Origin of the sequence: Rhodococcus sp. NPDC057014 (assembly GCF_042673295.1) — a bacterium.
Taxonomy (GTDB): domain Bacteria; phylum Actinomycetota; class Actinomycetes; order Mycobacteriales; family Mycobacteriaceae; genus Rhodococcus_F.
The window spans coordinates 1-55,143 of sequence record NZ_JBHUSF010000018.1 but is presented as its reverse complement, the minus strand read 5'-3'; the positions used below and the strand labels follow the sequence as shown (position 1 = coordinate 55,143).

Genomic DNA, 55,143 nt, shown 5'->3' with positions numbered 1-55,143 from the left:
TGTCGAGCGGGTGGTAGAACTGCGTCAAGTTCTGAACCTTGTCGCGGTAAGTGCCGGACTTCCGGAACCACAGCTCGCCGATCATCGAGAAATTGAACTTGTTGGCGAGGCCGTTCGGGAACACGTCCGGGAACGTCAGCAACTGCGGCGCGTCGAACGCCAACGGGTTCTTCTGCAGCTTCGCCGGCAACTGGTCGAGTTTCGCCAGCGAGCCCCGGGAGATCGCGGCCCGGCCCAGCTTCGGCGGCGCGGCGATGGCGTCGAACCACGCGCTCGAGTACTCGTAGTTGGCCTCGCTGCCGTCGCTGTGCAGCGCGATCGTCTCGTCGAGCGTCTGGGTGACGTCGCCGTCGGCGATGAAATACGCCGTTTCGGTCGGCGTCATCTTGATGGTCGCCTTGAGGATGATGCCCGTCAATCCCATGCCGCCGATCGTCGCCCAGAACAGCGCGCCCTTGGGGTCGTTGCGGCCGCCCTTCGGCGTCAGCGTCCGCACCTTGCCGTCGGCGGTGAGCAGGTCCAGCGACACCACATGGTTGCCGAAGCTGCCGGCGCTGTGATGGTTCTTGCCGTGGATGTCGGAGCCGATGGCCCCGCCGACGGTGACCTGGCGGGTGCCCGGCAGCACCGGAACCCACAGGCCGAACGGCAGCGCCGCCTTCATCAGCTGATCCAGGTTCACACCGGCGTCGACCTCCACCAGGTGGGTGTCGCGGTCGATGCGATGGATCCGGTTCAGCGCATTCATGTCGATGACCAGGCCACCGGCGTTCTGCGCCGGGTCGCCGTACGAGCGGCCGAGGCCACGGGCGATCACCCCACGCTGCAGGTGAGCCGGCTTCGACTCGTTCTGCTCCGCGACCTGGGCGACCGCTTGCGCGATCACCTCCACGTCGGGAGTGGACAGCACCTGCGCGGTGGTGGGCGCGGTGCGTCCCCAGCCGGTGAGGGTGCGGGTCTGTGTGGGGAGCGCCTGGGTGGGCGTCTCTTCTGCTGTCGTGGACATCGGCATAGAGGCTACCGCCTGTGAGTACTTCTTAACCGCGGGCGGTTAAGAAGTACTCACGGGGCGCTAGCCTCGTCGTCGTGTCAGAAACCCAGCCGAGTCACGAGCACGAACCTCATGTTCCGCTCCCCGTCGAGATCCCCGTCACCGAGAACATCGCCGACGACGCACTGGACCTGAAGACGCAGATCGTCCGTTTCGTCCTGACCGGTGGACTGTCGGCGGTCGTCGACTTCGGCCTGTACTTCCTGCTGTTCGAGGTGGTCGGGCTGCCCGTCAACGTGGCGAAGTCGATCAGCTTCATCGCGGGCACCACCACCGCGTACCTGATCAACCGCCGATGGACGTTCAAGGCCGAACCGAGCCGCGCCCGCTTCGTCGCCGTCGTGATCCTGTACGCCGTCACGTTCGCGGTGCAGGTGGGCCTCAACTGGGTGATGTACCACGCATTCCCCGACGAATGGTGGCGTCTGCCGCTCGCGTTCGTCATCGCGCAGGGCACGGCGACGGTCATCAACTTCGTCGTGCAGCGCGCGGTGATCTTCAAGATCCACTGAGACGGCCCGCCCGGCAACCGGGCGGCAACGCCCCGGCGGGTGCTGCGATACCGACTGGTCGGGTGTTTCGGTAACGACTCAGCAACTTCCCTGGCGCTGACGACGCGTTCGGTGAGAATCGATCAATGCTGATTGTTCTCGACACTTCGGCCGTCACGCGAGACGCGCGCTTCGAGACGTTCGTCCGCGACGCCCTCGACCGGGGCGGCCGAGTGCTCGTCCCCCGCCTCGTCCTCGTCGAGGTCGCCCACCGGTACCAGCGGGAGTCGGTCGCGATGATCGAGGCCCTCACCGTCCAGGCGCGGATGTACGACCGGCTCGGGCTCCGCGACGACCTGTCGGTGTTCGTGGACGCGGCGCGGGCCAAGGCCGACGGCTACGTCGACTCGCTGGCCCGGCAACTGGAGGCGATGGGCTGCGACGTGATCGAACCCGCATACACCTCGCACCTCGAGATCGCCGCCCGTGAACTGCAGCGTCGCCGCCCGTACGTGGACCGGAAGCGGCGCGGCTACACGGCCACCGTGAACTGGCTGACGGTCCTGGACATCGCGGACCGCCGGCCGTCCGAGGACGTGGTGTGGGTCAGCGCGAACTCCCGGGGGTTCGGAAGCGGCGAGCCCGGGGTGTGGCACGACGAGATCCGGGCCGAGCTGCAGGACCGCGGTCTCGACCACCGGCTGTGGTGGGTGACCGGGCTCGACGACGTGGACCTGCGGGACACCGGCCTGCCCCGCCGCGACCGAGCCTCCGTGCCGATCGCCCCGCCTGCCGCCGTCCCCGCACCGCCTGTCGTGGCCGCGGCACCGCACACTGTGGCCGCGGCACCACGGCCCGTGGTCGCGGCCCCGCCGCCCCGGGCGCCCCTCGTCGTGTCCGACCCCGTGGAACCGCGGGTGGCGCCGCCGCCCGCACAGGCGGCCCGCCCCCGGGTGGCGCCGCAGCGGATCCTGCCCTCCGGCAACGCGGACACCGGCGGACGTCGTGGCCTCGGCCGGATGCGGGGTGGCCGCAAACGCAAGGTCACCGTGGTGGAGGAGCTGGACGACCTCGATTTCGGCTGATCCGACCCGCCGGTAACGATTCGGGCACCGGGCATAACGACTTGGGGCCGAAGCCGCCATCAGCGACACACGAGCGTGGCGGGTACTCCAAGGTTGAACTTACGTATCCGTCAACGGCGACGGGTATCGGCGACCAGGGGAGCAGGCATGAAATCTGTGCCGAACGACCGCCAGCCGTCTGCGCAGCAGCGGAATGGGACACCGACCGTCCAATACCGTTCGGGGGCGAGGCTGGCGGGGCCGAGTATCGAATCCCAGGTTCTCTACCAGGCATGCAGATGGTTCCTCCGGCCCGTGGTGCGGATGGCGCCTATCAACGAGTCGGCGATCCGCAGGGCCGCGCTGCTGGACCTCGCGGCGGGGATCCGTCCCGCTTCCGGTATCCGCCGGCAGAAGGTGCGGCTGCCCGGGTTCGACGCGGAGATCGTGCGCGCCCCGGGAGTCTCACCGGAGCTGAGCGACGGTGTCGTCCTCTATCTCCACGGCGGCGGGTTCCTGTGCTGCGGGCTGAACACGCACCGTCCGGTGGTCGCGACGATCGCGAAGCTGACCGGACTGCCGGTGATGCATGTCGGCTACCGGCAACTGCCCGACACGAACATCAGCGGTTCCGTCGACGACTGTCTGACGGCGTACAAGTGGTTGCTCGAGAACGGAGCCCGCGCGGGCGGGACGGTGTTCGCCGGTGATTCGGCGGGTGGGTTCCTCGTGTTCGCGACGGCGTTGAAGGCCCGCGAGGAGGGCGTCGATCTCCCCGCCGGACTGGTCGGGCTGTCGCCGCTGCTGGACCTGGACTGCGCCGACAAACTGTTGCACGCCAACGCCGCCCGCGACGTGTTCGCCCCCGTCGAGGCGCTCGTCACCATCGGCAAACTGGGCGGCGAGGTGGACGGTGTACTCGACCCCGCGCTGTCGCCCGTGAACGGCGCGCTCGAGGGTCTGCCGCCGTCGTTGCTGTTCGCCGCGGAAGGTGAGGTGCTGCGGTCGGATTCGGAGCTGATGGCGCATCGGCTGAGCGTTGCGGGTGTGCCGACGACGCTGCAGATCTGGGACGGTCAGGTGCATGCGTTTCCGGCGTTGTGGCCCGGTCTGCCGGAAAGCCGTGTGGTGCTTCGGCGTATCGCGCGGTTCGTCGCGACGCGGGTGCGGCCGGACGACGGTGTCGCCCGGGACAAGACCGCCTGACTACCGCGGCGGGCCCTTCTCCAGCACGATCGTCGTCGACCGCGCACGCCCGGCCTCGTCGAGCCAGCGCACCTCGACCGCGTCGCCGGGGTGCCGCGCGATCATGAGTCCGCTGAGGTCGTCCGAGGAGCGGATGGGAATTCCGTCGAATTCGGTGACGACATCCCCGATCTCGATGCCCGCGTCGTCGGCGGGGGTGCCGATGCTGACCCAGAGGACCTCGGCGCCGCGGGCGTTGTCGGTGACGCTGATCCCGAGGAGGGGAGTGTCGCCGATGTGCACGGTGGCGGACGCCGTCCCGGCTCGTACCTGATCGACGATCGTCATCGCGGTGTCGATCGGCACCGCATACGACCTCGGCTGGGCCGGAGCGGGTTTGGTGGGATCGGAGTCGGCGTTGCCCGCGGTGTTCACGCCGATGACGGCGGCGGTGGCGTCGACGAGCGGACCGCCGGAGTCGCCGGGCCGCACCGCCGCGTCGATCTGGATCAACCCGTTCAGCCGGTTCCGGGAACCGTCGGTGGAACTGCGGGCGGTGATCGCCTGCCCGAGGTCGGTCACGAAACCCCGTGCCGCCACCGGGACTCCGCCCCCTTCGGCGTTGCCGACCGCGGTCACCGGGTCACCGATGCCGACGGCGGTGTTCTTCGCGAGGGTCGCGGCGGGCAGGTCGCCCGCACCCTGGAGCCGGAGGACCGCGATGTCACGCGAACTGTCGTAACCGAGCACGTCCGCGACGTACGCCGCACCGTTACCGAGGCTCACCGCGCTGATGTCGAGTGCACCGTCGATCACGTGATGATTGGTGAGCACGATGCCGTCGGGCGTGAGCACGATCCCCGTACCCGCGGTTTCGACGAGCCCCGAATCGGCGACGAGGGTGACGATCGCCGGGATCACCCTGGCCTCGACCTCCTCCGGGGTCAGGACGACGGGCGGTGGCGGCGCAGGCGGCGCGGGCTGGGCGATCGTCGCCGCAGGCAGCCCGGATTCGCGGACCGTCGGTGCGCTCAGCAGCAGGCTGCCGATCACCGCCGTGGCCACGGCGAGGACCGTTGCGGCGCGGGGCGTCGTCATGCCCGGGTGTCGTCGGCGCGGATTCCGTCAGGACTGTTTCAGCGACCCCCAGCCGTGCCAGGTGTCGATCTCGATCCAGGCGCTGACCCGTTTCCGGTCGCGGACGGGGTACGGGTTGCCGCTGTAATGCGTCGCGAGGCGGTCGATGTCGGCGAGGTCTTCGTCGTCGACGAACTCCGTCACCCGGCCCTGGACGCTGACATGGGTGATCCAGTCGCCGGGATCCATCGCGGTGAGGCTGACCCGGGGATCGCTGCGCAGGTAGTCGAGGCGCTTGCGCTCGGCGTCCATGTTGACCAGCACCCGGCCGCCCTCGTACAGATACCAGGTGGCCACGGACACGGGCTGCCCGTCGGGTCGGACGCAGGCGATGGTGGCGTAATTCGGCCGGGCGAACATCTCGGCGGCCTTCGCTGTCAGAGGTGGCTTCGACATGTCCGAAAGATACTCCCTGGCGTCGGTCCCGGAACTGCGGTTCGCGCTTGTCCTAGTCACCGCCCATGTGAGTGTTTTCGTGTACCCGGGCACACGAAAACACTCACATGGGGGGAAGAAGCCCGGCGTCCAGCGCCTGCTGCAGCGACGGCGCCGCCGAATCCTTCTCGGACAGCTGGAACGTCAGCGGGCTGCCGTCCCGTCCCACCGTGGGCCAGTCGACGCCCAGGTCGGGGTCGAGCGGGTGCAGGTCGTGGTCGAGGGCCGGGGTGTACTCGATCGAGCACAGGTACATCACGGTCGACGCGTCCTCGAGGGACAGGATCGCGTGGCCGACACCGGCCGGAAGGTAGACGGCGCGGCGGTCGACGTCGTCGATGAGCACCGAATCCCACTGCCCGAACATCGGCGACCCCACCCGGAGGTCGACGATGACGTCGAGGAACGCGCCCGTGACGCAGGTGACGTATTTGGCCTGCCCGGGCGGATTGTCGGTGTAGTGGATGCCGCGCAGGACACCGGCGGCGGACACCGAGCAGTTCGCCTGAGCGAGTTCGAGAGGATGCCCGACGGCGGCCTCGAACTCCGAGCCCTTGAACCATTCGAGGAACACGCCGCGGTCGTCGCCGAACTGCCGTGGGGTGATCTCCCAGGCGCCGGGGACCTTCAGTTCCCGATACTCCACGTCACCAGTCCTTGCCGCGTTCGAGAAGTTCGAGGAGGTAGTCGCCGTACCCCGATTTGCCGAGAGCCTCCGCACGCGAACACAGTTCGGCGTCGGTGATGAACCCGCGGCGCCACGCGACCTCTTCCGGGACGCCGATCTTCAGCCCCTGCCGGTGTTCGAGCGTGCGCACGAAGTTCGCCGCCTCGAGCAGCGAGTCGACGGTGCCGGTGTCGAGCCACGCGGTTCCGCGGGGCAGCACCTCGACCTGCAGCCGTCCGGCCTGCAGGTAGGCCTGGTTGACGTCGGTGATCTCGTATTCGCCGCGATCCGACGGCTTCAGATTGCGCGCGATGGAGACGACGTCGTTGTCGTAGAAATACAGCCCGGGGATCGAGAAGTTCGACTTCGGGGTGGCGGGCTTCTCCTCGATCGACATGGCCCGGCCGGTGTCGTCGAATTCGACCACACCGTACGCGCTGGGATCGGACACCCAGTAGGCGAACACGGCGCCGCCGTCGATGTTCTCGAAGCGGTTCAGCCGGGAACCGAGGCCGGGGCCGTAGAAGATGTTGTCACCGAGCACGAGGGACACGGACTCGTTGCCGACGTGGTCGGCGCCCAGGACGAACGCCTGGGCCAGGCCGTTCGGCTCCTCCTGCACCTTGTACGTGAGGTTCACCCCGAACTGGGAGCCGTCGCCGAGGAGCCGGCGGAACTGCTCGGCGTCGTGCGGGGTGGTGATGACGAGGATGTCGCGGATGTTCGCCAGCATCAGGGTGGAGAGCGGGTAGTAGATCATCGGCTTGTCGTAGACCGGGACCAGTTGCTTGCTCACTCCGAGAGTGATCGGGTGCAACCGGGACCCGGTGCCGCCTGCCAGGATGATTCCGCGCATGTGCGCAGTGTTCCAGTGTTCGCGCCGGATAGAAACTCGGGCTCGCCACTAGGGTGGGTGCACATGAGGCTTCTCGTGACAGGCGGCGCCGGGTTCATCGGTGCGAATTTCGTGCACCAGACGGTCGCGGAGCGGCCGGACGTGCAGGTGACGGTGCTCGACGCTTTGACGTACGCCGGCAACCGGCGCTCGCTCGACGCGGTGGCCGACCGCATCGAGTTCGTGCACGGCGATGTGGCGGATTTCGCGCTGGTGGATCGCCTGGTCGCGGAGTCGGACGCGGTGGTCCACTTCGCCGCGGAATCGCACAACGACAATTCGCTGGCCGATCCGACGCCGTTCGTGCAGACGAACGTGATCGGCACGTTCTCGCTGTTGCAGGCCGTCCGCGCCCACGACGTCCGGTATCACCACATCTCCACCGACGAGGTGTACGGCGACCTCGAGCTGGACGACCCCGAGCGCTTCACGGAGTCGACGCCGTACAACCCGTCGAGCCCGTATTCGGCCACCAAGGCGTCGAGTGACCTGCTGGTGCGGGCGTGGGCGCGGTCGTTCGGGGTGCGGGCCACCCTGTCGAATTGTTCCAACAACTACGGCCCGTTCCAGCACGTCGAGAAGTTCATTCCGCGCCAGATCACCAACCTGATCGACGGGGTGCGCCCCCGTTTGTACGGCAGCGGGAAGAACGTGCGCGACTGGATCCACGTCGACGACCACAACGCGGCCGTCTGGACCATCCTGGAGAAGGGCAGTCTCGGCCAGACGTACCTGATCGGCGCGGACGGCGAGGTCGACAACCGGACCGTCGTCGGGACGCTGCTCGAGCTGTTCGGCCGCGACACGAACGACCTCGACTTCGTCACCGACCGCCCGGGCCACGACCTGCGTTACGCGATCGACTCGACGCGCTTGCGCACCGAACTGGGCTGGACGCCGCAGTACGAGGATTTCCGCAGCGGGCTGGAGGCCACCGTGCGGTGGTACCGCGACAACGAGTCGTGGTGGCGGGCGCAGAAGGAATCCGCGGAGAAGGCGTACGCGGCTACGGAATCCGTCATCGGCTGACGGTTCCGCGGAACGCCCACACCCGCGCCGTCAGTGCGATGCGCCCGGCGTCGTCGCGCGGCAGGCGGGCGTCGAGCAGGTCGCGCAGCGCGGTTCGACGCCCGGCGGGCAGCGAGATGCAGTATCCGGGCGCGGGGCCCTGACCGCCCAGGAACGGCCGCCAGAAATCGTCGAAGCCGGCGAACACGGTGGGAACGTCGAGCGGGTGCACGGCCACCTCCGTGAACCCGGCGGCGGACAGCGCGTCGTGGAGCGGCTGCGGCCGGCAGAGAGGGAAGCGGACCCCCTCGTCGAGGGTCGCGGCCGCGGCGTCGAGTTCGCGCGCGGCATCCCAGAAGACGCGAATCATCTGCATGCCCTCGGCGTAGTCCCACACGTACCCGGCGACCGTCCCACCGGCCCGGGTGACGCGGCGCATCTCGGCGAGCCCCTCGACCGGCTGGGGAACGAAGTTGAGGACCAGCCCGGACACCACGCGGTCGAACTCGCCGTCCGCGGCGGGAATCGCTTCGGCGGTGCCCGGCCGCACCTCGAAGCGGGGATCGTCCGCGCCGGCCCGGGCCGCCGCCGCGAACGGCGCCGAAGGCTCGACCCCGACCACCCGGGCCGGATCGGCCGTGCGGAGAACCGTGTGGGAGAGGGCGCCGGTCCCGCACCCCACGTCGCACCAGACGCCGCCCGGGTCCGCGGCCAGCCACTGCAGGAACTGAGGCGCGACCAGCCTGCTCCAGCGGCCGATGTAGTTCTCGTACGCGGGATCGACCTCCCAGGCGTCCGTCATCGCGGTCTCCTCACGACGGCTGCGGCACCCGGGAATCCTCGTGGACGAGGGCGTTGCGCAGTGAACGCGAACCGGCGACCGCGGCGACGAAGCCGGCGAGCACCTCGCACAGCGTGAACACCAGGCGGGACGCGAGGGCCAGCCCCAGCGCCACCCCGCTGTCCATGAACGGGGACAGCGCCGCGACGACGACGGCCTCGCGGACCCCGATGCCGGACGGCGCGACGACCACCAGCACACCGGCGCACATGCCGAGGGCGATCGCGCCGATGCACTGCACCAGGGTGCCCACCGCGAATCCCGACGTGCTCGACGCGAGGAACCACAGATGCACGCCGTACAGCACCCAGCTGACGGCGCACCAGCCGAGGGCCCGCCCGATCTTGTGCATCGTCAACTGCCGGTGCAGCGGGGCGCGCCGCAGGATCCGCAGGGCCAGGTTCACCAGCCGGGTGAGGATCGGGGGATAGCAGCAGACGAGGGCGATGGGGACGAGGACGATGACCGCGACTGCGGCGACGGTGCTGATGTGGAACAGGGCTGGCAGCGCGAGCAGCCCGACGACCAGCGCGGACGTGATGCTCAGCCCCACGGTGACGAGGACGGCGACGAATCCGTTGGCACGCGACACCCCGGCCCGGCGGACGAGTTCGGTCTGCAGGACGAACGCCCACACGCTGCCCGGTAGGTACTTGCCGAGCTGGCCGACCAGGTAGCAGCGGGCGGCGTCGAACGCGGGAATCGGGTGTTCGAGCGCGCCGAGCGCGTGCTGCCACGCGCGCACCGCGGCACCCATGCCGAGGAACACGAACACCGCGGAGACGGCGAGCGCCCACCAGTCCAGCTGGGTGATCGTGTCCCGGACCTCGGCCCACTGTGATTTCACGGCGAACACGACGGCGACGACGATCGCGAGGGTGACGAGGATCCGCAGCGTGTTCATCAGGACGGCGCGGCCGCCGCGGTCGGGGACGATCTCGGGATCGGTGTCCACGAGAACCACCCCCTCACCGGCAGTGCGCTGCAGCAGTGCAGCGTTCGATTCCGACGATAGCAATCGGAGGGCGCGGGATCAGGAAACGAGCGGTTTCACCGCCAACTCCCGCCACCAGGCGAACGCGTCGGCGAGCGACCGCGGCAGTTCCGCGTCTGCCTGGAGCCGCCCCGAGGCGAACAACGTCTCCACCGCCTCGATGTCCCGGTCGGCGATCCCGGACCGGCTCATGCCCACCCGGTTGGCGCCCCGCAGGGCGGCGGGATTGCCGAACACCGTGGCGAACGGCGGAATGTCCTTGGCGACGACCGATCCCATGCCGACCATCGCGCGGGCCCCGATCACCCGCCGCTGATGCACCACCGCGCTCATGCCGAGATTGACGCCGTCGCCGAGCGTCACGTGACCGCCGAGGGTGCTCGACGGTGAGAGGACGCAGTCTTCGCCGATCCGGACGTCGTGCTCGACGGACGTGTGGTTCATGACGAATCCGCCGCGCCCGATGGTCGTCGGGCGCTCGGCGCCCTGTTGGACGGCGCTCATCTCCCGGATCACGGTGCCCGCGCCGATCACCACACCCCGGTGCGGGCTGACCTCCGTCCACGTGCGGGGATGCGTCTTCCCGATCCACTCCGGCGGCGCCCCGAGCGTCGCGTGGGCGCCGATCCAGCAGTCGTCGCCGATGTCGAGGGGGCCGGTGAGGACGGCATACGGTCCGATGCTGACCCGGTCTCCGACGGTGACGCCGTCGCCTATCACGACGGTCGGGTGGATCTCGCAGTTTTCACCGATGGTCATGAAAGTTTCGGATTCCTTCCAGGAGCCGTGCAGACCGTGGGAACCTTCAAGTGGGTGCAATCTGTGAAGACGGTGTGAACTGCACGTCAATCTATCGGAGGAACCGTGATCGCGATCTCGAGTATTTCCTTCGGAGAGGATGTCGAGCGCGAGGTTCTCGACACCCTGCGATCCGGGATGGTCGCGCAGGGACCGAAGGTCGCGAGGTTCGAGGAGGGGTTCGCCGAACTCGTCGGCACCCGGCACGCGGTGGCCGTCAACAGCGGCACCACCGCGCTGATCGCGGCCCTGCGGGTGCTGGACCTGCAGCCCGGGGACGAGGTGCTCACCACCCCGTTCACGTTCGTGGCCACGCTCAACGCGATCCTCGACGCCGGCGCGACGGCACGGTTCGCCGACATCGGGGAGGCCGACTTCGCGATCGACCCCGACGTAGCGGAGCACTGCGTGAACGACCGCACCCGGGTGCTGATGCCGGTGCACCTGTACGGGCAGACCGCGGACATGGGTGCGCTGATGCCGCTGGCCGGGTCGCGGGGACTGGCGGTGGTCGAGGATGCGGCGCAGGCGCACGGCGCGACATTCGACGGCAGGGGCGCGGGCAGTTTCGGGCTCGGCTGCTTCTCGTTCTACGCCACCAAGAATCTCACCACCGCCGAGGGCGGCATGGTCACGACGGACGACGACGCGGTGGCCGACCGGTTGCGGGTGCTGCGGAATCAGGGCATGCGCAGGCGCTACGAGTACGAGATGGCGGGCCAGAACTTCCGGATGACGGACCTGCAGGCCAGTGTCGGTTTGCCGCAACTGGGTTCGTATCTGCAGCAGGTGGAATCACGCCGCCGCAACGCGGAGGCGCTGCGGACCGGGCTGAAGGACGTCGAAGGTCTCGTGCTGCCCTCGGAACTCGCGGGCCGCGGGCACGTGTGGCACCAGTTCACCGTCGTCCTCGCGCCGGATGCGGCGATCGACCGCGACACCCTCGCGCGGCGTCTGGGCGATCGGGGAGTGGGCAGCGGTGTCTACTACCCGAGGACCGTCTACGACTACGACTGTTACCGCGACCATCCCCGGGTGATCGCCTCGCCGACACCGATCGCGACGTCGGTGGCCCGCAGGTGCCTCAGCATCCCCGTTCACGCCGCGCTCTCCACCGACGACGTCGACCGGATCGTCGCGGCGGTGCGCGAGGCGATGGAGGCGTGATGACGTCCACGCGACCGCGGATCGCGCTCGTCGGAGCCGGGAAGATGGGGTCGCTGCACGCCCGCGTCCTCGCGCAGTCGCCGCTGTGCGACCTGGCGCTGCTCGTCGAACCGCGTGAGGAACACGGACGGGACGTCGCCGCCCGGTTCGGTGCGGAGTGGGCCGCGGATTTCGACGACCTGGACGGCATCGACGCCGTCGTCGTCGCGGCGGCGACCCCCGCGCACTACGAGGTGGCCGGCCGTGTGCTGGACCTGGGAAAGCCGCTGCTCGTCGAAAAGCCGCTCGCCGCAACGTACGAGGAGAGCACCGATCTGGTGAAACGCGCCGCCGCGACGGGTGTCCCGCTGATGTGCGGTCTGCTCGAGCGATTCAACCCGGCGGTCCGGACGGCCCGCGAATTCGCCGGTGACGTGTGGCAGGTCAACGGAATCCGGCACTCGCCGTTCGTCTCCCGCATCCCCACCGGCGTCGCGACGGACCTGCTGATCCACGACGTCGACCTGGCGATCGGATTCGTCGGATCGCCGCCGGTCGGGGTGAAGGCCGAATTCGGTTACTTCCACGACAGTTCGCGGCGCAACGAGGCCGAGGACTGCGCGGAGGCCGTGCTGCGGTTCGAATCCGGTGCGGTGGCCACCATCTCGGCCAGCCGGGTGAGCCAGCGGAAGGTCCGGCAACTGTCGCTGCTGGAGCCGGACCGGCTGATCGAGATCGACCTGCTGCGCCGCGACATCACCATCTACCGGCACATCGACGACGACCTGCCCGCCGACGGGTACAAGCAGCAGACCGTGATCGAGATCCCCACCATCCGCTACAGCGACGAACCCCTCGCCGCCCAGCTCGCGCAGTACGTCGGGCTGGTCGGCGGCGAGGGGGACGCCGACGCGGAGCGCGAGTCGATCCTGCCCGCGCACCGCGTGGTCCACGAGGCGACCGTGTCCGCTACCGGCTGAGCGCCCCTTCGACCGCCAGCCGGGTGTCTTCGGCGATGAGGTCGGCATTGAGGGTGGCGGCGGCGGTCAGTCCGGCTCCGGCGGCGACGATCACCTGTGCCTTCGGGTCCGCGACATTGCCGGCCACCCACACGCCCGGAACCGTGGTGGCGCCGGTCGCGTCGGCGGCGACCGCGGTGCCGATCACGTGCCCGGCCATCTCCATCTCGGTGGTGCCGAGGCCGAGGGTCGTGAGGAAGTCGGCGCGGGCCCGGAACAGCGGCGGGACCACCACGGCGGTGAGCGGGAAGACCCGGCCCGTACCCAGCCGGACACCGGTCAGCCGGTCGCCGCGCACCTCGAGTCCGGCCACCGCGCCGTCGATCACGGCGACCCCGCGGGCGGCGAGCTGCTCGTACTCCTCGCCGGTGGGTTCGGTCGCGTCGTTCAGGAACAACGTCACCCGATCGGTCCACTGGCTCCACATCAGCGCCTGGTGCACGGCCAGCGGACTGCCGGCCAGAACGCCCACCGGCTGGTCCCGGACCTCCCACCCGTGGCAGTACGGGCAGTGCAGCACGTCGCGTCCCCACCGTTCGGCCACCCCGGGGATGTCGGGGAGGACGTCGACGAGGCCGGTGGTCACGAGCAGCCGCCGCGACCCGACGGTCCGGCCGTCGGCGAGCGTCACCCGGAACTCCCCGTCCCCGACCTTCTCGGCGGACGTGACGGTGCCGGTCACGATCTCCCCGCCGTAGCCGGCGACCTCCTCGCGTCCGATAGCCAGAAGTTCGGCGGGAGGGGTGCCCTCTCGGCCCAGATAGTTGTGAATGTGCCCGGCCGGTGCGTTGCGGGGTTCGCCCGCGTCGATCACGAGCACGGATCGGCGGGCCCGCGACAGCGTTAGTGCCCCGCCGAGTCCGGCCGCGCCGCCGCCGATGACCACCACGTCGTAACTGTCTTCCATCGCGTTCTCCTTCGTTCGTCGACCTCGTGACGTCCACTGTCCGGGCAGATCGCGATCCTGGCAAGAATGTTTGCCGGTGTGGCAAAGTGGGTGGTGTGAATGACGACCTACCCGATCTGGACGGCGTCCTCGACGCCGTGGGACCGCGGCTCAAGGCACTGCGGCAGCAGCGCGGCGCGACCCTCGCCCAGCTCTCCGAGTCCACCGGGATCTCGGTGAGCACGCTGTCGCGGCTGGAGGCCGGTCAGCGCAAACCCACCCTCGAACTGATGCTCCTGCTGGCCCGCGCCCACCAGCTACCCCTGGACGAACTGGTCGACGCCCCCGCCACCGGCGACCCTCGCGTCCACCTGCGGCCCCTCGACCGCAACGGCACGACGATCATCCCGCTCACCCGCAGGCCCGGCGGGATCCAGGCGTTCAAGCACGTGATCCCGCCGGGCGACCCCACCGCGGTACCGAACCTGCAGGTCCACGAGGGCTACGAATGGCTGTACGTCCTGTCCGGCCGGCTGCGACTGCTGCTCGGCGAACACGACGTGATCCTGACGCCGGGGGAGGTCGCGGAATTCGACACCCACGTGCCGCACTGGTTCGGCAATCCCGGACCCCAGCCGGTGGAGATCCTCAGTCTGTTCGGTCCCCAGGGCGAGCGGGCGCACGTCCGGACCGTCCCGCGGGGAACGGCGTCCGGCACCGAGCGTCGGTAGAATTCGTGCGGACCGGTGACGAGCGCTCCCTCCGAGGCGCAGGACGTGATGGGGAGGCCCCGTGCGACGCTGGATTCCCGGTGTTCCCGTAGCGGTTCTGATTCCGCTCCTCGCCGGCTGCGCCACGTCGACGGCACCGCCGGTCGCGCAGCCGCAGCCCGAGTCGCCGCCCACGGTCGCGACGCTCGTGGGTCTGGGCGATTCGATCCCGGCCGGTGACGGATGCCCCGGATGCACGCCGTTCGTGGAACTGTTCGGCGATCAGCTGTCCGGCGACGCGGCCCTGCCCGTCCAGGTCGCCAACCTCGGTGTCGGGGGCTGGACCAGCACCGACCTGCTCGATTCCCTCGAACCCGGCGCATACGACGCCGACGCCGTGAGTGCCGCCGATCTCGTCACCGTCACGATCGGCGCCAACGACTTCTACACCGAACTCGACGACTACCTGGACGGCGACTGCGGCGGCGACGACGGGCTCGGCTGCTTCGCGCCGGTGCTGCCGGAGTTGCAGACCACGCTGACGTCCGTGCTCGACCGCATTACCGAACTGCGGGCCGGGCAGCCGACCGCGGTGCTGGTCACCGGCTACTGGGACGTCTTCCCCGACGGCGACGTGGCCCGCGAGTTGTACGGCCCGCAGTTCCTGCGGGACAGCGCCGTGCTGACGTTGCGCGCCAACGACGTCATCTCGGAGGTCGCGGGCTCGGAGGGCGCCACGTACGTCGACCTGTTCAGCACGTTCAAGGGGACGTGGGGCGACGGCGACCCCACCGGACTGCTGGCCGACGACGGCGACCACCCAAACCAGATCGGCCACCAGTTGATCGCCGACGCGTTGTCGTCCGCGGCGGCCGCGGGATCCGGCTCCACCGACGCGTCGGCGTTCACGTCGTCCGGCTGGTCGCCCCGCTGACCTTCCGGCGGCGCACTACCGGGTCGACGACGGACAGGATCAGCACCACGACCGTCGCCGCGCCGAACGCCGCGACGGACAGGTTCTGCCGCGGCGGCCGGAACGTCACCACCAGTTCGTGGTCACCCGGCGGCACCGACACTTCGAGCAGACCGTGCCAGCCCGCGGTCGCGTCCACCGGCACGCCGTCCACGGTGGCCGAGTAGCCGGGCCACGCGAGGCGGGCGAACGAGACGGTGCCGCCGCTGCCCGTCACCCGCACGGTCTCCGTCGCCGCTTCGGTGTCGGACGAGACCACCCGGATCCCGTCGGACGCGAACGACACCCGCCCGGGCAGGGGCAGCGGCCGGTCGCGTTGCAGCACCGTCCGGGCGTCGCTGCGTTCGGTGACGTGCCAGCCGGGTGGGGGCGGTGCCGTCTCCACCTCGGGCACCAGGTGGTGCTCCACCACCAGCGTCGACACCCGCAGGTAGTCGATCAGCGGTAACGGAATGTCCGCGTTCACCGGCTGCCACAGCGCCCCGTACACACCGGGGCAGACGGCGCCCCGGTAGTCCATGCACAGGGCCTCCTGGAATTCGGTGAACCCGATGCCGGTGTACGCGTTGATGCTGCCCTCCGCGGACGACGCCATGATCTCGTTGCCGAACAGGATCCGGCCCGCGGTGACGTCGTCGGGGGAGGTGTCGCCGAGGTCGGCGAGTTGCAGGACGGTGCCCTGGTAGCGGTCGGTCTGCGCGGACAGCAGCGACGTGCTGGACGGGTCGACGCGGCTGTCGCGGTCGACGTCGTGGGTGAGGGACCAGACCTGCGCGGCGGTCACCGCCACCGTCCCCAGGACGAGGGCGGCGACGAGACCGGTCGGGCCCAGGGTGCGCCAGGCGAAGTACGCGACCGCGCACAGCGCCGCGACGAGCAGCGTGAACAGCGCGTGCCTGCCGGTCAGGGCCGGGGAGGACGCGAACGCCAGGTAGAAGCCCAGCGCGATCAGCACCGCCGACGCCGTCGCCCGCCGGCGCACCCGGTCGCGGGACGGTCCCAGCGACAACGCGAGCGACAGGCCGATCACCACGCACAGGTACAGGTATTCGACCAGGCGGATCGGCCAGCGGAACATCCCGACGTTCGACGGTCCGAACGTGAAGAGGAAGTAGACGACCGTGATGATCGCCAGGCTGACGAGCGGTCGCCCGTGCGCCCGGCGGAACCCCGCGGACGCGAACAGTGCGCGGATCCGGCCCCACGGCAGCCACGGCAGCAGCGGCAGCACGAACCACGCGAGGTACAGCGACGGGATCACCTCGACGGGACCGCCGAACGTCATGATCACGGGGAGATACGACGGGCTGCTCATTCCCGCGGGGCCGCCGATCTGCGGCTGCAGGAACGTGTCGTTGAAGATGCCGGTGCTGCCTGCGCGGGTGGTGACGTCGACGCTGAGGAACAGCGGCAGGTACGTCACCAGCGCGGCGGTGCCCGCGCACGCGCCGGTGATCACGAGCACGAGCAACCGGAAGAACTCCCGCTGGATCAGGAGGCCGATCCCGAGGCCGAGGAGGATCACCACGGCGCCGAGTGCGGCGTACGGGTTGCCCATGCTCACCGTCAGCGCGCCGATCAGGAACGTGATCAGCGGGTTCGTGCGACCGCGGGAGAGGCGGAGCGCCGACCACCAGAACAGCGTCACCCACGCGACGGCCATCATCCCGGACGGCCAGCCCGCCGCCTCGTAGAACAGGGTGAAACCGCTGAACGGAATCGTCAGCCCGGCGAGGACCGCGGGACCGCGCCGGGCGCCGTATTCGCGGCACAGCAGGTACGTCCCGAGCGCGAACAGCGCGAGGAACTCGGCCATGATCACGAACGACGCGACCGACAGGTCCTCGAACTTCGCGGCCAGCATGTAATTGGCGAGGTTGACGGGGTTGTAGAGACCGTAGGCGGCCTCGCCCGCATAGTTGCCGCCGATCCAGGCGTCGGGATTGACGGCGAGCCACCGCCCCGCGAGCAGTTCCCCGCCGATCCGGTGCCAGGACGGCACGAACGATTCCAGCATGTCGCCGCCGTAGTAGAAGCGGTCGTACACGATCCGGGGAATCGTCGCGATGGCCGCGGCGGCCACTGCGACCGCGAGTGCCACCGCCCATTCGGGGACGCCGCGTATCGATCGGGTGAACGTCGAGGACACGGACGCGGAGGGTGCCACGGACTCCGAGCCTACGAGTTAGGCTGCGCCCGTGCGCCTTTTCGGTTGTTCCCACGACCAGAAGGGCGCACGTGCGCCGAAGGCGCTCTCGGTGGTCGTGCCCGCCTACAATTCCGCCGCCGTCATCGAGCAGACCGTCCGCCGGGTGGCCGAGCGGCTGGCAGGCCACGACGTCGAGATCGTCGTCGTCGAGAACGGCTCCACCGACGACACCGAGGACATCTGCACCCGCCTCGCCGCGGACTGGGCGCCCGGGCCCGTGACGCTCGTCGTGCTGCGGAGCGACAAGGGCATGGGCAACGCGTTGCGGACGGGCGCGGCGGCGAGCCGCGGCGCGCACGTGCTGCTGACCGCCGACGACCTGCCGTTCGGGTTCGACGACCTCGACGGCGCCGAGCTGTTCGCCGAGCGCCACGGCCGCCTGCCAGACGTCGTGATCGGGTCCAAGGCCCACCCCGACTCGCAGGTGCGGCGCGGCGCCCTCCGGGGAACCCTGACGTGGGGTTTCGCGGCGCTGCGGCGGGTGGTCCTCGGGATGCGCACCGGCGATCCCCAGGGCACCGTCCTGATCGATGGCGACCTCCTCCGCGGCCTCGTTCCCGACCTCGTCGAGCCCGGGTTCCTGTTCACCACCGAACTCGTCTACCTCGCGGAGCGCGCAGGCCTCGTCCCGGTCGAGGTGCCGGTGCGTCTGAGCGCCGACCACGACAGCCACGAAACCCGCATATCCAGGGCCGATGTGCTCGCGATGGGGGTGGGACTGTTCCGGCTGCGGGCCCGTCACCGGGACGGAGGTCGCCTCGCATGGTCGGGGAGTGCGTCGCGAGGTTGATACCCTGCGAACCGAGAAGAGGATCGTGCCGTCGCGTTGGTGCGGTCCAGCCCACCTCTCGCGGGGAACAGTAGGAGCACTATGAACGAGTCTGCGTCGGTAGCACCTGTGGACGGGAGCACGGCCGCGGTCCGGAGTGCTCTCACCGAGCATCGCGCACCCGACCGCCTGGTGGTGGCGCGAGGTCTGTTCACGGGACCGACCACCCGGGTGAAGGACGACCTGTACGCCAGGATCGTCAAGGGACGCGCCCACCGCGAGCGGCACGTCGTGCACCTCGAGAAGGGTGCGACGGTCGACACCGACACCTACTTCGGCCGCTTCGCGGCCAGTTACTACCAGCGCTGGACCACGGTCACCGACGTCACCGTCGGTTTCCGCCACGAGGCCGACGGGCGCGCCGTGGTGGCGCTGCGCGGCTCCGATTCGGGTGGCAACTCCCGCATCCTGTCGACGACGGAGATCGACGGCACGGGCACGGCGACGCTGTCCGCGAAGCTCGACGCCTACCTCGACGGCGGCTCCCTGTGGGTGGAGTTCACGGCCGTCGACGGCGCCCTCGCCGTCAGTGAGCTGGAGTGGACCGTCGCCGCGCCGTCGGTGATCCGTCCCGCCGCGATCGCGATTTGCACGTTCAACCGCGCCGACGACTGCGCCGAGACCGTCGCCGCCATCGCGAACGACCCGACGATGGCGGCCGGCATCGATGCCGTCTACGTCGTCGACCAGGGCACTGATCACGTGTCGGACCGGGAGAAGTTCACCGAGGTCGCCGACATCCTGGGCGACAAACTCGTCTACCTGCGACAGCCGAACCTGGGCGGGGCCGGCGGCTTTACCCGCGGCATGTACGAGGTGTCGGGCATCAACGAGCACGCCAACCTGATCCTGATGGACGACGACATCCTGTGTGAGCCGGAGTCGATCCTGCGGATGAACGCGTTCGCCAACGTCACCTCGGAGCCGACGCTCGTCGGCGCGCAGATGCTGTACCTGATGAACCCGGAGCACCTGCACGTCAGCGCGGAGGAAGCGGACCTGTCGAAGCTGAAGGCGGGCCGCTGGGCGGCCGGATCGCGGCACGACATCAACCTGCTGAAGAAGAAGCAGCACAAGCGCGTCGACGCCGGCTACAACGCGTGGTGGTCGTGCCTGATCCCCGCCGAGGTGGTCGCGCAGATCGGGCTCCCGCTGCCGATGTTCTTCCAGTGGGACGACATCGAGTACGGCATCCGCGCCCGCGCGGCCGGTTTCGTCACGGTCACGCTGCCCAACGCCGGTGTGTGGCACGCGGACTTCCACTGGAAGGACCGCGACGACTGGGCCAAGTACTTCAGCATCCGCAACTCGCTGATCGCCGCCGCGCTGCACAGTGATTTCGACGCGAAGTCGCTGAGCAAGATGATGACGCGGGAGATCACCCAGTACCTGGTGTCGATGCAGTACGGCTTGGCGTACACCATGATTCGCGGAATCGAGGATTTCCTCGAGGGTCCGAAGGTGCTCGAGGACGGCGGTCAGGCCGTGCTGGCGGCGATCCGGGAGGAGCGCAAGCGGTTCCCCGAGACCGTCAAGCATCCCGCGACGAACATTCCCGGTGTCCGCAACTCCGACCTCGTCACCCGGTATGCCGGTTTCGAGCCGGACAAGAGCAAGATCGACCTCGTCCTCGCCAAGCGTGCGGCGTACCAGTGGCTCGGCCGCACCCAGCACGGTGTCGCGAGTATTCCTGTGGCCGAGGCGCACTGGTGGCACGTGTCGCTGTTCGACACCGCCGTCATCACCGACGCGTCCCAGTCCGGGGTGCGCGTGCGCCGCCGCGACAAGGAGACCGCGCGCGAACTCACGGCCCGGACCGCGAAGCTGATGAAGCGATTCCGCGAGGATGCGGCGTCGACGCAGCGCCAGTACCGGGATGCGTTGCCGCAGCTCACCAGCCGGGAGAACTGGGCGCGCCTGTACGGTCAGTGACGTTGCCCGGACCGTCGCCGGCCCGCGACGTGCGTGGGCTGTCCCGGGATTCGCTTCTCGTCTTCGCCGTCGGTGTGTTGCTCGGTGCGGCGTGGAGTTGGCGTCCGTCGTTCTGGTACGACGAGGTCGCGACGCTGTATTCGAGTCAGCGGTCCCGGCCGGACCTGTCGAATCTGCTCGGCCACATCGACGCCGTGCACGGTCTGTATTACGTCGCGATGCGCTATTGGTTCGCGGTGTTCGGGGCGTCGGAGTTCTCGGCGCGGTTCCCGAGCGCCCTCGCCGTGGGCGCCGCGGGCGCAGGTGTGGTGGTGCTCGGTGCGCTGATCTCGACCCGGCGGGTGGCGGTGCTGTCCGGGTTCCTGTTCGTGATCCTGCCCAGCGTCACATGGGCGGCCGCGGAGGCCCGCGGATACGCGGCCACGGCGGCGGCCGCCGTCTGGCTGACCGTGATTCTCCTTGCCGCACTGCGGCTCCGGAGGTGGTGGCTGTGGGCGCTGTACGCGGTGGGCCTGGCGGTGTCGATCGTGTTGTTCGTCTACCTCCTCACGCTGGTGCCCGCGCACCTGCTGACGCTCCTGCTGCTGCGCGCGGCCCGGCGGTCCTGGCTGGGATGGGCGTCGGCGACGGCCGTCGGCACGGTGATCGCAGCACCGTTCGTGGCGCTGGTGCGCCGGGAAGCCGTCCAGGTGGCGTGGATCCCGCCGCTCGACCGCAACCTGCCGCGGGCCGTGGCCGAGTACCAGTGGTTCGTCGGCGCGCCGTGGTTCGCGGTGCTGTTCGCCGTGCTCGTGGTGGCCGGGGCGGCGGCCCTGGCGCGCGGTCGCCGGCTGCCGCCGGTGCTGTCCGTCGCGCTGCCGTGGGTCGCGGTGCCGATGGCGCTGCTGCTCGCCTACTCGCTGCTGCGCAGCCCGGTGTACCTCCCGCGGTACTTCACGTTCACGACGCCCGCGGTGGCCCTGATCGGCGGACTGTGCCTGGCCGCGCTGACCCGGAAATGGTGGCAATCCGCCGCGGTGCTGGCCGTATTCGCGGTCGCGGCATCGCCGGGCTACGTCGCCCAGCGCGACCAGTGGGCGAAACCGAGCGGCATGGACTTCAGCACCGTCAACGTCTTCGCCGGGCAGCACCTCCGGCCCGGTGACTGCGTGCTGTTCGACAAACCGGCCTGGAACCCCACGTCGCTGCGGCTCGTGAAGGACGTGCGGCCGGAGGCGTTCGACGGCACCCGCGACATCGGGCTGGGGACCACCGCCGCGAGCCGGGGGTCGCTGTGGGACGACGAACTCGCCGTCCCGGATCTCGCCGGCCCCCTCGACTCGTGCTCCGTGGTCTGGTTCTTCACCGACTACGAACGCGACAGCGAGCGCATCATCCGGCACACGTCCAACGAGGTGTGGACCCTGCCGCCGTACCACTTCGAGGACACCGAGGCGTTCGCCGCGCTCACCCGGTCCGGACTGCGGATCGACGAACGTGCGACGTTCAACGTCACCCAGGCGGTGAAGCTGGTGCGGTGATCCGCACGACCACCTGCTCGTGGTTGGCGGTGTAGCTGAGGTACTCGAATCCGACGTCGGTGCGGTCGACGAACTCCGTCCACGCCCGATACTCGTGCTCCTGCCAGCCGGGGAAGTTGAAGAACTCGTCGAACACGATCACCGTGCCCGCGACGAGCCGGTGTTCGAGCCGGTCGAGCACCGCCTTCGTCGACGAGTACAGGTCGGCGTCGAGATGCACGAACGACACCGGTCCGGGATGCTTCTCGAGGAAGCCCGACAGCGTGTCCTCGAACAGTCCGGGCACCAACTCCGCGCCGCGCACCTGGGGTAGTTTCTCCTGCGCGAACTCCCCGGCCGGGAACCCGGTGCGCCACGTCTGCGGCAACCCGGAGAACACGTCGAACCCGAACACCTCGTGCTCGGCGTCCTTCAACTGTTCGACGATGATCCGGAGCGTCGTGCCCGACGCCACCCCGAATTCGAGGGCCAGCCCCTCGACCTCCACCTGCGACAGTCCGTAGCGCAACGTGTCCTGCGGGTTCCAGAACACGGGCGCCTTCGGCATGTGCTCGAGCACGAACTCCGCGGCCTCCTTCGTGGCCCGCACGTCCAGCGCCTGGGTGATGTCGCGGCGGGCCTGCTGCTCGAGTTCGCCGAGCCGCTGCTGGACGTCGGAGATCTCGATGCGGGCATCGGCCAGCTCGGACAGCACCCGCGCGAGTTCCTGATTGGTCGCGCTCAGCTCGGCCAGGGTCTGGTCGTGCTGGTTCTCGGTGAGCTCGCGGGACCGCCGGTCGGACTCGGCGACCACCTCGGACATGGCACGTTGCAGCTTGAGACGGGCCTTTCTCCGAAGATCGAACATAGCCCCATGTTGCCACCCGCATCCCGGCTCAGGGAGTCAACCGGGATGCGGGTCGTTGACCCGTCAGTGACCGCGGCTGCGGTACATCTGCCGCTGCCACCGCGCGATCGTCTTCCACTCCCGCTCCCGCTCGGCCCGCAGCCGCGCGTCGGTGCGTGACGCGATCCACCCGTTCTCGCGAATCAGCTTGCGGTAGCTGGCGAGCCTGCGTTCGGGCAGTTCGCCGTCCGCCACCGCGCCGAGAACCGCGCATCCGGGTTCGGCCTGGTGCGAGCAGTCCGCGAACCGGCACTGCGCCGCGAGTTCCTCGATCTCGGGGAACGTCTTGTCGATGCCGTCGGCCGCGTCCCACATGCCGACGCCCCGCAGTCCCGGCGTGTCGATCAGGGCGCCGCCGGACGGCAGCGGCAGCAGTTCCCGGTGTGCCGTCGTGTGCCGTCCCTTGTTGTCGCCCTCGCGGACGCGTCCGGTGGCGAGCACGTCTGCGCCGAGCAACGCGTTCGCGAGCGTCGACTTGCCCGCGCCCGACGGCCCGAGGAGGGCGACGGTCCCGTCGATCACGGCGGTGAGGATGTCGATGCCGTCGCCGGTGTCGGCGCTCACCGCGACCACGGTCGCGCCCGGCGCCACCGCCGCCACTTCCGCGGTCGCGAGGGAAACGTCGTGCACGGTATCGGATTTGGTGAGTGCGACCACCGGCTGGGCGCCGCTCTCCCACGACAGTGCGAGCAGTCGTTCGATGCGCCCGAGATCGAGGGCGGTGTCCAGTGCGGCGGCGATCACCACCGTGTCGACGTTGGCTGCGAGGAGTTGCCCCTCGGACCGGCCGGACGCGGACGACCGGACGATCGCGCTGCGCCGGGGGAACAGGTCGGCGACGGCCATGTCGTCGCCGTGCCGGTGGAGTGTCACCCAGTCGCCGGTGCACAGCGTGTGCTCACCGGCGAGGGCGCGGACGATGCCCGCGGGGGCGGCGACGTCGCAGCGACCGCGGTCCACACGGATCACCCGCCCGGGCTCGCGGCCGTCGTCGGGGTAGCTGTCGAAGGTGTCGGAGAGTGTGTCGTTCCAGCCGTAGGGAAGGAGGTGTCCGGAATCGAACATGGTGGGTGTGATCCTCAGGTCGATGAGTGCCGACCGGACCACTGCGCGGGTTCGGTCAGGCGAGGGGGAAGGGGGAGTGGACGCACGCGGCGTCGACCGACGAGACAGTCATCGGACACTCACTCCTTCGCAGCAGATCGGGATATCGACCGGAACCCCACGATGCTCTCACCCGGCGGAACCCGGGCGCAACCGATTTACGGCCGCTCGAACCGCTCTCGACGGCCCAGCTTGCGCAGCCGCATCCACTCCCGCAGACCCTGCGGATCACGCCGCGTGACGAGGAAGTACCACCCGAACCGCACCCATTCCTGCGGCAGCAGCTTCCGCATGCCCGGCTGCGACAGCAGGTAGCCGCGGTTGCGGTAGGTGAAGAACCGTTTCGTCTCGTTGTCCGGGTACTGCGTGTGCATCCGGCCGCCGAGGATCGGCTTGAACTCCTCCGCGCCGTTCGGGTGCACGTACGCCGTCTGCAGGCAGGTGCCGAACGGAAGCCCCGACCGCACCAGCCGGCGGTGCACCTCCACCTCGTCGCCGCGGACGAACAGCCGCAGGTCGGGAACACCGACCGTGTCGATCGCCGACGCCCGGAACAGGGCGCCGTTGAACAGCGACGCGATGCCCGGCAAAAGGTCGGCCGAGTCGTCGCCGTCGGTGAACAGTTCGGACCGCAGCCGACGCCATTCCACGCCGCGGCGCAGCGGGAACGCGAGACGGTCGGGGTCGTCGATGTCGCAGACCACGGGCGACACCTCGGCCAGTCCGTGTCGCTGCGCGCAGTCGAGCAGCGTCTCCAGAACCTTCGGGCCCTCGGGCCTGCCGTCGTCGTCGGCGAGCCACACCCAGTCGGCGCCGAGCGAGAGGGCGTACAGAATCCCCAGGGCGAAGCCGCCCGCCCCGCCCAGATTGTGCTGCGACCCGAGGTAGCTGGTGGGGATCCCGGACGATTCGACGAGTTCGCGCACATCGTCCTCGGCGGCGTTGTCCACGACCACCAGATGGTCCAGCGGACGCGACTGCGAGCCGAGGACCTTCAGCGATTCCGCCAGCAGTTCCCGGCGTTTGTGGGTGACGACGACGCCGACGATCCGCTCGGCAGCAGCGCTCACGCGGACTCCGCCTCGGCTTCCGCGGCCGTGCGAACGGGACGCTCGTTCGATCTGTCGCTACGGACGTCCCGTTCGGCCGCGGCGGTCAGCCCGGACTTCTCCCGGTCCATCTCGTAGATGACGTGGCGGACGTGGTCGGCGGCGTCGTCGCCCTCGTACGCGCGGACGACGTCCTCGATGCCGCCCTCCTGCCGGACCTGACCGTGGTCGATCCACATGGCCCGGTCGCACAGCTGGGCGAGGAACTCGTTGGAGTGGCTGGCGAACACCAGGATGCCGGACCGCTCCACCAGCGCCTGCAGCCGGACGCGTGCCTTCTTCATGAACTCGGCGTCGACGGCGCCGATGCCCTCGTCGAGCAGCAGGATCTCGGGGTCGATGCTGGTGACGACGCCCATCGCGACGCGCACCCGCATGCCGGTGGAGTACGTGCGCAGCGGCATCGACAGGTATTCGCCCAGCTCGGTGAAGTCGGCGATCTCGTCCATCTTCGCGAGCATCTGCTTGCGGGTCTGCCCGAGGAACAGCCCGCGGATGATGATGTTCTCGTAGCCGGAGATCTCGGGGTCCATGCCGACACCGAGGTCGAAGACCGGGGCCACGCGGCCGCGGATGCTCGCGCTGCCGCGGGTGGGCTCGTAGATGCCGGACAGCAGGCGCAGCAGCGTCGACTTGCCGGCGCCGTTGTGGCCGACCAGGCCGATCCGGTCGCCTTCCTTCAGCGACAGGTTGATGTCGCGCAGGGCCTCGACCACCACGACGTCCGAGTTGTTGCGACCGATCGATCCGCCGGCCTTGCCGAGGAACGCCTTCTTCAGCGACCGGGACTTGGCGTCGAAGATCGGAAAGTCGACGCAGGCGTCCCGCGTCTCGATGCTCACGTGTTCTGTCATTTGCGGTGACCCCTAAACCCAGTAGGGCACGCGGGCCCGGTACTTGCGAAGCGCGAGGATGGCGGCGGTCCACCCGACGACGGTGATGGCCAGCACGATGTACCAGTGGTACGCCTGCTGGTCCTGGCCGATCATCGGCGCGCGCACGATGTCGAGGTAGTGGAACAGCGGGTTCAGCTCGGCGAGCTTGACGCGCTCGGCGGCCTGACCGCCCTGCGCCTCGAGGCTCTGCGTCGTCCACATGATCGGTGTCAGCACGAACAGCAGCAGCGTCATGCTGCCGAGGATCGGCGCGATGTCCCGGTAGCGGGTGGAGAAGATGCCGAACATGATCGACACCCATGCCGCGTTGACGACGATCAGTGCGATCGCCGGGATCGCGGCCAGTGACATCCAGGTCAGGTGCCGCCACACCCCGAACGCGAACAGCATGATCACGTAGATGACGAGGTTGTGGGCGAACAGCAGCAGTTGCCGCCACACCAGCCGGTACACGTGGACGCTCAGCGCCGACGGCAGCTGCTTGATCAGCCCCTCGTTGGCGATGAACACCTCGGACCCCTCGAGGATGCTCGCGCTGATCAGGTTCCAGACGATCAGACCCACGGTGACGTACGGCAGGAACTCGTCGAGCGGGATGTCCAGCAGGGCCGAGTAGAGGATGCCCATCGCCGCGGCCTGCACGCCGGTGGCGATGGTGATCCAGAACGGGCCGATCACCGACCGGCGGTAGCGCTGCTTGATGTCCTGCCAGCCGAGGCTCAGCCACAGCTCGCGCTGAGCGAAGCCGTCCCTGAGGTCCTTGAACGCGCGACGGAAGGTCTGCGAATCGGACGCCGGGAGCGGGCCGCCTGCGGCCTCGGTTTCGATAGCGGATGCTGACACGGGCACCGAGCCTACCGGGAGTCGAGTTCCATGCTGTTTCGCCCGTTGCTACAGGTACTGGCCGGTACCGCTCGACTGCGATCCCGGATCGTTGTTGTGCGGCCCGTGCGGGTTGCCCATGCTGATGCCCGGAGGCAGGGCTCCCTGACGCATCTGCTCGAGCTGGGAGCGGGCCGCCATCTGCTGGGCGAACAGGGCCGTCTGGATGCCGTGGAACAGTCCTTCGAGCCAGCCCACCAGCTGCGCCTGCGCGATGCGGAGTTCGGCGTCGGTGGGGACGGTGTCGTCGGTGAAGGGCAGCGTGAGGCGTTCGAGTTCGTCGCGCAGTTCGGGGGCCAGGCCCTGCTCGAGCTCGTGGATGGACGACTTGTGGATCTCCTTCAGCCGGTTGCGGCTGGCGTCGTCGAGCGGTGCCGCGCGCACCTCCTCCAGGAGCTGCTTGATCATCGTTCCGATGCGCATGACCTTGGCCGGCTGCTCCACCATGTCGGCCACCGACTCGGCGCCGTTCCCGTTCTCGGCGGCGGCGGCTGCGGCGGCTGCGGCGGCGTCGGAGCCCTCGGGCTTGCTCGCGGCCTCCGCGACGGGAATCGCCATGGGCTGACCGTCGGGACCGATCACGACTACGTGTTCATTCTCCGAGTTCGTCATGCCTCCATCTTGGCTGTTCCTGCGCGGCAGTGCGAAAGTGCGTCCGATTTGGCCCTTTCCCACTTTGTTGCATTCGACAACAATCGATGGCTGGCTTCGACCGTATTGACTTGGGGTCTTAGAGTGTCGGGCATGGCTTACGACGTTGCCCGCGTTCGGGGACTCATCCCCTCACTCGGCGACGGTTGGATCCATCTCGATCCGCAGGCCGGCATGCAGATTCCGGACGCGGTGTCGCGCACTGTCTCCACGGCCTTCCGGGCTTCTGCCTCTTCGTCGACCGGGCGACATGTGTCCAGCCGGCGCAGTGCGGCGGTACTCGATGCGGCCCGAGCAGCCGTCGCCGACCTGGTCGGAGGCGATCCCGCCGGGGTCGTGCTCGGACCCGACCGATCCGTTCTCCTGGCCTGGCTGGCGGAGTCGCTGAGTACGCGACTCGGTCTCGGGACCGGGCTCGTGCTCTCCCGCCTCGACGAGGAAGCGAACGTGGCGCCGTGGCTCCGCGTCGCCAGCCGCTACGGCGCCCAGGTGCGGTGGGCGGAGGTCGAGATCGAGACGTGCGAACTCCCCAGCTGGCAGTTCCAGGACCTCATCACCACCACGACGCGTCTGGTCGCACTCACCGCAGCCTCCCCCATCGTCGGCTCGGCGCCCGACGTCCGCGTCGCCTCGGACCGCGTCCACGAAGTCGGCGGACTGATGGTCGTCGACGCGATCGGCGCCGCCCCCTACGCGCACGTCGACATCAACGAACTCGGTGCGGACGTCGTCGCCGTCGGCGCCACCTCCTGGGGCGGACCGCAGGTCGGGGCACTCGTGTTCCGCGACCCGTCGCTCCTCGACCGCATCCCGGCCGTGTCGCTCAACCCGTATGCGCGGGGTGTCGAACGTCTCGAGGTCGGGGTGCATCAGTTCGCGCTCCTCGCCGGCCTCACGACGTCGATCGACTTCCTCGCGAACCTCGACGAATCGGCCACCGGTTCGCGGCGCGAGAAGCTCGAGGCGTCCATCAGCTCGCTGCAGAACTACCAGGACACGCTGTTCGACCACCTCATGTCCTCGCTGAAGCGGCTCCCGCAGGTCATGGTCATCGGGCGGTCGCCGAGCCGGGTCCCGACGCTCAGCTTCACCGTCGCCGGAGTCTCGGCCGACAAGGTCGCGTCGCACCTCGCCGACAAGCGCATCGCCACCGTCAGCGGCGTCCACGGCGGCTCCCGGCTGCTCGACGCCCTCGGTGTCAACGACGAGGGCGGCGCCGTCACCATCGGTCTCGCGCCGTACACCACCCGCTACGAGATCGACCAGCTCGTGAACGAGCTCGCCACCCTGGGCTGACACCGGGCCTGCCCGCCCGATGTGACATTCGTTGCACCGGAGAGGGACGGCGAATGTCACATCGGACGAAGCGTCAGTTCCGCGGGATCGTCAGGATCACCTTGCCGACGGTGTCGGCGGAGTCGAGCAGTTCGTGGCCGCGCGGCGCCTCGGTGATCGGCAGCTCCGCCGAGACGATGGGATGCACCGCGCCCTCCGCGATCAGCGGCCACAGCCGCTTGCGGACGTCGGCGACGATGTCGGCCTTGCCCTCGCGGCCCGACTCGGGCCGTCCCCGCAGTCCGGCCGCCGTGACGTGGGCGCGCTTGGACAGCACCTTGCCCAGGTCCAGTTCGCCCTTGCGGCCGCCCTGCATGCCGATGACGACGAGCCGGCCGTCGGCGGCGAGCACGTCGACGTTGCGGCCCAGGTACGCGCCGCCCATGTTGTCGAGGATCACATCGGCGCCGTGTCCGTCCGTCGCCTTGCGGATCTCGTCGACGAAATCGGCTTCCCGGTAGTTGACGAGGATGTCGGCGCCGAGTTCGCGGCAGCGCGCCAGTTTCTCCTCGGATCCGGCCGTGACGGCCACCCGGGCCCCCAGCGCGACACCCACCTGGATGGCGTGCGTGCCGATGCCGCCGCCACCGCCGTGCACCAGCAGCACATCGCCGCGGGACAGCCCGGCACCCATCACCACGTTCGACCACACCGTGCACGCGACCTCCGGCAGCGACGCGGCGACGAGCAGGTCGACGCCCTCGGGCAGTGGGAGCAGCTGCGACGCGGGGACAGCCACCTTCTCCGCGTAGCCGCCGCCGGCCAGCAGCGCGCACACCTGGTCGCCGACGGACCAGTCGGACACTCCCTCGCCGACCTCGGCGATCGTGCCGGAGCATTCGAGCCCGAGGATGTCGCTGGCCCCGGGCGGCGGGGGATAGAACCCCTGGCGCTGCAGCAGGTCGGCGCGGTTGACGGCGGTCGCGGCGACGTCCAGGAGAACGTGACCGGGGGGAAGTTCCGGGTCCGGCTGCTCGGCCCACGTCATGACTTCGGGGCCGCCGGGCTGATCGATCGTGATCGCATACATGGGAACGACGCTAGCGAAATGCGGTGGCTCTCGGTGCCGGCGGCCGGTCCGAGCGACCGCTCGGCTTCTTCCGGCCACGCACGCTACTGGAAAGTAATGTCGGACTACTAGAATGTGAACCTGTGACAGCAGAAACTTCCGACGCCGAAGCCTCGACCAACTGGTTGACGGCGGCCGAGATGCGTGCGTGGCGCGGCTACATGGACGGCAACCAGCGGCTGATGGACGTCCTCAACCGAGATCTGCAGGAGAAGCACGACCTCTCCCTCGCGGACTACCGGATTCTGGTGCTGCTGTCCGAGTCTCCGGACGGCTCGCTGCGCATGAGCGATCTCGCGGACGGCGTCCTCTCCTCCCGCAGCCGCCTCACCCACCAGATCCGGCGGATGGAATCGCAGGGCATGGTCACCCGCGACACCTGCCTCGAGGACGGCCGCGGCGTGCTCGCCGTCATCACCGACGAAGGTCGCGCCCGGCTCGCCGACGCGGCCCCCACCCATGTGGCCGGGGTGCGCAGCAACCTCGTCGATCTGCTCACCAAGTCTCAGCTCAAGGTTCTCGCCGAGGTGTTCGAACGCGTCGACAAGGCCATCGGCGACCGCTGACCGGTTGCCCGATGCCGCCTCCGTACCGATAAGATCGCCCACGGAAGCGTGGCAGAGCGGCCGAATGCACTCGCCTTGAAAGCGAGCGTGGCGTTAAACCCACCGGGGGTTCAAATCCCTCCGCTTCCGCAGAGTGAAAGGCCCTGACCTGGCGATAGGTGCCAGGTCAGGGCCTATTCTTTCCCACCGCGGTGCAGTCAGTCCGTGCGTCCGTATGTTGGATGCGCCTACCCATCGAGCGCGCCACCTCTCCTTGCGAGACGTCATCTAACCACTCCGCATAGGTGTCGCCTGGCGGGTGTCAACACTGCAGATCTGACGCCGTATAACGCGTGACAAACTTCGTCGGATGCATCAGCGTGTGTGCCCAGGCTTGTCCGCGCATGCTCGCACAACCGTCCGATTGCGCTAAGCCCTCGGCCTTTCGATAGGTGAGGCTGCACCATTGGCACGATCTCGTGGTCGATCAAATTGGGCGAAGCCTGAAACGCCGTTGAATGTGGGTATTCGACTAATTCGTCGGAGTGCCCGCCGGGCGCGGCAGGCGGGTTCGCCACGCTATCGCGCCGCCAACACCGGGCAGCGCGGTTGACGCACTTTCGGCGCTATTGCCCCGCGTCGTACCCCGGTTTCAATCCCGCTTCCGATCTGGTGGTCTCCCGCTCTCCCGGAGCAGCTGGTCGTCCGCCGGTGGGATCCGCGGATGCATCCATCTCCGCGAACTCTTTTGTGGGGTCTCGCGGCCGAGTTGAACGTTGAATGGTTTGGATTTGTCAGTCCACTCGGAGTTGCGAGGAATGGCCTCGATGGCTTAGAGACCCCGCCTTGAGGGCGCCAGGACGAAGGCCTACGAGGAACTGACACTCTCCATTCAGCCGCGTGCAGATTTTGTTTTGGCTTCTTCATCCGAACACCAAATCTAGTCCGGGTGCTTCGCGACGACCCGAACCTGTCGATCTAATTCTCAACTCCTGCCACGAAGCGAAGTTGCTCAGCTAGTCTGATACCTTGCTTTCCAGATAACTTGACCTGCATGATTGGCTAGAATCCACCCTTCGTGTGCTCTTCGTATGGTGGGTTCTCGAAGGAGTATGGATGATCTCTCGCCTATCGTTGACCAACTACAAAGGATTTGAGAGGTATTCACTAAAGTTCAACAAAGAATCCTCGGTCCTTGTAGGCCCAAACAATGCGGGAAAAAGTACGATAATCGGGGCGTTGCGCTTGTGCGCCCAGCTATTGTCCTATTCGAAGAGGAAGCCTCCGCGTGACGCAGCTCTGGACGTTTCCCGGGGGCGCAGCGTGAAGGTGCACCGCCTGGCCGCGGCGTCGACGGGTTTCATCGATGAAAATGTGACACACGAGTTCAGGCAAGTGGAGGCGAGGATTGAGCTGCATTTCCAAAATAAGTCAGCACTATTCGTTGTGTGGCCAGTTGATTCGGAGCCATATTTCTATCTGGAGAACGTCCCAGGAATGCAGCCAAGCTCCACTGCGAAGGTGAAAGAGATATATCCAGACATTGGAGTGGTTCAAACTCTCACACCGGTCGAACATCGAGAGGTGGTGCTCACCGAAAAATATGTACGTGAGCATCTCGGGTCGCGCCTTGCGAGCAAACATTTTCGAAATCAGCTATATTTGATGAAGTTGAATGACTATGATAAATATGTTGAATTCTGCGACTATTTCATTGATAATACACCCGAGGTTGTCGACGTAGAACTATCCGTATCGTATACGGGCACGCCGGAACTCGATTTGTTTTTCGATGAAGTGAAGTCGAAAATATCGAAGGAGATCTATTGGGCGGGTGATGGTCTGCAAATTTGGTTTCAGGTCGTGTTTCATGTGTGGCGGCACGGTGACGTAGACACGCTAATTCTGGATGAGCCGGATGTGTATCTCCACCCGGATCTTCAGCGGCGACTCGTAAGTCTCGTGGAAAATTTGAGCCCTCAGTCGATAATTGCGACGCACGCGCCCGAAATTCTTGCGGAGGCAAACCGTGATTCAATCATCTACATAGACAGAACCAAGCGCTCTTCTCGTCGCGTATCGAACGATAAAGCGATGGCGGAGCTGCATGATTCCCTGGGGTCGGGATTTAATTTGCGATTGGCGAAAGCCCTGCGGTCGCGTGTTGCACTCTTCGTGGAGGGCAACGATATGAAGATACTCTCGAATCTTGCGCGGCAACTCGGTGCGAAGAAGTTCGCGGGTGAACGTGGATTGACTGTGGTGCCGATGGGTGGGTCGAGCAATAGGTCGCTTGCTTCCTCCTTTGGACTTCTTAACAGCACAATTTTGGATTCTTCGGTCGAAATAGCTGTATTTTTGGATCGCGACTACCTCGATTCCGAGGATGTTGCGGAAATTCTGGACGAGTTTTCCAAGCAGAAGGTGCATGCCCACGTGTGGGAAAGGAATGAGATCGAAAGCTATCTTGTCGAATCGACGGTTATTTCGCGCCTGTCTGGCATGGATAAATCGAGGATTGACCAGTTCTTGTTGGATTCTGCGGAGAGTCTGAAGGAAGGCGTATTTAGTCATGTCCTCGTCCATGCGCTGCATAAATCAAAAAAGACCGGCGAGCACGAAACGACCACATATAAGCGTGTCAGGCGAGAATTCGATCGGCGTTGGCTTGCTGACACCAAATGGCGGATGCATGTGTGTCAGGGAAAAGAACTCCTTAGTCTCACGAACCAGCACATTGATGCGGAGGGTGGTCGCGTTGTAAGCGCGCGGAAGCTTTCCGCCTCCATTAGAGGTGACGAGTTGGCAAGTGAGTTGGCCTCTGAGATCTTGGCAATCGAGGAGAAATTGCGTTAGCCCGTTCCTCTATCTACCTCCTCGGCTGCTTCGGCGGCAGTTCGGCGATCTCGGCGAGCGCGCGTTCGATCCACGGCGTGGCGAGATCGGGGGTGTCCCGCCACCGGTCGGGCAGGGCCAGGTATTCGCGCATCGGCTTCTCACCCGGACCGAATCCGCCGACGCCGTCGGTGGAGGCCAGTTCGTTCTTCGCCTGCTCGGTGAGGAGCCGCACCCCGACGCTCGGCCCGAGCAGCCCGGCGAACATGTTGCCGTTGACGAACGCGCCCAGGTTTCCGAACATCGGCTTCACCTCGACGCCGGGGGTGTCGGGGATCAGCGAGCGGAAGAACTGCTTGTCCTCCTCGGACGGTTTCGGCATCTTCACGGTCTACTGATCCTGCCGTTCCTCGGGCGTCATGATGCTGAACGTCGCGCCCTGCGGGTCGGCGACACCGGCGATGCGGCCGACGGTGGGGATGTCCATCGCCTCTTCGACGATCGTGCCGCCGAGTTCGACGACCTTGGCGGCGCTCGCGTCGACGTTCTCGACGGCGAAGTACACGCGCCAGTGATTCGGCGTGCCGGGCGTCATCGGCTGACCGCAGCCTCCGACCTGATCCCCGCCCACCTCGAGCAGGTGGTACGTGTACTCCGGCCCCATGGACATCGTCGACGAGGTGATCCCGAAGACGTTTTCGTAGAACGCGAGGGCCTTGTCGACGTCGCCGGTGTTCAGTTCGTTCCACAGGCACGCCCCCGGGTCGCCGACGAGCGAGGCGCCGATGTGCCGCTTCGCCTGCCACAATCCGACCGCCGCCCCGGTGGGGTCGGTGACGAAGGACATGCGGCCGGCGTCCGAGATGTCGAACGCGGGCATCAGCACCTGGCCGCCGGCGCCGGGGACCTTCGCGGCCGTCGCGTCGACGTCGTCCACCGCGATGTACGTGTTCCAGTTCGCGGGCGCCCCCGCCTTCGCCGCGTCGGGTGGCAAAGGCGCGATGGCAGCGACGTTCTCGCCGCGCACGGTGGCCATCGAGTAGACGGGGCCCTCGGGCATCGGCCGGTCGTCGTACTCCCAGCCGAGCAGTTCCGAATAGAACTTCTTGGCCGCGTCCTGATCGCTGGTTTGGAGGTCTACCCAGCTCGGTGTTCCCTGGGCGTATTCCGACTTCGTGGGCATGACTGGACCTTTCCGTGTGAGGTGTCAGGCCGCCGGGACGGGGTGGCGGCCGCTGTAGGCGATGAGCCGGGTCACCGCGTCGCTGGTGTGTGGGGCGGTGACGGGGTCGTCGAACTCGACGGCTTTCCTGCCTTCGGGCGAGATGATCTTGTGGGCCAACGCCAGCACGTATTCGGCGAGCGGCTCGGAAACGGTCACGTCGCCCTCGGTCGCTGCCGCGAAATCCCAGGCGTGGATCAGGAATTCGATCGACAGGATCCCCGCGGCGACGGTTGCGGGAGCGTTGTTCGGACCGAGAGTCACGGTGCCGTCGAGGCCGCGAGTGCGCCACGCTTCCAGCGCGGGCTGGGCGAGGTCGGCGATTCTGGCCTCGACCGGTTTGCCGGGGTCGTCGTCGAATGTCGCGCCCGCCGCGCCGCCGAGGGCGGTGATGGAACCGGCCAGATGATCGGCGAGTTGCGAGACGGTGAACTCGGTGCACGGTGTCTGCCTGGGCATGTCCTCGGCCGTGACGCCGCGCAGGACACGTTGCACAACCGCCAATGTCGCCTCGGCGCTGGACAGTTCGTCGAGTGGGTCCGGTGCGGCTGCCCAGTCGTCGGGCCCGGCGTCGCTCGTCTGCGCGGCGGCGACGAGCCGGTCGAGGTAATGGTTCCAGCCCTCCGCGTGGCGGGCGGCCTGTTCGGCGTTCAGCCCGTCGTGCACGAGGCGTACCTCGGTGCCGCCGGCGGTCGGGGTGAGAGTGACCGTCACCGTCGACGATCCCGGTGGGAGTTCGTCGTCGCCTTCCCAGCCCCATCCGAACACCACTCGCTTGCCGGGCACGACCTCCCGGAAGGTGCCCGCCGCCGAGTGCCCGGGAACGACGGTCCACCGGTACTCGCCGCCGGCCTGCAGGTCGACGCGGGCCGCGACGGTCTGCCACCGCCGCAATCGGTCCGGTCTGGTGACGAGATCGAACGTGGCGTCCGGGTCCAGCGGGACGACGACGGTTTTGTCGAATGGCATCAGCTGTCTCCTTGGGATCCTGTCTCGTCGGTGGCGTCCGCGACGAGGCGGTCGAGTTCGTCGATCCAGAAGGAGTCGAACAACGTGCGGAGCTGTGCGAGTCCCTGAGGATCGAGCCGGTAGTACCTGAAGCGTCCGTCCTTGCGCGCGGTGACCAGCCCGGCCTCGGTGAGCACCCGGAGATGTTGCGAGATCGCCGACCGGCTCGCGGGGAAGTGCGCGGCGAGATTGTTGACGGTCTGTTCGCCTGCGGTCAGCAGTTGCATGAGGCGTCTCCGGGTGGGCTCAGCTGCGACTTCCAACTGATCGAGCACGGTCAATACGTTAGTCGTGACTAACGCGTTGTGCAATGGGTCTCGCCGCCGACGTCCCGAGGTGGGAGAATTCTTGGCGACGAGGGAGTGAAAAATGACAACGTCAAGCCCCTGGCCCACGATTCACCGAGAACGCCGCGCCCTGGCGGACGACCTCGAACCGCTGACCGACACCCAGTGGTCGACGCCGTCGCTCTGCGAGCGGTGGACGGTGCGGGACGTGTTCGCGCACATGACGGCGACGGAGAAGATGACGCCGCCGAAGTTCGTCGGAAAGCTTGTCGGGTCGGGATTCCGGATCAACACCATGTTCGAGAAGGACATCGCACACGAAGAGGAAGGAACACCGGCGGAGTCGCTCGACGAGTTCCGGGCGCACATGGCCGACTCCACCCACCCGCCGGGCCCGATCGACGCCATGCTCGGCGAGATGATCGTCCACGGTGAGGACATCCGCCGGCCGCTCGGCATCGCACACGAGTACCCGATGGACGCCGTCGTCCGCGTGGCCGACTTCTACAAGAATTCGAACCTGCTGATCGGGTCGAAGTCGCGGGTCGCCGGGCTGACGCTGCGGGCCACCGACACCGACTGGACCACCGGATCGGGACCGGAGGTCTCCGGCCCGATGCTGGCGCTCGTGCTGGCGATGACGGGCCGGCGCGCCGCGCTCGACGAACTCGGTGGAAACGGTCTGGACCAGTTGAAGTCGGCCCTGCCCCAGTAGCGGCCGGACGTCCGCAGCCGGGTGAACCGTGGTGACTACAACGTGATCACGGTGGAGCACACAGCTGTCACAAAACCTCTAAGCTCTTGTTGACCGGACGCATTTTGTACTGTGCAATCGGGGTCCACACAGTCCGGGGAAGAGGGTTTTCTTTATGCGTCGCGAAGCAATGGCTGCTGTCGGTCTGGCAGTGTCACTGACCCTTCTGGGGCCGGCGTTCACTGCTGTGGCCGATCCGGCGCCCGCTCCGGTCGCGCCCCTGGGCAACGGCGTCGCGAGTGTCGACAAGATCGTCCCGCTCACCGACACCCGTAGTGCCGTCTTCATCAATTCGCCCGCCATGGGCCGCGTCGTGCAGGTCCAGGTCCTGCACCCGGCCGGTGGCGGTTCGCGGCCGTCGCTGTACCTGCTCGACGGCGTCAGCGCCGGTGCGGAGTCGGACTTCCGCGAAAGCACGTGGACGCAGAAGACGGACGTCGTCCAGTTCTTCGCCGACAAGAAGGTCAACGTGGTGCTCCCGGTGGGCGGCACCGCCAGCTACTACACCGACTGGTTGCAGCCCGACCCCACGCTGGGGGTCAACAAGTGGGAGACGTTCCTGGCCAAGGAACTCCCGCCGATCATCGACGAGAACTTCAGCGGCAACGGTGTCAACGCCGTCGCGGGTGTGTCGATGGGCGCGATGGGTGCCGCCAACCTCGTCACCAGGCACCCGCAGCTCTACCGCGGACTCGCGGCCTACAGCGGATGCCTCGACAACTCGAACCCCAGCTCGCGTGATTCGGTCCGTGGCACGGTGGCGTTCAAGGGCGGAAACCCGGCCAACATGTGGGGTCCGGACACCGATCCCGCCTGGACCGCTCACGATCCCTCGGTGAACGCCGAAGCGCTGCGCGGCAAGCAGATCTACATCTCCACCGGCAACGGTCTTCCCGGACCGTACGAGATCACCGGAGACATCGCGTCCACGATCGCGGTGGGCGGCCCGCTCGAGGCGGCGGCGAACCTCTGCACGCAGACGTTCCAGCAGCGCCTGACCCAGCTCGCGATCCCGGCCACGTTCACCTACCGCAACTTCGGCACGCATTCGTGGCCGTACTGGCAGGACGAACTGCGCACGTCGTGGCCGGTCCTGAAGAGTGCGCTCGGCATCTGACCGGGCGTTCTGCCGAGGGCGACGGTGACGTCGCGAGCGTTTACGCCCGGACGGCGGCGTTCGCGATCGAACGCGCCTCGGTGCTCGTCGCGAACGCGAGGAACGCGTCGTTCTCCGCGGGATCGCCGATCGTGATCCGCACCCCGTCGTCGCCGTAGGGGCGCAGCAGAACACCGGCCTCGGCGCTGGCCGCACCGAACGCGCCGGAGCGGGTGCCCAGCGGGAGGTAGACGAAGTTGGCGGCCGACGCGGGCACCTCGTATCCGGCGGCGAGCAGGGCGTCGCGCACCCGGTTCCGCTCGGCGACGACGCCGTCCGTGCGGGCCAGCAGTTCACCGGCCGCGGCCAGCGACGCGATGGCGGCGGCCTGCGCGACGGCATTGACCGCGAACGCGATGTGGACCTTGCTCAGCGCGGTGACGACCGCCGGATCGGCGACCGCGTATCCCACGCGGATGCCGGCCAGGCCGTACGCCTTGGAGAACGTGCGCAGCACCACCACGTTGGGGCGTCCGCGGAACAGGGCGACGCCGTCGGCGTCGGACCGGTTGTACTCGAAGTAGGCCTCGTCGAGGGCCACCAGGACGTCGCCGGGAACGGCGTCGAGGAACCGCTCGAGTTCGGCCTTCGTCAGCGCGTTGCCGGTGGGGTTGTTCGGGTTGCAGACGAAGATCAGCCGGGTGCGATCGGTGATCGCGGCCAGCATCGCGTCGAGGTCGTGCCCGTGGTCGGCGGTGAGGGGAACCTTGACGGGTGTCGCCCCGGCGACCTGGGTGACCACGGGATAGGCCTCGAAGGAGCGCCACGCAAAGATGACCTCGTCACCGTCGTTGCACGTGGCCTGCACCAATTCCTGGCACAGGCTCACCGAACCGCACCCCGCGGCGATGTTCTCCGTGGCCACCCCGAGGTGATCGGCAAGGGCGGCGATCAGGGCGACGTGACCGTTGTCCGGGTACCGGTTCGCGCCCGCGACGGCGTCCGCGATGGCGTCGCGCACGCTCGGCAACGGGCCCAGCGTGGTCTCGTTGCTCGCCAGCTTGATCGCGCCCGGAAAATTCTTGCCGGGGATGTAGGCCGGGATGGTGTCGAGGTCTGCCCTGGTTCGCGGAGTCACCAGGCGATTATGCGCCTCCCGATCCACTGCGCCGACGCCCCCTTCGTGCCAAGGTAGGGACATGTCGGGATTCTTCAGGGACAGTGCAGCCCTGCGGACGTCCGGAGACGCGCCCGTAGACCCGCAGAGGCGCGTTCCGCTCACCGCGGTGGAACCGGACGGTCCGGCGCGGGGCGGGATCGTGATCCTGCACGAGTCGCGCACGTTCAGCGACGCACTCCTCGAACTGATGCGTTCGCTCGCGATGGAGGGCTGGGTGACGGTCGCGCCGCACCTCTTCCACCGGGAACCGGCGACCAGCGACGCGGAGGTGTTCGGCGACGCCCTGTTCGCCGACTTCGACGCCACCTTCGACTGGCTGATCGCGCGCGGGATCTACGCCGACTGCGTGGGGGTGCTCGGTTTCGACGACGCCGGGACCGCCGCCCTGCTCGTCGCGACGACCCGTCCCGTCGGTGCCGCCGTGAGTGTCGCCGCCCCCGGGATCGTCGAACCACTGTCGGAGGATGCGCCCGCGCTCGTGCACGCGGCGCCCGGGCTGAAGGCGCCGTGGCTCGGTCTGTACGGGGAGGACGATCCGTCCACGCCGCCGGATCAGGTCGAGATGCTGCGCGACGCCACCGCCAAGTCCGACGTCGCGGGGCTCGTCGTGAGTTACGCCGGTCTCGCGCACCGGGCCGACGAACCGCCACAGGTGCCCGACGGCCGGGACGACGACCCGGGCGCCCAGGCCATCGTCGACGCGCAGCGGCGGATCTTCGACTGGTTCGACGTCAACCTGCGGTAGACCGGCCATTCCTGCGCGCTGACCAGCCGTTTTGCCTTTGTGGTGGAAAGGTGTGTAATCTTTCGCACCGGCGGTCCGAAGGGATCGGAACCACCCCAGGGAGGCGTGCCAGAGCGGCCGAATGGGACTCACTGCTAATGAGTTGTCCCTTTTACGAGGGACCGGAGGTTCAAATCCTCTCGCCTCCGCCACACCGGGCCTAGTCGGCCGGTGAGAGTTAGACAACTGAAAAGCACGCGCCCGTAGCTCAACGGATAGAGCACTTGACTACGGATCAAGAGGTTAGGGGTTCGAATCCCTTCGGGCGCACAAAGAAGCCCCGTCGACTGCAGTGATGCAGATGGCGGGGTTTCTCTCTGTCGGTCAGCAGCAGGTGGCCCCCTCGGCATCGGGGTCGAGGTGCCGGGGGCTCGACCCGAACGTGTCGGAGTCGGCGAGGACGGTGTAGACCTCCCACTTCTCGCCGGCGGGACCGGTGACCCACACCTTGTCCTGGGTGGCGAAGCAGCAGGTGGTGCCGATCTCCTCGTCGGTGAAGAGGCCCTCCGCGGTCAGCCGGGTGATCTCCTCGTGGACTTCGGCGCTCGATTCGACCTCGACGCCGAGGTGATTGACGGTGCCGCCCTTGCCGGGGTTCTCGAGCAGCACCAGTTTCAGGGGTGGCTGCGCGATGGCGAAGTTGGCGTATCCCGGCTTCAGTTTCGCGGGCCGGGTGTCGAACAGTTTCGAGTAGAACGTGACTGCCTCCTCCAGATCGTCAACGTTGAGGGCGAGTTGGGCGCGGGACATGACAACCTCCACCTGTGTGACATATGTCGAATTACTTGCCTTCACAGAATCCCACCTTTTTGACATAAGTCAAGAAGGTGGGATCATGAACTCATGCCCAAGACGCTGCCGGTTCTCGATGTGTCCGCGCCGATCTGCTGCGCGCCCGTCTCGGCCGCCCCGATGACCGACGAGGCCGCCCTGCACCTCGCGCTCCGCCTCAAGGCACTGGCCGACCCGGTCCGGATCAAGCTGATGTCGATCCTGCTGACCGCGAGCGACGGCGAGGTGTGCACGTGCGATCTCGCGACCGGCGTGGGACTGTCCGAATCGACCGTCAGTCACCACCTCGGCCAGCTGAAGAAGGCGGGAATGGTTCAGGCCGTGCGCCGCGGCATGAACGTCTTCTACGGCGCTCGACCGGATGCCCTCGACGCACTGCGGGTCGTCCTCGACCCCCACTGCTGCACCTGACGGTCACGACGTTCGCGTGCTCGATTCGAGGCCGATGGTGGTGGTCGTCGCACCGAGGCCGATCCGCGGCCAGCCGGCGGTGACCGAGATGAAGCCCGACGCGGGGATCGCGTCGAGCCAGTAGTGCGGCTCGGTCCGGTACTCGGGCGGCCCGCTCCCGCACGGCTTCGACGCCGCCGCCGGATGGTACGGGTCGGCCTCGCCCTCGATGTCGTCGACGCGCGCCCGCACCGACAGGTAGGACCACCGCGTCGAGGGATCGTCGGGATCGGACAGCGAGCGGGTCTCGTACTGCGCCAGCTCCGCGGGCCTGCCCGTCGCGGTCAGTGCCATCCGGAGCTGGAGGCCGTCCGGGAACGCCACGATCTCGAACAGCTCGAGCGTGAGGTGGTCTTCGGCCGTGAGGATCAGGGGGCCGTGGACCCGATGTCCTCCGGTGGTGGGTGGTGCTACTGCCGGCCAACGCGGTCTGCGCATGACCCCTATGATCCCACCGATCCGAATGCAGATGCAATGGTGGACAACGAAGTTCATGCCGTGTAGAGGCCGGCTCAGCTGGTGGGCGGGACGAATTCCGGCTGGTCGAGGAGCCGGAGCCAGGTTCCGTCCGGCTGCCTGCGGACGACCTGCGCCCGCGCGCCGGATCCGTCCTTCGGCGGGGTGGACGTGAGCGCGATGTCGTCACTGATCAGGGTGGGGAGCGGCGTCTCCGGTTCGAAGTGCGGCGCGTTCGCGAGCACCGACTCCCACAGCTTCCGGATGGCGGCCCGGCCGACCGTCCGGCTGCCGGGCGGGTACGCCATGACGGCGTTCTCCTCGTACAGGGCGGCGACTCCGGCCGCGTCGCCCGCGTTGCTGCGCTCGACGAACAGTCGGGTGAGGTCTTCGGGGTTCTGGGCCTTCTCGTAGTCGGTCACCGGGAATCCTTTCGTGGATGGATTGGGCTGTCCCTTTCCAGGGTGGTGCCGACGCAACCGGAAGTCCAACAGATAGTTCTGCTGAATACTAGAATCATTGGTTATGGAACTGAGGCAGCTGGAGTACTTCGTCGCGGTCGCCGAGGAAGCGAACTTCACCCGCGCCGCGGAACGAGTCCACATCAGCCAGTCGGGGATCAGCGCGCAGATCCGGCAGCTCGAGCACGATCTCGGCGCCACACTGATCGACCGCTCCAGCAGGACGGCGACGCTCACGGCGGCGGGGGAAGCGGCGCTGCTGCACGCCCGCGCGGCACTCGCGTCGGCCGACGCGATGCGGCAGGCCGTCGACGACGTGAACCAACTGATCCGGGGCAGGCTCGTCGTCGGGATGGTCACCGCGTGCACCATCGAGCCGCTGTTCGACGCGCTGTCCGCGTTCCACGTCGCCCACCCCGGGATCGAGATCACGCTGACGGAGGACAGCTCCGACCGCCTCGTCGAACGCGTCCGCGCCGGTGGGATCGATCTCGCTCTCGTCGCCACCTCGACCGCCCCGCCGAAGGGGCTGGACGCCTTCCCGATCATCAGCGAGGGGCTGGTCGCCGCGGTGTCGCCGGATCATCCGCTGGCGGGGCAGTCGCGAGTCACGCTGGCCGAACTCGGCGACCATGCGATCGTATGTATGCCGACCGGAACGGGCATCCGGACGGTGTTCGACGAGGCGTGTGCGGCCGCAGGCCTCCGCACCGACATCGCCCTGCAGGCGAGCGCACCCGACGCCGTCGCCGACCTCGCGATCCGCGGGCTGGGGGTCGCGATCCTCAGCGAGTCGATGGCCACGGACTACCGGGGACGGTTGACGGCCGTCGCCCTCGACGGCGTCGACATCCCGGCCGTGCTCGCGCTGGTCTGGAAGAGCCTCGGGGGTCCCGCGCTCCGCGAACTCGTCCGGCACACCCGCCGCTCCTTCGGGGACGTGCAGACCGAACCCGCCGCCGCTGTCGGCCGGTGACTCCTCACACCACCGACGTCATCCCGCCGTCGACGAAGATCACCTGACCGTTGACGTACCGGGAGGCATCCGACGCCAGCCACACCGCCGGACCCACGAGGTCGTCCGGGGTGCCCCACCGGCCCGCCGGCGCGCGGCCGCGGAGCCAGGCGTCGAACTGCGTGTCGTCGACGAGGGCCTGCGTCATCTCGGTGTGGATGTAGCCGGGCGCGAGGCCGTTGATCTGCAGCCCGGAGCGGGCCCACTCCGCCGTCATCGCGCGGGTCAGATTCCGCAAACCGCCCTTCGCGGCGGTGTACGGCGCGATGGTGGGCCGGGCCAGGTCGCTCTGCACCGAGCAGACGTTGACGATCTTCCCGCTCCCACGGCCGATCTGGAACCGGGCGACCGCACGCCCGACGAGGAAGGCGCTGGTGAGATCGGTGGTGAGCACCCTGTTCCAGTCCTCGAGCGTGACGTCGAGGAGCGGCTGGCGGTGTTGCAGGGCAGCGTTGTTCACCAGGATCTCGATCGGCCCGACCTCCGACTCGATCCGCTCGACGGACTCGGTCACCCGCTCGGGATCGGTGACGTCGAACGCGTACGCGTGGACCCGGTTCTCGCCGAACTCCGCGCCGAGCTGCTCGCGGGCCTGCGCGAGACGCCCGGGCGACACCCCGTTGAGCACGATCGTGGCTCCCGCCCCGGCCAGGCCCCGCGCGAGTGCGTAGCCGATTCCGCGGCTCGAACCGGTGACCAGGGCGATGCGCCCGGACAGATCGAAGAGGTTCACGTCGCACCCACCGGATTGCTCAGCGTGCCGATTCCGCCGAGCGTGATCTCGGCGCGGTCGCCCGGTCCGACCGGGCCCGACGTCAACGGGCACCCCGTGAGCACGACGTCTCCGGGCCCCAGCGTCAGATACCGGGTGAGATGGACCAGCTGCTCGGACACGTTCCAGGCGAGCTGCTCCGTGGACGCCTCCGCCACGATGACCCCGTTGACGCGCACGGTGATCGGAACGTCGCCGGGGTCGAGTTCGGTTTCGATCCACGGCCCCAGAGGGGTGAAACCGTCACCGTGTTTGGCCTGGGTGAGCTTGTCGTCCAACGCGATCTGATCGACGGCGGTGACGTCGTTGCCGATCGTGTAGCCGAGGATCGCGGACGGGACGTCCTCGGGGCGCAGGTTGCGGCACGTGCGCCGGATGACGACGGCCAGCTCGCCCTCCGCGACGACCTTCCCCAGCCGTTCGTCGACGACGATCGGATCTTCGGGGCCGATCACCGTGCGCGCCGACTTCATGAACGCCTGCAACGGGAGGTCGCGATCTCCGGGTGCGCCGTTGTGCGCCATCCCGAGCAGGACCCGCGGTTCGGCAGGCGCGAGCAGGCGCGCCCCGTCGACGTCGTGTGCGGGTCCGGTGAACGTCACGGTGTCCACGAATGGGTCGGCGACCTCGTGCCAGCGACCGTCCCGCAGGCACACCGGCCGCGGTCCCGAATCGGTCGCGATGCGGGCCAGCCTCATGCGCCGACCCGATCCTTGGACGGGGCAACGGCATCCGGTCCGTGCACCGGATCGGCCATCGCATCCCACGCGAGCCCGAGGTCGCGGCCACGGGTTTCGGGTGTCACGAATGTCGTGGCGAACGTGATGACGCTGAGGACCAGCACGTAGATCGCGAGCGGCACCCACGAGTTGTTCATCAGCGACAGCAGCAGGGCGCCGACGAAGGGTGCGATGCCGCCGGCGAGGATTGCGCTCGTCTCCCGGGCGACCGCGACGCCGATGTAGCGGTGACGGTTTCCGAACAGCTCCGGCAGGGCGGCGCACTGCGCGCCGAGCATCACGTTGACGCCGATCCCGTAGCTGACCGCGAGGGTCGCGACCACGAGGTAGGGGTTGCCGAGCGAGAGCAGCCACCACGACGGGACGGCGAGGACGAGCTGCAACGCCGCACCGAACCGGTACACCCGCATCCGGCCGAAGCGGTCCGACAGCGCGCCCGAGAACGGGATGACGAGCATGCCGATCGCGGCGCCGCAGGCGATGGCGAGCGGTCCGATCGACTTGCTGACACCCACCACCGTCGTCACGTAGCTGATGCCGAGGGTCTGGAAGATGTACGAGCCGCCGTTCTCGGCCATCCGCAGGCCGATGCCGCGGAGGACGCTGGGCATCGAACTGCCGATCAGTTCCCGGAACGGGCTCTCGCTGATTTGATCCTGCTTCTCCAGCTTGATGAACGTGGGGCTCTCCTGCATGCGGAGCCGGATGAATACGGCGACCGCGATGAGGAAGACGGACGCCAGGAACGGCACCCGCCACACCCAGGCGAGGAGCAGTTCACGATCGATCTGACCGAGGATCGCGAAGACCCCCGACGCCATCAGGGTGCCCACCATGATCCCGACGAACGGGAGTGCGGAGAAGAAGCCGCGTCGCGGGGTGGGCGAGTACTCCGCCATGAGTGTCGTGGCACCGGCCTGTTCGGCGCCGGCGCCGAAGCCCTGCAACAGTCGCAGTGCGACCAGCAAGATCGGCGCCCAGATGCCCACCTGGGCGCCGGTGGGCAGCACGCCAATCAGGGTGCTCGCACCGCCCATGATCGCGATCGTGATCATCAGGACGGCCTTGCGTCCCATGCGGTCGCCGAGGGCGCCGAAGAACAGACCGCCGAGGGGGCGGGCCAGGAATCCGACGGCGTACGTGCCGAAACTGGCCATCAGCGCGGCCGACGCGCCCATCGCGGGGAAGAACAGCTCACCGAAGATCAGCGCCGACGCCAGGCCGTACAGGGCGAAGTCGTAGTACTCGAGTGCGCTGCCGATGGAACTGGCGAGCGTCGCGCGTTTGAGGTTCGCGGCATAGTCCGGGTCGTCCGAGGCGCGCACCGGTCGGGTGGATCCACTGCCTTCCGGCATTTTCGATTCTGGCGACATCTTCTGCTCCGTTGTGGGACGGGACCACGTTCATCGCGGTCACAAACAGGTCGGTGCAGTGACCCAGGTCACTGGCATGGCGAGGACCCTACCGCGCAACGAGCTATTTGTCATACGTAATTGGAAGTGTTGACTGAATCACATGATTAGTGCAGAGTTTTTATTCTGAACATATGGCCAGAGTTGGTCCTGTACCGAAGGAATCCGCAGTGAGTGCACACGACCCGAAGCCGCACGAGCGGCGACTCCGCGTAGTCGCCGCGACCCCCGTCAGCGAAGAACTCATCGACCTCGTCACCCGGGCGGAGCCGCGCATCGACTTCATCCGCGAGCAGGAGCTGCTGCCGCCCTCCCGATTTCCGGGTGATCACTCCGGCGACCCGTCGTTCACCCGGACCGCGGAGCAGCAGAAGGCCTTCGACGACCTGGTCGATTCGGCGCAGGCCCTCTACGGCGTACCCGACGAGACTCCCGCGGCGCTGACGAGAACGGCGCGGGTCAACCCCGGCCTCCGCTGGGTGCACACGATGCCGGCCGGCGGCGGCGCCCAGGTGAAGGCGGCCGGACTCACCGACGAGCAACTCCACCGCATCGCATTCAGCACATCCGCCGGCGTGCACGCGGAACCGCTCGCCGAGTTCGCCGTCTTCGGACTGCTGGCCGGCGCCAAGACCCTCCCGCGGCTACTCGCCCAGCAGCGCGACAAGGCGTGGAGCGGCCGGTGGGCCATGGGAACCGTGTCCGGGCAGCGCATCGTCATCGTCGGGCTGGGCAGCATCGGCCGGGCGACGGCACTGAAGCTGAAGGCCCTCGGCGCGACCGTCGTGGGAACGAGCAGGCGCGACACCGCGGTCGAGGGCGTCGACGAGATCGTGCACCCCGACCGCCTGGCGGACGTGGTCGGCGATGCGGACGGCATCGTCGTGACGCTTCCCGGAACCAGTGCCACCGAAGGCCTCGTCAGCGCAAAGGTATTCGGCGCCGTCAAGCCCGGTGTGACGGTGGTGAGCGTCGGCCGCGGCACCGTCGTCGACGAGGTCGCCATGACCGCGGCGATCGAGGACGGACGCGTCGGATTCGCCGCGCTGGACGTGTTCGCGTCCGAGCCCCTCGCGTCGACAAGCCCGCTGTGGACTCACCCGAACGTGCTGGTCAGCCCGCACACCGCGGCATTGAATCCCGCGGAGGACCGTCTCATCGCGGAACTGTTCGCGCGCAACGCCACCCGCTTCCTCGACGGCGAGGAACTGATCAATCGCGTCGACACCGTCGAGTTCTACTGAGGATTCGGCACCGCCGCGTCAGGACGCGAGCAGCTTCGCCTTCGCTGCGGCGAACTCCTCGTCCGTGAGCACGCCGGCGTCCTTCAAACGGGCGAGTTCCTGGAGGCGGGACACCAGGTCGTCGCCGCCCGCGGGTGCCGGTGGTGGCGGAGGCGCCTGCTGTTGTGCTGCTTGCTGTTCCGCGTACTGCTGCTGCGCCGCCTCGTCGATCCGAGCCTGCTGCTCCGCCTCCTTGTTGGCGGCGCGCCGGTTCATCGCGTTCGACGTCGCCCGCGCGGTGCCGGTGATGACCGCAGTCCGGGCCACCGTGCCGAGCAGCCCGGGGCGTCCCATACGGCGTGGACCCCTGAAAACCATGTCGTTGCTCCGTTTCCGTTCGTGACCGTCAGACCGCGGCGGCGATGGCCGCCTCGACCACCTCGCGCGGGATGTGCAGGTGGAGAGCGACCTCGCCGCCGGCGTGCCGGGATGCGGCGGCGAGCTTGCGCGCCCACGTCTGCTCGTACACGAGTGCCACAGCCGACGTGCCCGGCTCCAGTGATTCGCGCACCACCTCGAGATCCTCGTCGCTGATCAGCGCCTTGGCTTCGAGGGACAGGGCGGCGAGTCCGATGCTGTCGAGGTCCTCGTCCACCTCCACCTGGCGCAGTGTGCCGTCGGCCCCCTTGGAGACGAACACGAGATCGAGGATGGTGATCACGCCCTGGGCGACCACCTCGCGGAACGTGTCGATCACTGCGGGATCGGCCCGCTCACCCGGAAAGGTGAGAAACAGGAACGCGACCGGACCGACATCTTCAGCTGAAATCGACATCTTCTCTCCCTGCGCTGGGGTGCCCTGGTGTCGATGATCGCGACCGGCCCGGGGGTGCGCATCATCCACGACGGGTGATTCCGCGCGGCGCCGTTCATCCCTTACGGATGATGACCCGGGGTCCGGGTTCTGTGAGGCTCGAGCGCAGTGCCGGTGCCGGGTGGTTCGAGAGACGGGTGATGCATGCCTTCCGTGGGAGCCTCGCTTTTCTGGATCGTGGCGTGCGCCGTGATCGCCCCGCTGCTCGCCGGGCTGTTCCCCCGCAAGCTGGTGCCCGAGGTCGTGCTCCTGCTCGTCGCCGGGATCGTCGTCGGCCCGCACGTCTTCGACCTCGCGGTCGCGGGCAGCGAGATCGACCTGCTGCGCGACCTGGGGCTGGGACTGCTGTTCCTGCTGGCCGGCTACGAGATCGACACGGCCGAGATCACCGGTCGCGGCGGCAGGCGGGCGCTGCTGACGTGGCTGATCTCGCTGGCGCTGGCGTTCACCGTCGTGTCGCTGCTGAGTCTGGCCCACGTCGTCGACGCGGGCACGGCGGTCGCCATCGCCATGACGTCGACCGCGCTCGGCACGCTCCTGCCGATCCTCCGGGACGCGGGCGGACTCGATACCCGGCTGGGCAGGACCATCCTCAATCATGGCGCGTTCGGCGAACTCGGTCCCGTCGTCGCGATGGCGGTGCTGCTCGGGTCCCGTGGGTCGGTGGCGTCCATCGTGGTCCTCGGGCTGTTCACGGCCGCGGCGGTGCTGGTCGCGTTCATCCCCGCCCGCGTGCGACGGGAGGGCTCCCGGATCACCGCGATCATCCGGTCCGGGTCGGAGACGACGTCGCAGACCACGGTCCGGCTGACGATGCTGCTCCTCGTCGCCCTCACCGTGCTCGCGGCGGAGTTCGGCCTCGACACCATTCTCGGAGCATTCGCGGCGGGATTCATCCTGCGGCGCGCCACCCCCGAAGGCGACGAAACACTCGAAACCAAACTCGACGGCCTCGCGTTCGGTTTCCTGATCCCCATCTTCTTCGTGACGTCGGGCATGGCCATCGACGTCGCCGCGGTGGCGTCCGAACCCGGCGTCCTGATCGCGTTCGTCCTGCTGATCCTGCTGGTGCGGTCGGGACCGGTCTACGTCGCGGGGAGATTCGACCGGGGCCTCAAGGGCACGGACCCACCCTTCACCGTCCGCGAACGCACCCAGCTTGCGCTGTACGCGGGAACCGGTCTGCCGCTGATCGTCGCCGTCACGGGAGTGGCCGTCGACTCGGGCGACATGACGTCCGCCAACGCCTCCGTGCTCGTCGCGGCGGGTGCGATCACCGTCCTCCTCTTCCCGCTCGCGGCATCGTTGCTCGCGTCGACGCCCGAACCGGTGGCCGACTCGACCGGCCCCGGCGCACGAGGAGACCAGAACCCCGGGAGCAGACCGTGACTCGAACCGAATCGACGCAGGCGCCGGCCCGGGCCACACTGACCCTCGCGACCCTCATCCTCGTCGCCGCCGTCGCCAACCTGAACCTGTCCGTCGCGAACGTCGCGCTCCCCGACATCGGCCGCGCATTCGACGCGAGTCAGACGCAGCTGAACCTCGTCGCCGTGGCCTACTCCCTCGGGCTGGCCGCGTCGGTCCTCTACCTCGGGGCGCTCGGCGACCGCTACGGGCGCAAGCAGATGCTGGTGCTCGGCATGGCGCTGTCACTGCCGGCGTCGGCGATCGCGGGTTTCGCCGGGAACTTCGAAATACTTTTTCTCGCACGAGTTCTCGGCGGCGTCTCCGCCGGGCTCGCGTTCCCCACCACCCTCGCGATCATCACCGCGCTGTGGTCGGGACCGCCGCGCACCAAGGCGATCGCACTGTGGTCGGCTCTCGGGGGCGCGATCTCCTCGCTCGGACCGATCGTGTCGGGGGCGCTCCTCGAGCAGTTCCATTGGGGCTCGGTGTTCCTCGTGACTCTTCCGCTCGCCGGTCTCGCCCTCGTCAGCGCCATCCTGTGGGTGCCCGCCCACGTCAACGAAACGACCGATCCCGTCGACAATCTCGGCGGCATCATCTCCGTCGTCTTCATCGCCGCCCTCATCCTCGCGATCAATTTCGCGCCGGTGGACGGCTCCGGTGCACTCGCCGTCGGTCTCGGCCTGATCGCCCTCGCCGCGGGTGCCGCGTTCTTCCTGCAGCAACGGCGGGCGGCGCACCCACTGTTCGATCTGCACGTCGCCGCCCGCCCGACGTTCTGGGTGGCCGCCGTCGGCGGGGTGATCGTGTTCGGCGCCTTGATGGGAGCGATGTTCATCGGGCAGCAGTTCCTCCAGAACGTGCTCGGGTACTCCACGCTCGCCGCCGGATCCGCGATCATCCCGGCCGCCGTCGCGATGGTCGTCGTCGCACCCCGCTCCGCGAAACTCATCGAATCGCACGGCTCCCGGTTCACCCTGCTCCTGGGTTACCTGTTCGTCGTCCTCGGACTGGTCGTCGCGCTGGTGTGGTGGGACGAGAACGCGACGTACTGGTGGGTGGCACTGGCCTACGCGTTCGTCGGTATCGGGGTCGGATTCGCGGGAACCCCGGCGTCGCGGTCGCTGACCGGTTCGGTGCCGGTGTCGCGGGCCGGCATGGCGTCGGGCACGTCCGACCTGCAACGCGACCTCGGTGGCGCGATCATGCAGTCGATCCTCGGCGCGGTGCTCACCGCCGGTTACGCCAAGTCGCTGTCCGCCACGATCGCCTCGTCGCCGGACGCCGGCCAGATCAACGCGGAAACCCAAGCGGCGCTCACGAAGTCGTACTCCAGCGCCGAGGTGCTCGCGGAACGCTATCCGCAGTACGCCGAGCAGATCATCGCGGCCGCCCGCAGCGCCTTCCTGGACGGCGACGACCGCGCGTACCTCGCCGCGATCCTGGTGGTGTGCGCCGGGGCGCTGGTGGTGTTCTTCTTCTTCCCCCGCCGCGACGAGGAGAAGCGGCTGCTGGCCGAATACGCGACCGAGAGTGCGCCGTAGGGCGAACGTACCGTCGGTCGCCTCGGAAGCGCCGAAAGGTACATTCGCCCGGCGGTCGCGGGGTAAATTCCCGAGAGGGGCACCTCGACGACGGGACCGCACGATGACAGCTCAGGTCGTGACCAAGACGAATCGGCGACGGGGCCTCGCGGCGGTCGCGGCAGCATTGCTGCTGGTGGTGGCGTCAGCGTGCTCCGATGACTCCTCCTCCACGGGCACCTCCGCGACCTCGACGACGACGCAGACAGGATCGCCGGGGGCCGAGGCGGGCGCCGGCCAGATCGACCCGGGTGTCGCGGACCGGCTCGACGAGGCGATCGAGAAGACGATGTCGATGGCGGCGATTCCGGGTGCGATCGTCGGTGTGTGGGGGCCGGACGGTGACTACGTGAAGGCGTTCGGCGTCGCCGACAAGTCGACGGGCGCCCCGATGGAAACCGACTTCTATCACCGGATCGGCAGTGTGACAAAGACGTTCACGGTCACGGCACTGCTGCAACTGGTCGACGAGGACAAGGTGGCCCTCGACGACCCGATCTCGAAATACGTGGAGGGCGTGCCGGCGGGTGACCAGATCACGCTGCGTCAGCTCGCCCGGATGCAAAGCGGGCTGCCCAACTACACGGCAAACAAGGACTTCCAGCAGGCGTTGCTCTCCGATCCGATGCGGGCATTCACGCCGCAAGAACTGCTGGGTTACGCGTTTACGCAGCCCGCGTCGTTCCCGCCCGGTCAGGGTTTCGAGTATTCGAACACGAACACGGTCCTGCTGGGGCTCGTCGTCGAGAAGGTCGGCGGACTACCGCTCCCGGAGTACGTGTCGCAGAAGATTCTCCAGCCGCTGAAGATGGCGGACACCAGTTTCCCGACCACCAACGCCTTCCCCGAACCGCACGCGCAGGGCTACACCGAGCAGACCCTGGACGAGAAGGAAGCCGTCGCCACCGAGTGGAATCCGTCCTGGGGATGGGCGGCAGGGGCCATGATCTCCACCCTCGACGACCTGCGCATCTGGGCGCCCGCGCTGGCCACCGGAACACTGCTGCAGCCGGCCACGCAGGCGCAGCGGCTCGAGACGGTGACCGCGCCGGGGCTGGCATCCGACGTCGGCTACGGTCTGGGCATCTTCGACATCGCGGGCTGGATCGGGCACAACGGCAGCCTCCCCGGCTACCAGACGGTGTGCATGTACCTTCCCGAGAAGGAGACCACGGTCGCGATCATGCTCAACACCGACGTCGCCTACGAGGACAGCGAACCGAGCACGGCGCTGGCGGGAGCCGTCACCGAGATCATCTCGCCGGAACACATCTACCGGCTCAGGCCCGGGGTGCAGAACCCGGACGCGTCGTCCCCCGCCACGCCGACGCCGTCGGAGACCCCGGCGCCGTCCACGACCCCCGCCCCGCCGACCAGCTGACCCCCCATGTGAGTGGCAAAGCGTGCCCGCGCACACTTTGCCACTCACGTGCCCGGGCGCGGTAGTAGCGTGCAGCCATGACGATTCTCGTGACGGGGGCAACCGGGAACATCGGCCGAATGCTCGTCGACCACCTGCTCGCGCGGGGTGCGACGGGCGTCCGGGCCCTCACGAATCATCCTGACAAGGCGCAACTTCCGGATTCGGTCACCGTTGTCGAGGGATACCTCCGCAGACTCGACAGTCTGCCCGCGGCGTTCGACGGCGTCGATTCCCTCTACCTCGCACCGACTCCCGACACCGCCCCGGACGCACTGCGCCTGGCGAAGCAGGCCGGAGTGCGGCACGTCGTCGACCTCTCCGGCCCCCACGACGGCCATTGGGGAGACGTCGCACGCGCCGTCGAGGCGTCGGGTATCGACTGGACGCACCTGTGGCCCGGCGAGTTCATGGAGAACGCGGGAATCCTGGCACCGCAGATCGCCGCAGGCGACACCGTGCGTGAGCCCTACCCGACCGCGGCGAACGCGCCGATCGCCATGGACGACATCGCCGAGGTCGCGGCCGTCGCCCTCCTCGACGGCGGGCACGCCGGCAAGTCGTACGAACTCACCGGTCCCGAGACGATCACCCGCGCCGACCTCGTCCGGGAACTGGGCGCCGCCCTCGGCCGGAACCTCGAGTACCGGCAGGTGCCGTTGGACGAGGCGGTCGAGGTCCTGACACCGGCGATGGGGGAGTACGCCCGCTGGTACCTGGAGGGGATGGCGGGCCTGGTCGACGCCCCTCAGCAGGCGAATCGCCTCGTCGAGCAACTCACCGGACGCCCGGCGACCACGTTCGCGCAGTGGGCGTCGGCGCACGCCGCCGAGTTCAGCGGTTCGGGGTGAGCGCGATGACGGGAATCGGGGAGATCGTGCCCGACAGGGTAGACCGTCGTCAGGCCCGGCGAACCGCGTGCAGGACGGTGTCGTGAATCGTCACGGGACGCCCGTCGGGGTCACGTGCCTCACGGGACGGAACCGCCGACACGAGAATCTGTTGCCGGAACGGCAAGCGGTTACGGGCTGGAGAACGTGTAGATCCGGCACCCGCTCATGTTCGCGGCCGACACGACTCCGTCGGCTCGCGCGAAGTCGCCCTTGGCGGAGAGATTGTTCGCGAGGGCGGCCTGGTCCTCGCAGAAACCCTGGTCCGCGGGATTGGCCGGGGGATTGCTGATGTACGTGTCGCCGGGGGCAGCCACCGCATAGGGCACCGGACCGACGAGTGGGACGGCCGCTCCTGCAATCGCAATGGAGGCCGCCGCGACGATACGGCGGATCATCATGCGCCTCCGAATGTGGTTCGAACGGTTGCTGATGACACCATCCTGCACCGATCCGGCGTCGGCGACCAGACCCCCAAGGGGTGGGAAGTGCAACACCTTCACCGTCAGCGGCGCAGGGCCGCCTGCACCCGGTCCGCGGCGACCACCGGATTCTCGTGCTCCCAGATCCGCACCACCGTCCACCCGGCGTCGGTGAGCGTCGAGTCGGTGTCCCGGTCGCGGGTGACGTTCCCGGCGAGCTTGTCGGCCCACCACTGCGCGTTGTTCTTCGGGAACGTCGCGTGCTGCGGGCAGCTGTGCCAGAAACACCCGTCTACGTACACGGCCACCTTGAGTCGCGGAAACACCAGGTCGGCGCGCCGCCGCACGCCCTTCATCGGCGCCCGGTCCACGAAGTACCGGACCCCGCGGCGATGCAGTTCGCGGCGCAACGCGAGTTCGGGTGCCGTGTCGCGCCGCCGCTGCGCCCGCATCCGGGCGCTGGTCGCGGGGTCGGTGGCGGGCATCGCAGGTCCGTCCGGCTACGCGGCGGCCTCGGGGAAGCCGCCCATGCGGTCGAGGTGGCTCTCGACGTCGTCGATGAAACCGGGCACGAAACGCAGATTGCCCATCCGGGCCCGTTTCAGGAACCCGGCGGTCGCGCGCGCCGACAGCAGCCGGGTGTCCTCGAGGAAGCCACTGAGATCCTCGTACGGCTCCTGCACCGGCCACGTCGACGTGTGCACGCGGAAGGCCTGACGGTTGCTGCCCCACGCCGCGACGGGCCACGCGTCGCCGGGCTTCATCGGCGTTTCGATGCCCCGCTCGTACTCGGCCGGCTGGAGCAGCCGCCGCCCGACCCACGACGCCATCCGCACACTCACCGCGTTGCCGACGAGCTTCCACCGATGACTGTTCCGCAGACCGGGGACCAGCGCGGCGGGCGCCGTCCAGTCGGGGTCGAAGCCCTGCAGGCGTTCGGCGTCCACGAGACCCGGGGTCACGATCTCGCCCGACGGCAGTCGCACGGCGGGCGGGCTCGCGATCCCGACGGACGAACCACCCTTGAGCGTGGGCACCGCGTTGACCGCCCACCCGAGGCCGCGGGTGCCCTCGGTCCAGTAGAAACCGCACGGGAAGTCGGTGGGGTCGTCGACGGGGCGTTCCCCGGCGTCCTCACCGAACAGGACCGCGCGGGGATCCTCGGTCCGCGAGGCGAGCATCAGTACCCGCTGCCGGCGCTGGGGGAGTCCGAACGCGCGCGCGTCGACCACCCGGTACGCCCACGTGTAGCCGAGGTCCGCGAGGGCGTCCGTGATGTGCCTCATAGCCGCCCCGCGACCCAGCTGCAGCATGAACGGCACGTTCTCGATGAGGAGCCAGCGCGGGCCCTTCTTCCGCTTCACCAACCGGAACACTTCGTCGACGAGACCGGAGCGTGCACCGGTGATGCCCGCGGTCCGGCCGGCCTGGGAGAGGTCCTGGCAGGGGAATCCGGCGGCGACGAGTTCGATGTCCTGGGGGAGGGACCGCAGCTTGGTGACGTCGGAATGCACTGGGACGTCCGTGAATCGGGTACGCAGAACCGCCTGGGCGCCCGGGTCGATCTCACAGAGCAGTTCGGTGTTCCAGCCGTGCTCCCTCAGACCCAACTCGAGCCCGCCGATACCGGCGAACAGGCCCACCATGCTCCCGGTTGACGTCACGGCACCCTTCCTCACGAACCAGTCACCCGAGAACGTTACTCGAGATCTGTGGCCGCTTTGACCAACGACCCGTGAGTACTTCTTAACCGCGGGCGGTTAAGAAGTACTCACGGGTGGCGCAGCCAC

General features: G+C 68.2%; 57 protein-coding genes and 3 tRNA genes (1 of these 60 only partly in view). 27 read left to right on the top strand and 33 right to left on the bottom strand.

Annotated features, from left to right (window positions below; genetic code table 11):
- Positions 1-1,006 carry the 5' portion of an FAD-binding oxidoreductase gene (locus tag ACFTZB_RS06380; protein WP_087561249.1) on the bottom strand. It extends 428 nt beyond the left edge of the window, so the window shows 1,006 of its 1,434 coding nt (coding positions 1-1,006); the start codon lies at positions 1,004-1,006; its stop codon lies beyond the left edge, outside the window.
- 80 nt (positions 1,007-1,086) lie between these two features.
- On the opposite strand from ACFTZB_RS06380, the gene ACFTZB_RS06375 reads away from it, so the two are divergent.
- From ACFTZB_RS06375 to ACFTZB_RS06365, 3 genes are all read left to right on the top strand, one after another.
- The gene (locus ACFTZB_RS06375; RefSeq protein ID WP_072938553.1) at positions 1,087-1,563 is read left to right on the top strand and encodes a GtrA family protein; all 477 of its coding nucleotides are present in this window, start codon (positions 1,087-1,089) and stop codon (positions 1,561-1,563) included.
- 125 nt (positions 1,564-1,688) lie between these two features.
- Positions 1,689-2,627 (top strand): PIN domain-containing protein, encoded by a 939-nt coding sequence (locus ACFTZB_RS06370; protein ID WP_378430617.1) that lies wholly within the window; start codon positions 1,689-1,691, stop codon positions 2,625-2,627.
- A 147-nt stretch (positions 2,628-2,774) separates the two neighbouring features.
- Positions 2,775-3,812, top strand: coding sequence for an alpha/beta hydrolase (locus ACFTZB_RS06365; protein WP_378430616.1), 1,038 nt, complete (start codon positions 2,775-2,777; stop codon positions 3,810-3,812).
- Here ACFTZB_RS06365 and ACFTZB_RS06360 read toward each other — a convergent pair whose 3' ends face one another.
- The 4 genes from ACFTZB_RS06360 to rfbA form a co-directional block, all read right to left on the bottom strand.
- Positions 3,813-4,889, bottom strand: a complete 1,077-nt coding sequence (locus ACFTZB_RS06360) for a S1C family serine protease (RefSeq protein ID WP_378430615.1) — start codon at positions 4,887-4,889, stop codon at positions 3,813-3,815.
- A 27-nt stretch (positions 4,890-4,916) separates the two neighbouring features.
- A complete protein-coding gene (locus tag ACFTZB_RS06355; RefSeq protein ID WP_378430614.1) occupies positions 4,917-5,324 on the bottom strand; it encodes a TIGR03618 family F420-dependent PPOX class oxidoreductase in 408 nt (135 codons plus the stop codon).
- 103 nt (positions 5,325-5,427) lie between these two features.
- Positions 5,428-6,009 (bottom strand): dTDP-4-dehydrorhamnose 3,5-epimerase family protein, encoded by a 582-nt coding sequence (locus ACFTZB_RS06350; protein WP_378430613.1) that lies wholly within the window; start codon positions 6,007-6,009, stop codon positions 5,428-5,430.
- Position 6,010: 1 nt separating this feature from the next.
- Positions 6,011-6,886 (bottom strand): glucose-1-phosphate thymidylyltransferase RfbA, encoded by an 876-nt coding sequence (gene rfbA / locus ACFTZB_RS06345; protein ID WP_378430612.1) that lies wholly within the window; start codon positions 6,884-6,886, stop codon positions 6,011-6,013.
- 63 nt (positions 6,887-6,949) lie between these two features.
- Between rfbA and rfbB the strand changes: the two genes are divergently transcribed.
- Positions 6,950-7,954 carry a dTDP-glucose 4,6-dehydratase gene (rfbB, locus tag ACFTZB_RS06340; protein ID WP_378430611.1) on the top strand — a complete coding sequence of 335 codons (1,005 nt, stop codon included), beginning with the start codon at positions 6,950-6,952 and terminating at the stop codon, positions 7,952-7,954.
- On the opposite strand, the gene ACFTZB_RS06335 is transcribed toward rfbB, so the two are convergent.
- From ACFTZB_RS06335 to ACFTZB_RS06325, 3 genes are all read right to left on the bottom strand, one after another.
- Positions 7,944-8,735 carry a class I SAM-dependent methyltransferase gene (locus ACFTZB_RS06335; RefSeq protein WP_378430610.1) on the bottom strand — a complete coding sequence of 264 codons (792 nt, stop codon included), beginning with the start codon at positions 8,733-8,735 and terminating at the stop codon, positions 7,944-7,946. The two genes, rfbB and ACFTZB_RS06335, sit on opposite strands and share 11 nt — an antisense overlap.
- 10 nt (positions 8,736-8,745) lie before the next feature.
- Entirely contained in the window at positions 8,746-9,738 is a 993-nt protein-coding gene (locus tag ACFTZB_RS06330) for a YbhN family protein (RefSeq protein ID WP_378430609.1), read from the bottom strand.
- Between the two features lie 69 nt (positions 9,739-9,807).
- Entirely contained in the window at positions 9,808-10,527 is a 720-nt protein-coding gene (locus tag ACFTZB_RS06325) for a DapH/DapD/GlmU-related protein (RefSeq protein ID WP_378430608.1), read from the bottom strand.
- Between the two features lie 105 nt (positions 10,528-10,632).
- Here ACFTZB_RS06325 and ACFTZB_RS06320 point away from each other — a divergent pair, with 105 nt between their 5' ends.
- Positions 10,633-11,733 (top strand): DegT/DnrJ/EryC1/StrS family aminotransferase, encoded by a 1,101-nt coding sequence (locus tag ACFTZB_RS06320; protein ID WP_378430607.1) that lies wholly within the window; start codon positions 10,633-10,635, stop codon positions 11,731-11,733.
- A complete protein-coding gene (locus ACFTZB_RS06315) occupies positions 11,733-12,692 on the top strand; it encodes a Gfo/Idh/MocA family protein (protein ID WP_378430606.1) in 960 nt (319 codons plus the stop codon). The genes ACFTZB_RS06320 and ACFTZB_RS06315 overlap by 1 nt, the downstream gene beginning before the upstream one ends.
- Here ACFTZB_RS06315 and ACFTZB_RS06310 read toward each other — a convergent pair.
- The gene (locus tag ACFTZB_RS06310) at positions 12,682-13,638 is read right to left on the bottom strand and encodes an NAD(P)/FAD-dependent oxidoreductase (protein WP_378430605.1); all 957 of its coding nucleotides are present in this window, start codon (positions 13,636-13,638) and stop codon (positions 12,682-12,684) included. The genes ACFTZB_RS06315 and ACFTZB_RS06310 overlap by 11 nt on opposite strands.
- 86 nt (positions 13,639-13,724) lie before the next feature.
- Here ACFTZB_RS06310 and ACFTZB_RS06305 point away from each other — a divergent pair, with 86 nt between their 5' ends.
- Both ACFTZB_RS06305 and ACFTZB_RS06300 read left to right on the top strand, forming a co-directional pair.
- On the top strand, positions 13,725-14,348 hold the full coding sequence (locus tag ACFTZB_RS06305) for a helix-turn-helix domain-containing protein (protein WP_378430604.1): 624 nt from the start codon (positions 13,725-13,727) through the stop codon (positions 14,346-14,348).
- A gap of 61 nt (positions 14,349-14,409) precedes the next feature.
- Positions 14,410-15,261 (top strand): SGNH/GDSL hydrolase family protein, encoded by an 852-nt coding sequence (locus ACFTZB_RS06300; RefSeq protein WP_378430603.1) that lies wholly within the window; start codon positions 14,410-14,412, stop codon positions 15,259-15,261.
- Here the strand turns inward: ACFTZB_RS06300 and ACFTZB_RS06295 are convergent.
- Positions 15,233-17,449, bottom strand: a complete 2,217-nt coding sequence (locus tag ACFTZB_RS06295; protein ID WP_378430621.1) for a hypothetical protein — start codon at positions 17,447-17,449, stop codon at positions 15,233-15,235. The genes ACFTZB_RS06300 and ACFTZB_RS06295 overlap by 29 nt on opposite strands.
- 49 nt (positions 17,450-17,498) lie before the next feature.
- On the opposite strand from ACFTZB_RS06295, the gene ACFTZB_RS06290 reads away from it, so the two are divergent.
- The 3 genes from ACFTZB_RS06290 (at position 17,499) to ACFTZB_RS06280 (ending at position 21,790) form a co-directional block, all read left to right on the top strand.
- Positions 17,499-18,299, top strand: a complete 801-nt coding sequence (locus ACFTZB_RS06290) for a glycosyltransferase (protein WP_378430602.1) — start codon at positions 17,499-17,501, stop codon at positions 18,297-18,299.
- An 81-nt stretch (positions 18,300-18,380) separates the two neighbouring features.
- Positions 18,381-20,270 carry a glycosyltransferase gene (locus tag ACFTZB_RS06285; protein ID WP_378430601.1) on the top strand — a complete coding sequence of 630 codons (1,890 nt, stop codon included), beginning with the start codon at positions 18,381-18,383 and terminating at the stop codon, positions 20,268-20,270.
- Positions 20,267-21,790 (top strand): mannosyltransferase, encoded by a 1,524-nt coding sequence (locus ACFTZB_RS06280; protein WP_378430600.1) that lies wholly within the window; start codon positions 20,267-20,269, stop codon positions 21,788-21,790. The genes ACFTZB_RS06285 and ACFTZB_RS06280 overlap by 4 nt, the downstream gene beginning before the upstream one ends.
- Here ACFTZB_RS06280 and ACFTZB_RS06275 read toward each other — a convergent pair.
- From ACFTZB_RS06275 to ACFTZB_RS06250, 6 genes are all read right to left on the bottom strand, one after another.
- Positions 21,762-22,637, bottom strand: coding sequence for a class I SAM-dependent methyltransferase (locus tag ACFTZB_RS06275; RefSeq protein WP_378430599.1), 876 nt, complete (start codon positions 22,635-22,637; stop codon positions 21,762-21,764). The genes ACFTZB_RS06280 and ACFTZB_RS06275 overlap by 29 nt on opposite strands.
- Before the next feature lie 63 nt (positions 22,638-22,700).
- Complete coding sequence (gene rsgA / locus ACFTZB_RS06270; RefSeq protein ID WP_378430598.1) at positions 22,701-23,783, bottom strand: ribosome small subunit-dependent GTPase A; 1,083 nt, start codon at positions 23,781-23,783, stop codon at positions 22,701-22,703.
- A 155-nt stretch (positions 23,784-23,938) separates the two neighbouring features.
- Positions 23,939-24,850: a glycosyltransferase gene (locus ACFTZB_RS06265; protein WP_378430597.1), complete on the bottom strand. Its 912-nt coding sequence runs from the start codon at positions 24,848-24,850 to the stop codon at positions 23,939-23,941.
- Entirely contained in the window at positions 24,847-25,743 is an 897-nt protein-coding gene (locus tag ACFTZB_RS06260; protein WP_378430596.1) for an ABC transporter ATP-binding protein, read from the bottom strand. The genes ACFTZB_RS06265 and ACFTZB_RS06260 overlap by 4 nt, the downstream gene beginning before the upstream one ends.
- A gap of 12 nt (positions 25,744-25,755) precedes the next feature.
- Entirely contained in the window at positions 25,756-26,628 is an 873-nt protein-coding gene (locus tag ACFTZB_RS06255; protein ID WP_005248784.1) for an ABC transporter permease, read from the bottom strand.
- A 48-nt stretch (positions 26,629-26,676) separates the two neighbouring features.
- Positions 26,677-27,279 (bottom strand): bacterial proteasome activator family protein, encoded by a 603-nt coding sequence (locus tag ACFTZB_RS06250; RefSeq protein WP_378430595.1) that lies wholly within the window; start codon positions 27,277-27,279, stop codon positions 26,677-26,679.
- Positions 27,280-27,411: 132 nt separating this feature from the next.
- Here ACFTZB_RS06250 and ACFTZB_RS06245 point away from each other — a divergent pair, with 132 nt between their 5' ends.
- Complete coding sequence (locus ACFTZB_RS06245) at positions 27,412-28,614, top strand: cysteine desulfurase-like protein (protein ID WP_012691164.1); 1,203 nt, start codon at positions 27,412-27,414, stop codon at positions 28,612-28,614.
- 73 nt (positions 28,615-28,687) lie between these two features.
- On the opposite strand, the gene ACFTZB_RS06240 is transcribed toward ACFTZB_RS06245, so the two are convergent.
- Positions 28,688-29,683 (bottom strand): NAD(P)H-quinone oxidoreductase, encoded by a 996-nt coding sequence (locus ACFTZB_RS06240; protein ID WP_378430594.1) that lies wholly within the window; start codon positions 29,681-29,683, stop codon positions 28,688-28,690.
- Between the two features lie 122 nt (positions 29,684-29,805).
- Here ACFTZB_RS06240 and ACFTZB_RS06235 point away from each other — a divergent pair, with 122 nt between their 5' ends.
- The 3 genes from ACFTZB_RS06235 to ACFTZB_RS06225 all read left to right on the top strand — a co-directional run bounded on the left by ACFTZB_RS06235 (position 29,806) and on the right by ACFTZB_RS06225 (position 33,123).
- The gene (locus tag ACFTZB_RS06235; RefSeq protein ID WP_378430593.1) at positions 29,806-30,288 is read left to right on the top strand and encodes a MarR family winged helix-turn-helix transcriptional regulator; all 483 of its coding nucleotides are present in this window, start codon (positions 29,806-29,808) and stop codon (positions 30,286-30,288) included.
- A 42-nt stretch (positions 30,289-30,330) separates the two neighbouring features.
- Positions 30,331-30,417 (top strand) — tRNA-Ser (locus ACFTZB_RS06230).
- 966 nt (positions 30,418-31,383) lie between these two features.
- On the top strand, positions 31,384-33,123 hold the full coding sequence (locus ACFTZB_RS06225; RefSeq protein ID WP_378430592.1) for an ATP-dependent endonuclease: 1,740 nt from the start codon (positions 31,384-31,386) through the stop codon (positions 33,121-33,123).
- A 13-nt stretch (positions 33,124-33,136) separates the two neighbouring features.
- Here the strand turns inward: ACFTZB_RS06225 and ACFTZB_RS06220 are convergent, their stop codons facing one another.
- From ACFTZB_RS06220 to ACFTZB_RS06205, 4 genes are read right to left on the bottom strand one after another with little or no spacing between them, the layout of a single operon-like run.
- Entirely contained in the window at positions 33,137-33,490 is a 354-nt protein-coding gene (locus ACFTZB_RS06220; RefSeq protein ID WP_378430591.1) for a TfoX/Sxy family protein, read from the bottom strand.
- A gap of 3 nt (positions 33,491-33,493) precedes the next feature.
- Complete coding sequence (locus ACFTZB_RS06215; protein ID WP_378430590.1) at positions 33,494-34,285, bottom strand: VOC family protein; 792 nt, start codon at positions 34,283-34,285, stop codon at positions 33,494-33,496.
- 24 nt (positions 34,286-34,309) lie between these two features.
- Entirely contained in the window at positions 34,310-35,293 is a 984-nt protein-coding gene (locus ACFTZB_RS06210) for a TIGR03086 family metal-binding protein (protein WP_378430589.1), read from the bottom strand.
- Positions 35,293-35,607, bottom strand: coding sequence for an ArsR/SmtB family transcription factor (locus tag ACFTZB_RS06205; protein ID WP_378430588.1), 315 nt, complete (start codon positions 35,605-35,607; stop codon positions 35,293-35,295). Before ACFTZB_RS06205 ends, ACFTZB_RS06210 begins: the two co-directional genes overlap by 1 nt.
- A 94-nt stretch (positions 35,608-35,701) precedes the next feature.
- Between ACFTZB_RS06205 and ACFTZB_RS06200 the strand changes: the two genes are divergently transcribed.
- Together ACFTZB_RS06200 and ACFTZB_RS06195 are read left to right on the top strand one after the other, a co-directional pair.
- Positions 35,702-36,334 carry a maleylpyruvate isomerase family mycothiol-dependent enzyme gene (locus ACFTZB_RS06200; RefSeq protein ID WP_378430587.1) on the top strand — a complete coding sequence of 211 codons (633 nt, stop codon included), beginning with the start codon at positions 35,702-35,704 and terminating at the stop codon, positions 36,332-36,334.
- Between the two features lie 154 nt (positions 36,335-36,488).
- Complete coding sequence (locus tag ACFTZB_RS06195; RefSeq protein ID WP_378430586.1) at positions 36,489-37,490, top strand: alpha/beta hydrolase; 1,002 nt, start codon at positions 36,489-36,491, stop codon at positions 37,488-37,490.
- 40 nt (positions 37,491-37,530) lie between these two features.
- Here the strand turns inward: ACFTZB_RS06195 and hisC are convergent, their stop codons facing one another.
- The gene (gene hisC / locus ACFTZB_RS06190) at positions 37,531-38,607 is read right to left on the bottom strand and encodes a histidinol-phosphate transaminase (protein WP_378430585.1); all 1,077 of its coding nucleotides are present in this window, start codon (positions 38,605-38,607) and stop codon (positions 37,531-37,533) included.
- 61 nt (positions 38,608-38,668) lie between these two features.
- Here hisC and ACFTZB_RS06185 point away from each other — a divergent pair, with 61 nt between their 5' ends.
- The 3 genes from ACFTZB_RS06185 to ACFTZB_RS06175 all read left to right on the top strand — a co-directional run bounded on the left by ACFTZB_RS06185 (position 38,669) and on the right by ACFTZB_RS06175 (position 39,703).
- Positions 38,669-39,394 carry a dienelactone hydrolase family protein gene (locus ACFTZB_RS06185; protein WP_378430584.1) on the top strand — a complete coding sequence of 242 codons (726 nt, stop codon included), beginning with the start codon at positions 38,669-38,671 and terminating at the stop codon, positions 39,392-39,394.
- A 99-nt stretch (positions 39,395-39,493) separates the two neighbouring features.
- A tRNA-Ser gene (locus ACFTZB_RS06180) sits at positions 39,494-39,585 on the top strand.
- 45 nt (positions 39,586-39,630) lie between these two features.
- A tRNA-Arg gene (locus tag ACFTZB_RS06175) sits at positions 39,631-39,703 on the top strand.
- A gap of 54 nt (positions 39,704-39,757) precedes the next feature.
- Here the strand turns inward: ACFTZB_RS06175 and ACFTZB_RS06170 are convergent.
- Entirely contained in the window at positions 39,758-40,183 is a 426-nt protein-coding gene (locus tag ACFTZB_RS06170; RefSeq protein WP_378430583.1) for an ArsI/CadI family heavy metal resistance metalloenzyme, read from the bottom strand.
- 93 nt (positions 40,184-40,276) lie between these two features.
- Here ACFTZB_RS06170 and ACFTZB_RS06165 point away from each other — a divergent pair, with 93 nt between their 5' ends.
- The gene (locus ACFTZB_RS06165) at positions 40,277-40,636 is read left to right on the top strand and encodes an Rv2640c family ArsR-like transcriptional regulator (protein WP_378430582.1); all 360 of its coding nucleotides are present in this window, start codon (positions 40,277-40,279) and stop codon (positions 40,634-40,636) included.
- A 3-nt stretch (positions 40,637-40,639) separates the two neighbouring features.
- On the opposite strand, the gene ACFTZB_RS06160 is transcribed toward ACFTZB_RS06165, so the two are convergent.
- Together ACFTZB_RS06160 and ACFTZB_RS06155 are read right to left on the bottom strand one after the other, a co-directional pair.
- Positions 40,640-41,113, bottom strand: coding sequence for a hypothetical protein (locus ACFTZB_RS06160; protein WP_378430581.1), 474 nt, complete (start codon positions 41,111-41,113; stop codon positions 40,640-40,642).
- A gap of 74 nt (positions 41,114-41,187) precedes the next feature.
- Positions 41,188-41,553 carry a nuclear transport factor 2 family protein gene (locus tag ACFTZB_RS06155; protein ID WP_087561567.1) on the bottom strand — a complete coding sequence of 122 codons (366 nt, stop codon included), beginning with the start codon at positions 41,551-41,553 and terminating at the stop codon, positions 41,188-41,190.
- Between the two features lie 103 nt (positions 41,554-41,656).
- Between ACFTZB_RS06155 and ACFTZB_RS06150 the strand changes: the two genes are divergently transcribed.
- Entirely contained in the window at positions 41,657-42,568 is a 912-nt protein-coding gene (locus ACFTZB_RS06150; RefSeq protein WP_378430580.1) for a LysR family transcriptional regulator, read from the top strand.
- Positions 42,569-42,572: 4 nt separating this feature from the next.
- Here ACFTZB_RS06150 and ACFTZB_RS06145 read toward each other — a convergent pair whose 3' ends face one another.
- The 3 genes from ACFTZB_RS06145 to ACFTZB_RS06135 are packed head-to-tail and all read right to left on the bottom strand — an operon-like array spanning position 42,573 to position 45,474.
- Positions 42,573-43,340: an SDR family oxidoreductase gene (locus ACFTZB_RS06145; protein WP_378430579.1), complete on the bottom strand. Its 768-nt coding sequence runs from the start codon at positions 43,338-43,340 to the stop codon at positions 42,573-42,575.
- A complete protein-coding gene (locus tag ACFTZB_RS06140) occupies positions 43,337-44,077 on the bottom strand; it encodes a fumarylacetoacetate hydrolase family protein (RefSeq protein ID WP_378430578.1) in 741 nt (246 codons plus the stop codon). Before ACFTZB_RS06140 ends, ACFTZB_RS06145 begins: the two co-directional genes overlap by 4 nt.
- Positions 44,074-45,474 (bottom strand): MFS transporter, encoded by a 1,401-nt coding sequence (locus ACFTZB_RS06135; protein ID WP_378430620.1) that lies wholly within the window; start codon positions 45,472-45,474, stop codon positions 44,074-44,076. The genes ACFTZB_RS06140 and ACFTZB_RS06135 overlap by 4 nt, the downstream gene beginning before the upstream one ends.
- A 227-nt stretch (positions 45,475-45,701) precedes the next feature.
- Here ACFTZB_RS06135 and ACFTZB_RS06130 point away from each other — a divergent pair, with 227 nt between their 5' ends.
- Positions 45,702-46,775: a D-2-hydroxyacid dehydrogenase gene (locus ACFTZB_RS06130; protein WP_378430577.1), complete on the top strand. Its 1,074-nt coding sequence runs from the start codon at positions 45,702-45,704 to the stop codon at positions 46,773-46,775.
- An 18-nt stretch (positions 46,776-46,793) separates the two neighbouring features.
- Here the strand turns inward: ACFTZB_RS06130 and ACFTZB_RS06125 are convergent, their stop codons facing one another.
- Both ACFTZB_RS06125 and ACFTZB_RS06120 read right to left on the bottom strand, forming a co-directional pair.
- Positions 46,794-47,132, bottom strand: a complete 339-nt coding sequence (locus ACFTZB_RS06125; protein WP_378430576.1) for an SHOCT domain-containing protein — start codon at positions 47,130-47,132, stop codon at positions 46,794-46,796.
- Positions 47,133-47,160: 28 nt separating this feature from the next.
- On the bottom strand, positions 47,161-47,589 hold the full coding sequence (locus ACFTZB_RS06120; RefSeq protein WP_378430575.1) for a DUF6325 family protein: 429 nt from the start codon (positions 47,587-47,589) through the stop codon (positions 47,161-47,163).
- Positions 47,590-47,772: 183 nt separating this feature from the next.
- Here ACFTZB_RS06120 and ACFTZB_RS06115 point away from each other — a divergent pair, with 183 nt between their 5' ends.
- The 4 genes from ACFTZB_RS06115 to ACFTZB_RS06100 all read left to right on the top strand — a co-directional run bounded on the left by ACFTZB_RS06115 (position 47,773) and on the right by ACFTZB_RS06100 (position 52,892).
- Positions 47,773-49,017: a cation:proton antiporter gene (locus ACFTZB_RS06115; RefSeq protein WP_378430574.1), complete on the top strand. Its 1,245-nt coding sequence runs from the start codon at positions 47,773-47,775 to the stop codon at positions 49,015-49,017.
- A complete protein-coding gene (locus ACFTZB_RS06110) occupies positions 49,014-50,582 on the top strand; it encodes an MFS transporter (RefSeq protein WP_378430573.1) in 1,569 nt (522 codons plus the stop codon). The genes ACFTZB_RS06115 and ACFTZB_RS06110 overlap by 4 nt, the downstream gene beginning before the upstream one ends.
- Positions 50,583-50,685: 103 nt before the next feature.
- Positions 50,686-52,002 (top strand): serine hydrolase domain-containing protein, encoded by a 1,317-nt coding sequence (locus ACFTZB_RS06105; RefSeq protein WP_378430572.1) that lies wholly within the window; start codon positions 50,686-50,688, stop codon positions 52,000-52,002.
- Positions 52,003-52,079: 77 nt separating this feature from the next.
- A complete protein-coding gene (locus ACFTZB_RS06100) occupies positions 52,080-52,892 on the top strand; it encodes an NAD(P)H-binding protein (protein WP_378430571.1) in 813 nt (270 codons plus the stop codon).
- A gap of 170 nt (positions 52,893-53,062) precedes the next feature.
- Here the strand turns inward: ACFTZB_RS06100 and ACFTZB_RS06095 are convergent, their stop codons facing one another.
- The 3 genes from ACFTZB_RS06095 to ACFTZB_RS06085 form a co-directional block, all read right to left on the bottom strand.
- Positions 53,063-53,332, bottom strand: coding sequence for a hypothetical protein (locus ACFTZB_RS06095; RefSeq protein ID WP_378430570.1), 270 nt, complete (start codon positions 53,330-53,332; stop codon positions 53,063-53,065).
- Positions 53,333-53,436: 104 nt separating this feature from the next.
- Complete coding sequence (locus ACFTZB_RS06090) at positions 53,437-53,838, bottom strand: very short patch repair endonuclease (RefSeq protein ID WP_378430569.1); 402 nt, start codon at positions 53,836-53,838, stop codon at positions 53,437-53,439.
- A 15-nt stretch (positions 53,839-53,853) separates the two neighbouring features.
- Entirely contained in the window at positions 53,854-54,999 is a 1,146-nt protein-coding gene (locus ACFTZB_RS06085; protein ID WP_378430619.1) for a DNA cytosine methyltransferase, read from the bottom strand.
- Positions 55,000-55,143: the final 144 nt, after the last annotated feature.

Excerpts from the sequence above, each read along its gene's own strand:
- ACFTZB_RS06240 (WP_378430594.1), bottom strand. The coding sequence starts at position 29,683 with ATGTATGCGATCACGATCGATCAGCCCGGCGGCCCCGAAGTCATGACG.
- ACFTZB_RS06195 (WP_378430586.1), top strand. The coding sequence starts at position 36,489 with ATGCGTCGCGAAGCAATGGCTGCTGTCGGTCTGGCAGTGTCACTGACC.
- ACFTZB_RS06245 (WP_012691164.1), top strand. The coding sequence starts at position 27,412 with ATGGCTTACGACGTTGCCCGCGTTCGGGGACTCATCCCCTCACTCGGC.
- ACFTZB_RS06140 (WP_378430578.1), bottom strand. The coding sequence starts at position 44,077 with ATGAGGCTGGCCCGCATCGCGACCGATTCGGGACCGCGGCCGGTGTGC.
- ACFTZB_RS06325 (WP_378430608.1), bottom strand. The coding sequence starts at position 10,527 with ATGACCATCGGTGAAAACTGCGAGATCCACCCGACCGTCGTGATAGGC.
- ACFTZB_RS06250 (WP_378430595.1), bottom strand. The coding sequence starts at position 27,279 with ATGACGAACTCGGAGAATGAACACGTAGTCGTGATCGGTCCCGACGGT.
- ACFTZB_RS06125 (WP_378430576.1), bottom strand. The coding sequence starts at position 47,132 with ATGGTTTTCAGGGGTCCACGCCGTATGGGACGCCCCGGGCTGCTCGGC.
- rfbB (WP_378430611.1), top strand. The coding sequence starts at position 6,950 with ATGAGGCTTCTCGTGACAGGCGGCGCCGGGTTCATCGGTGCGAATTTC.
- rfbA (WP_378430612.1), bottom strand. The coding sequence starts at position 6,886 with ATGCGCGGAATCATCCTGGCAGGCGGCACCGGGTCCCGGTTGCACCCG.
- ACFTZB_RS06260 (WP_378430596.1), bottom strand. The coding sequence starts at position 25,743 with ATGACAGAACACGTGAGCATCGAGACGCGGGACGCCTGCGTCGACTTT.
- ACFTZB_RS06370 (WP_378430617.1), top strand. The coding sequence starts at position 1,689 with ATGCTGATTGTTCTCGACACTTCGGCCGTCACGCGAGACGCGCGCTTC.
- ACFTZB_RS06170 (WP_378430583.1), bottom strand. The coding sequence starts at position 40,183 with ATGTCCCGCGCCCAACTCGCCCTCAACGTTGACGATCTGGAGGAGGCA.
- ACFTZB_RS06310 (WP_378430605.1), bottom strand. The coding sequence starts at position 13,638 with ATGGAAGACAGTTACGACGTGGTGGTCATCGGCGGCGGCGCGGCCGGA.
- ACFTZB_RS06120 (WP_378430575.1), bottom strand. The coding sequence starts at position 47,589 with ATGTCGATTTCAGCTGAAGATGTCGGTCCGGTCGCGTTCCTGTTTCTC.
- ACFTZB_RS06115 (WP_378430574.1), top strand. The coding sequence starts at position 47,773 with ATGCCTTCCGTGGGAGCCTCGCTTTTCTGGATCGTGGCGTGCGCCGTG.
- ACFTZB_RS06105 (WP_378430572.1), top strand. The coding sequence starts at position 50,686 with ATGACAGCTCAGGTCGTGACCAAGACGAATCGGCGACGGGGCCTCGCG.
- ACFTZB_RS06210 (WP_378430589.1), bottom strand. The coding sequence starts at position 35,293 with ATGCCATTCGACAAAACCGTCGTCGTCCCGCTGGACCCGGACGCCACG.
- ACFTZB_RS06200 (WP_378430587.1), top strand. The coding sequence starts at position 35,702 with ATGACAACGTCAAGCCCCTGGCCCACGATTCACCGAGAACGCCGCGCC.
- ACFTZB_RS06275 (WP_378430599.1), bottom strand. The coding sequence starts at position 22,637 with ATGTTCGATCTTCGGAGAAAGGCCCGTCTCAAGCTGCAACGTGCCATG.
- ACFTZB_RS06160 (WP_378430581.1), bottom strand. The coding sequence starts at position 41,113 with ATGCGCAGACCGCGTTGGCCGGCAGTAGCACCACCCACCACCGGAGGA.
- ACFTZB_RS06185 (WP_378430584.1), top strand. The coding sequence starts at position 38,669 with ATGTCGGGATTCTTCAGGGACAGTGCAGCCCTGCGGACGTCCGGAGAC.
- ACFTZB_RS06085 (WP_378430619.1), bottom strand. The coding sequence starts at position 54,999 with ATGGTGGGCCTGTTCGCCGGTATCGGCGGGCTCGAGTTGGGTCTGAGG.
- ACFTZB_RS06315 (WP_378430606.1), top strand. The coding sequence starts at position 11,733 with ATGACGTCCACGCGACCGCGGATCGCGCTCGTCGGAGCCGGGAAGATG.
- ACFTZB_RS06225 (WP_378430592.1), top strand. The coding sequence starts at position 31,384 with ATGATCTCTCGCCTATCGTTGACCAACTACAAAGGATTTGAGAGGTAT.
- ACFTZB_RS06285 (WP_378430601.1), top strand. The coding sequence starts at position 18,381 with ATGAACGAGTCTGCGTCGGTAGCACCTGTGGACGGGAGCACGGCCGCG.
- ACFTZB_RS06095 (WP_378430570.1), bottom strand. The coding sequence starts at position 53,332 with ATGATGATCCGCCGTATCGTCGCGGCGGCCTCCATTGCGATTGCAGGA.
- ACFTZB_RS06365 (WP_378430616.1), top strand. The coding sequence starts at position 2,775 with ATGAAATCTGTGCCGAACGACCGCCAGCCGTCTGCGCAGCAGCGGAAT.
- ACFTZB_RS06135 (WP_378430620.1), bottom strand. The coding sequence starts at position 45,474 with ATGCCGGAAGGCAGTGGATCCACCCGACCGGTGCGCGCCTCGGACGAC.
- ACFTZB_RS06355 (WP_378430614.1), bottom strand. The coding sequence starts at position 5,324 with ATGTCGAAGCCACCTCTGACAGCGAAGGCCGCCGAGATGTTCGCCCGG.
- ACFTZB_RS06165 (WP_378430582.1), top strand. The coding sequence starts at position 40,277 with ATGCCCAAGACGCTGCCGGTTCTCGATGTGTCCGCGCCGATCTGCTGC.
- ACFTZB_RS06150 (WP_378430580.1), top strand. The coding sequence starts at position 41,657 with ATGGAACTGAGGCAGCTGGAGTACTTCGTCGCGGTCGCCGAGGAAGCG.
- ACFTZB_RS06090 (WP_378430569.1), bottom strand. The coding sequence starts at position 53,838 with ATGCCCGCCACCGACCCCGCGACCAGCGCCCGGATGCGGGCGCAGCGG.
- ACFTZB_RS06360 (WP_378430615.1), bottom strand. The coding sequence starts at position 4,889 with ATGACGACGCCCCGCGCCGCAACGGTCCTCGCCGTGGCCACGGCGGTG.
- ACFTZB_RS06215 (WP_378430590.1), bottom strand. The coding sequence starts at position 34,285 with ATGCCCACGAAGTCGGAATACGCCCAGGGAACACCGAGCTGGGTAGAC.
- ACFTZB_RS06335 (WP_378430610.1), bottom strand. The coding sequence starts at position 8,735 with ATGACGGACGCCTGGGAGGTCGATCCCGCGTACGAGAACTACATCGGC.
- ACFTZB_RS06100 (WP_378430571.1), top strand. The coding sequence starts at position 52,080 with ATGACGATTCTCGTGACGGGGGCAACCGGGAACATCGGCCGAATGCTC.